Raw genomic sequence first — 57,671 nt, 5'->3', positions numbered from 1 at the left:
CATGGTCAAGCCCAATGCCGATATATTTGAATATGTCTTGAAAGATGCCGGTATCAATCCGGAAGAAACCTTATTCCTGGATGATGCCGTACCTAACTGTCGTACGGCGGAGGCGCTTGGTATTCGTACCTATACTCCCCAGCCGCGGGAAGACTGGTCGCATTTGTTCAAATAAATAGTAGCCGTTACTTTAAAAGTTAATAAGACCGATTCCGAGAACCAAATTGTTTGTGTGCTGTTTCTATAAGCATAAATCTAAACAAATATTTGGTGATTATGAATAAGTTAGTTTTCTCTACGCTATTGATGGGCGTATTTTTCGGCAGCTGTTCGAAGGATGACGATTGCCATTGCGTAAACACAGATGATCTGATAAGTCCCGAGTTGGCCGAAATGAGAGTTTCGACAGGTACTTCAACAACATCATTTACCGGTGTCCTGATGGTTTATCCCTGTACCGGAGATTCCAGCCTTTATTATGGGAATTATGGCATTAACGGCACATTGTCGCCTATTAATGCAACCTACACTATAAAAGACGGTTCCATTTATAAAGCTACTGCTCCTGTCAGGTTGCCTTTGGGAGATTATAATTTCCTGTACTGGGGATTATCCAAAAACAGCCAGACCGATTCGGTCTATGATGCCGCAGCTATCAGAGAGCCCGGTTTACGTGTAGGGGCAGATTTGTCAGATTTGTATATGACTATGTATCAGGATAATTATAAAGATACAACTTATATGCCTGTCTATGATTATCTGCATGCCGTCAATCCCATCAAAGTCGGTACGGATAAAATGCAGGCAACGATGAAGCATGCCACAGCCGGTTTAAAAATAACATTGACGAATAAGGACGGCAATAAGATGGATGCGAGTATCGCTTCTGCCCGTATCCTGGTTGGAAATATTGCTTCCCGGCTGGACTATTATACTGCTGAAGCAAGCGACTTCACAAAGACTGTCGCATTTCCGTTGACCATGTCGACCGATAGCATGTCCATGTCCGCCAATTCAACAGTTATGGTTTTCCCTTCTTCCGACAATCCTCCCCTCACTATTATGCTGACGTTGAAGAATGGATTGGTAAAACATTTCCGGAAACCTTTGGACAATGCATTAATAGCCGGAAACCGTCTGACTCTCAATATTACATTAGGAGAATTATACTCCGAAGAAACCTCATCTGACGGCTTCGAAGTAGAGAACTGGACAGAAAGCACAGAAACGATAGACTTTCCGGCAGGCTAAATGTAGTAAGTTGACAGTTGACAAGTGACAGTTGTCAACTGTTATATGTCTTTTACCTTCAAAACATTATAAGAAGTTCCGATATCATAGACATCGCTACCGTCCACCTTCTTTATGTATTTTACTACGCGGATCGTTACTGGAAGAATGATCACTTCATAGAGGGATTTCAGAACCGCCTGTGTCCCGATCATGATTAATAATTCTTTGCAGGGAATCAATCCGGCAAAAGCGATCGGAAAGAAAATCATCGAATCGGCACTCTCACCCACTAATGTCGAAGCGATCGCACGTAAAGAAAAGTTTTTCCCTTTGGAAGCAATCTTCATTTTACTCATCACATACGCATTCAGGAACGAGCCGACCAGAAAAGCGATCAGGCTTGCAATCGCAATGCGCGGAGCCATTCTAAAGACGAAGTTAAAACCTTCTTCCCCTTCCCAAAACGGGGCGGCAGGCAACATGACTGCCAGTTGTGCAAATCCGATAACGAGGAAGTTCGAAGCAAATCCGCTCCAGATAATCAAACGCGCTTTCTTAAATCCCCATACTTCGGCAATACAATCATTGATAATATAGGAAATAGGGAATACGATCAGTCCGGCTGTAGCAGTAATGCCAAATACCTGTACGACTTTCGTTTCTAAAAGATTGGACGCTACCAGGCATATATTGAACAGGATGCCAAGCAGCATAAATGGGATTGTTACAGTTGTCTTCTGCATAATTCTTGTTTTTTACGAGGTTTATCAAGCACTCGGGAAAGCAAAAACTTTCCGTATCATGTCTATAAATTAAATTCCGGCTGCAAAGATAGTTATTTTTTTAGAACCTGTGTGAGTAGGTCAGCCCTATTGCATGTTTATAATTGACCGGATCATATACGTTGAATATATGGTAACGGTAATATAACTGCAATGCGTTTTGTTTGTTTATCTTATAATCGCTTCCGGCTGAGAGGCGAATCCTGTCTGTGTGCATATTACCCTGATAGCCTGTGTCATTAAATATTTCGGCATAAGCAAAAGGGGAGAAATCCGTTTTACAGATCTTATAGGAGAGGGTGAGCATTGTCCGGAGATAATTCTTGGGATGTTCGGCGCCTGTTTTATAAGTACTCTGGAATCGTTCGCGAAGAGACAGGACAAAGTTGCCGACAGGATATTTTCCTGAAGCATACACATAATATCTGTTCCGTAACTCTTCGGAAGCCTTGTACTGGTTAAGTAACATATAGGCTACTCCGGCTTTCAGATACCGGTTGAATGTATAGTTGATTTCTCCTGTTGTCAGAAACCACTCTGCTTGTTTGAAGTTTGATTTCGGACGGATATCCTCTTCCAGCAAAAAAGAAAATTGATGATAAATCTTTCCTGACAGACTAACCTTGAATGCCATTCCGGCACCATCCATTGCCCACAAAGTAGAATGACTCTGAAACATCAAAAAGACGAATAGAATAAGGAAACAATTTCTTTTGAAATAGTTTTTCATAAGAATATGATGTGTTTTTAATTTAGATTTAGGGCAAAGATAAGGATAAAAGAATTATTTTTGTATCTCATGTAACTTAATAAAATCATGTAATGAAGAACTTCTTCCGGCACTGAGTGGTTACTAACCGGATTATTTTGCTATATTTGCTCCCGAATTATAAAAACAGTTTTTTGAAAACACTACTTTCTACATCTATAAGTGCTTAATAACAGCCTATAACTCTTTATAGGCTGGTCACTTCAATACTCCGGATATACATCTTCATCCGGGCCTTATTATTATATCCTTTTATAGATAAAAACTGTTCCCATAAGGGAGCATAGTAACCATTTAATATATCATAGTCATGAATTTAAACGACGTGCAAGTCAGGAGGGCTACTTCTGACGATTTTAACGATGTAATGAACGTTGAACGACTCGCTTTCGGTGAAGATGACGAGGCCGTACTGGTGGAAGACCTTTTGGCAGATCAGACAGCAGAACCTTATGTCTCATTGCTTGCCTGTTATCAGGGGGAGGCTATAGGCCATATCCTTTTTACAAAGGCCTCACTGGAGGGGAGCAATCCTTCACCTTCTGTTTATATCCTGGCTCCTTTGGCCGTAAAGCCGGAGTATCAGAAACAAGGTTTCGGAGGTTTGCTGATCCGGGAAGGCCATCGGATATTGAAGGAGATGGGAGTGGAGATGGTTTTTGTGCTGGGGCATAAAGAGTATTATCCCCGTCATGGTTTTAAGGGGAATGCAGAAGCAGCCGGTTATCCGCCTCCTTATCCGATTGAAGATATCTATGCTGATTGTTGGATGTATCAATCCCTTACTTCGGAAGCAGGAAGTATTCCTAAAGGAAAGGTAAGATGCGCTGATGCACTGGACAAGCCGGAGTATTGGCGTGAATAAAGAGAAGAGGGGAGATATATTCTCCCCTTTCATATATACTTTCTGTCTTTTATTCAATCTCCAATACCGCCGGGCAATGATCTGAATGCACGGCATCATTCAGAATATAAGCCGATTTCAGCAACGGTTTTACCGGTTCGCTGACCATGCAGTAATCGATACGCCAGCCTTTATTGTTTTTACGCGCATTGAAGCGGTAGCTCCACCAGGTATATTGTTGCTTTTCCGGATTGAGATGGCGGAATGTGTCAATAAATCCCGCATCCAGAAACCGTGTCATCCATTCGCGTTCTTCGGGAAGGAAACCGCTGTTAGTCGCATTGCGTACCGGATCATGAATGTCTATCGGTTCATGACAGATATTATAGTCGCCGCAAAGAATCAGATTCTTACGTGCTTTCTGTAATTCCGCTACATAACGCTGGAAATCTTCCAACCACTCCATTTTAAATGCCTGGCGTTCATCACCACTGGTTCCGGAAGGATGGTAGACACTGACAATTGACAGGTCACCATAATCCGCACGGATAAAACGGCCTTCGTTATCATATTTTTCTATGCCCATTCCTATTTCCACATGATCGGGTTCCTGACGGGTGAGGATAGCTACCCCGCTATAACCTTTCTTCTGGGCACTGAACAGGTAAGGTTTATAACCTGAATCCGCAAAGGCCTCTGCTGGGAATTGATCCGGCTGAAGTTTAGTTTCCTGCAGGCAGAGTACATCGGGCTGCTCTTGTTTTAACCATTCCGGAAAGCCTTTTCCCACAGCGGCGCGGAGGCCGTTTACATTGTATGTTATTATCTTCATATAACAGCTCTTTTAGATCGTTTAATAGGAATCCAAAGATACAATTTAACAGTTGGATGTACTAATTTTTACCGGATAATTCTATTTTACATCTAAATGAATCCTACATTTGTAGCGGCAAAAAGAAAATTATACGAGGAAAATACAGAATGGAAGAAAATAGTTTTGAAGCCCGTTTGCTTCATACGCCTTACGAGAAGCCGGACGCCTATGGCTCATTGGCAATGCCGGTCTATAACACTGCTGCTTACGAGTTCGAATCGGCGGAAGCGATGGAAGCCGCTTTCTGTGGCCGTACGTCCGACCATGCTTATTCGAGGATTACGAATCCGACCGTACAATATTTTGAAGATCGTGTGCTGTCCGTTACCGGAGCCATGAGTGTCACCGCCCTCAATTCCGGTATGGCTGCTATTTGCAATACGTTGATGACGATCGGGCGTGCAAAAGCCAATATCGTCACTTCCCCGCATCTGTTCGGCAATACCTGGTCATTGATGAAGACGACGCTGGCCACCTTTGATATCGAGGCACGTTTCTGTAACCTGACCGATCCCGACGAGGTCCGCGCCCATATCGACTGCAACACCTGTGCGATCTTTCTCGAAGTGATTACCAATCCGCAGCTGGAAGTGGCCGACCTGAAGATGTTATCTTCTATCGCAAAGGAGGCGGGAGTACCTTTGATCGCCGACACGACGATCGTTCCTTTCTCTGTCTTCCACGGAAAAGATTTTGGTATAGATATCGAGATCGTATCCAGCACCAAATATATCTCCGGCGGGGCAACAAGCATAGGAGGCCTGATACTTGATAACGGGACCTTCGACTGGAGCCATTTTATCACACTGAAACATTGGTATGAACAGTTTGGCGAACGCGCTTTCACCGCCCGCCTCCGGAAGGAGATACACCGGAACCTGGGCGCTTATATGACGCCGCAGGTTGCCTACATGCAGACGCTGGGACTGGAAACCATGCCTCTCCGTTTCGAACGGCAGGGAGCAACTTGCCTGGAACTAGCCGGCCGGCTGCAAACGCTGGAAGGTATTGTGTCGGTCAATTACACCGGCCTGAAAGATAATCCTTATTATAAACTGAGCACTGTCCAGTTCGGAAAATATCCGGGAGCCATGCTGACATTCGACCTGCCTTCCCGTGAGGCCTGCTTTGCCTTTATGAACCGCCTGCAACTGATCCGCCGTGCCACGAACCTGTTCGACAACAAGACATTGGCTATCCATCCGGCAAGCACCATCTATGGCAGTTTCACCGAAATGCAGCGGCAGGGAATGGATATCAGCCAGCAAACAATCCGCCTGTCGGTCGGACTCGAACCGGTCGACGATTTGTATAACGACATTAAACAGGCTTTAGCCATACGCTGATGCGGACGCTTATCATAGCCGATAACCAGGATATCACCAAAGCCGGCATCCTTTACCTGAGCGACAGGATGCCGGATCTTAACCTTGTGACTGAGGCTGCCGACAAACACGAGCTGCTTCAACTCCTTCAACAGCATCCGCAGGCTGTCGTGATCCTCGACTACACGCTTTTCGATTTGACGAGTGCCGACGAACTTCTGATCTTGCAGGAGCGTTTCAAACAGGTCTCCTGGATACTTTTCAGCGATGAACTGAGCGAAAATTTTATCCGCCGCATCCTCTTCAGCAGCGAGGCTTTCAGCATCGTCTTGAAGGATGCCCCGTCAGCAGAAATACGTGCGGCCCTGCAATCGGCTTTACATTCCGAACGTTTTATCTGTCAACGGATTCATAACCTGCTTTCAGAAAAGAAAATAGTCCGTGAACCCAAAGAGCACCCCGTACTGACCTCGACAGAAAAAGAAATACTGAAATCCATCGCTTTAGGCAAGACGACCAAAGAAATTGCCTCCGAGCGTTTCTCCAGCATCCACACCATCACCACCCATCGCAAAAATATTTTCCGCAAACTGGAAGTAAATAATGTGCACGAGGCAACCAAATATGCTCTGCGCGCAGGGATAGTCGATGCAGCGGAATACTATATTTAATCAGACCATATCTTCCCCAGTCTTCACAATCTCGACTTTCAAAGTCTTGTGGAAAGGCGTAAAGCGGGAGATAACCATCACCACAATCGCAAAGATGAGCACGTAGCCGATAATCGTTTTCAAGGCAAGCAACAAGCTTTGCGATTGCAGTGTGGTGTAAAGGCTGTTTGTAGCCAGTTGCACGGCATCCGTCATGCTATGTCCCTGTGCCAGTGCATTATTGAGTGACTGGTTGTATTGCTGTGCCGCCAGCGGGTTATCGAGGCGCATATTCTCCGAGAGGATCGCCATATCCCGCAATTGCAGACGGTAAAGCATATTATTGAAGAAGGCCGACGACAGGGCAGGAGCTATCACCGAACGGCAGGTGATCAGGAAAAAGGCATTATATATCATCAGCTTCGGATTCATATCTTCCACCGCATACACACCGAAAGCGATAAACAAGATCATCATTCCCATTCCCCGGAGAAACATCGGAAGATACAACATTTCGTACCTCCCGTCCGGTGTGATCCCGAAATAGAGGATAGCCAGATAGATCACATAACACAGCATCCCTCCGGATATCAGTATCCTGAAACGCCACCGTTGCCAGCGGAACCACCAGAAACAGATCACCGCCCCGCAGATAAACCCCGGCAGCATCCAGAGATTCAGAAAGTTGGCATGTACGCTGTCTACCCGTATGATATTATTCATATAACTGGTCACCAGCGAACTGGTGGAAGAAAAGAACATCACCAACATCATGAAGAAATAGCCGATCAACGCCTTGCTGCTGTTCAGCACTTCCAGTTTCAGATACGGATTTTTCCGCGTCTTCTGCCGGAACTGGAATAACCAGACCAATACCGGCAGCGACAGCACATACACCGTGATTTTAGCGGACGAAAACCAGTCGAGTGTCTTCCCGTAGGTGGCCGACCAGATGGTGAAAAGCAGGATGGAGGCCATGAGCAGGATACTTTTCCAATCTATCTCTTTAAAAGGAAAATAGACAGGACGCCTGGCATACCGGAAGAACATCAGGATAAAAGAGATGGCAACCAGCAAGAGCAGGATAACGAAGTAATACATATACTGCCATTGGTAGTAATAGGCCAACTGTGCCGTGACCGCCATCGAGACCTGGCCTGCCGAGAACACGATCGGGTAGAAGTAAGCATAAAATTCGCTGCGCACATTCTGCGGACTGAAAAGCGGACGTATCATCAGGATGATCTCCAGCATGGCGAAACCTTTCAGAAAACCGATAAAGAAGCTGCATACGATAATGATATCCATTTGGTTCACCTGCGCACAGATAAAGCTGAGGATCACCTGCAACAAGAGGTCGATTAGCAGGATCGTTTTAGTGGTCACTACCGGACGCACTTTCGGGATCAGCGGATAAGCAACCGCCATTCCCGCCGATGTCGCATAGTAAGCCATGCTGATGTCTTCGCTCAACACACCCAGCGTTCCTGAAACTTCGGTGATAGTCCCGGTATAGGCTCCGTTGATCAGGATGATCGGCAGCATGACGGTAAAAGCCGTAACGATCCCCAGCCAGCGGGGGACCCAGGGGCGGATAGGGACATTCAGGGGTGTTTGTGTAGCCATTATGCTGTATTATTCAATGTCTTTTCAATGCTTCCGTTTCCACCATCATGCCGGCACGGAGCAGATTCATGTCTTCGGGCGAAACGTCAATCAGGTCGATGCGCACAGGGATGCGCTGTTGTATCTTGACGAAGTTGCCGGCAGAGTTATCGGTCGGGACGAGGGAGTATTTGGAGCCGGTCGCTTCGGAGATCGCCGTCACGGTGCCGTGGAAAATGCGGTCGTCTACAGCATCTACTTTGATGCGTACTTTCTGGCCGATGTAGATATGGCTGATTTGTGTTTCCTTGTAATTGGCGGTTATCCATTTGTCGTTGTTGCGGACGAGGTAGCTGAGGGTTTGTCCGGCTTGAACCAGTTGTCCGGTTTCCAGCGTGCGGCGTCCCATGTATCCGTCGAAGGGAGCGGTGACGACTGTATACGATAGGTTGAGCTGCGCCATCTCCAGGTCGGCTTCTTTGCGCAGGATGGCCGCCTTCACACTGCCGCTTTTCTTGCTCGTCTCCGAATATTGCGATTGGGCGGCACTCTTTTGGCGGAGCAGGGATTCGTAACGGGCTTTCATGGCTTCGTATTCAGCCTTGACCTGTTCGTATTGCTGTTGCGAGACGGACTCTTCGGCCAGGAGGTTGGCATAACGTCGATGGTCCTGTTCGAGTTGCCGGAGGCGGGCTTCTGTCTCGGCGATATTGGCCTCCTGTACGCTGATATTCACCTGGGAGGTTTCGATGCCGGAACTTAGTATGTCTTTGGAGGCCTGGGCATCGAGGAGGGCGGCTTCGGCATCTTTCAGCTTGATACGGTATTCCCGGTCGTCGAGGATCAGAAGGGTGTCGCCTTCCTTTACCTGCTGGTGCTCGGTGAAACGGACTTCCCTGATGTAACCCGGTACGCGGATATTGACGGGGGTGATATATTGATCCACTACGGCATCATTGGTGATTTCGTAGTTGACATATTTCCAGAAATAGTTGACCGTCCATGATATGCCGCCGAAAGCGAGTAGGATACATACGGTATTGAGGGTGATATTCCTTATTTTCAGTCGCCTCAGTTGTTTTCTTTTTCTATGTAATCCGGACATATTTGTCTGTTTTTAATTAAGTTATAAATTGCCGCATGCATGCATCAGTTGATAATAACTGTAGATGGCCTCGGTGCGTGCATTGGTCAATTGCAGTTCGGCTTCAAGCCTGACACTGCTGGCATCGAGCAGGTCGGTCAGGATGGATAGCTGGTTGAGATAACGGTTGTTTACGATACGGTAGTTCTCTTCCGCTTGCCTGACCGACAGGATCAGTGCCTGTACGCGGTCGAGCGCTTCGTGATGCCTGATCCAGGCGCTTTTGACATTAATACGGATATCCTGGCGGATTTGTTCTTCCTTATTTTTCTGGATATTGACAATTTGTTTTACCTCATGTATCTTATGTTTATTCTGATAAAGGGATGACAGGTTGTAGGAGAGGCTTAAAGCGATATTCCAGTTGTTGGAGAAGACGTCTTCCATCGTAGTGCTCAGCGGGCGTGCCAGGGTATTGGCGGCACGTACCGAGAGTGAGGGCAGATAGTCGGCTTTTGACAGGAATATATCGTTTTCAGCCAGCTTCGTGTTGTAGCGGGCGATCTGTAATTCGGGATAGTTGAGGTAAGCCTGTTGGACGTAGGCATCATAGCTTTCCAGTGAAACGGCCGTGTAAAGCAATGCCGTGTCGGGTTGCAGGAGGAATGTTTCATCCAGTCCGAGCAGGACGTCGAGTTGCTGGGAGACGATTGCGATATTATCGTCTGCTTCGCGGCAGGCCAGCTGGTCGTTGGTGAGTTGCAGTTCACTACGCAACTCGTCGTTTCGGGTGACGATACCTTCTTTCTTCAGGCGGCGGATATCCTCAAGTCTGCGGGTGGACTCTTCCACGTTACGGGCAAATACATCTTTTTGTTTGTAGAGGCTGAAAAGGTCCATATACTGACGGAGCAGGAGCAGTTTGACTTCGGCTTTGCTACTGGCCGAATTGAGTGCTGCAATCTGTTTCTCCAACGAGGCACGTTTGATATTATAATGTATTTTACCTCCGCGATAGACGGGTTGGGTTACTTCTACATTATAATTATGTGACCAGTCGGGCAGGTCGGGATGAACCGGTTGCGTCAGTCCCTGCCGGAAGACGGTAGACTGTCCGAGATATCCGGTCGTCGCACCGATACTGATACCGGGCAGACGGGCCGTTTGCGCTGTTTTTTTCTTGTCGGCTGCGACGACTTCCTGCATGTGGGAGGCTTGCAGACGCAGACTGTTTTCCGTACCCAGGCGGAAGAGTTCGTCGAGGGTAAGAGAATAAGCCTGTTGGGAACAAGTCGCAACAGGCTTTCCTATAAACAGTAACAATAAAAAACTATATTTGATCAAATATCTCATTCAGTTTGCTTAGATGTTTCATACAGGCTTCCATATGTTTGGTGTTCATTTGTTGCCCGACCTGGGTGTACATGTCTTTCAGGAGGAATTTAATCTTGTCGGCCACCTTTTCTCCTTCGGGGGTGAGGTATATCAGTTTATTACGGCGGTCGTTGCAATCTTCCTGCCGTATAACCCATCCTTTCTTCTCGAGATTATTGATCAGGTTGGTGAGGCATGCTTTGTCTTTCGCTGTTTTTTCGGCCAGCGATTGTTGGCTGACTCCCTGTTCTTTCCACAAACAATGCATTACCTGAAGCATTTCAAAGGTCATATCGACGTTGTTGCTTTTCAGTATTCGCTGAATGGTCTGGCGGAATGTCATGCGTGTCCTTAATACTAGTAGATTAAGTTCGTGAGCTAATTCACTATCTGTCATACTTGCTGTTTTTATCGGCGCAAAGATAGATATTTATCGGATATTAGTCAAATGTTTGACTAATTATGTGTGAAAAACTAAGGGAAAGAAGTTCGATATTTATCAGATTTGAACTATCCGATTATTGACCGGTTGTACCTGTCTCCCCTCTTGAGAGGGGGAAGGGGGTGTGTTATTGTTCGCCCTATAACTAGCTTTAACACACCCCTTATCCCCTCTCAAGAGGGGAATTGGTTACTCCCATCACTATAAACTGATAGCTCAATTATTCCTAAATTGGCATATTGCCACATTGGCTCATTATTTTCTAAATATGCTTCAGTTTATAGAATATAGATAAGGTCTCGTTTATAGCGGATATTCTTCGAATGCATATAATACGGTAGAAAGATACCGCTCTCCGGTATCGGGTAATAAGGCAACGATTGTTTTGCCTGCATTCTCGGGCAGTTCCGCCAGTTTTAGAGCAGCGTATACGGCAGCACCGGAAGAGATACCTACCAGCAATCCTTCTTTTTGTGCCAGTTCACGGCTGGTACGGATGGCATCGTCATTTTCTACCTGAATGATTTCATCGACGTATTTGCCGTTATATGTTTTAGGAATGAATCCGGCCCCGATACCCTGTATCTTATGCGGTCCCGGTTTACCACCGGAGAGGACGGGGGAGTCGCTCGGTTCTACCGCTACGATTTTCACATTCGGATTATGTGCTTTCAATCCTTCACCGACACCGCTGACTGTTCCGCCCGTACCGACACCGGCTACGAAAATATCGACTTTACCATCCGTATCGCGCCAGATTTCCTGTGCAGTAGTCTGTACGTGTTTAGCCGGATTGGCCGGATTCTCGAATTGTTGCAGGATGACGGAACCAGGTGTTTCATCACGTAATGATTCGGCTTTGGCGATAGCTCCCTTCATGCCATCGGCTCCGGGAGTTAATACTAGGTGGGCTCCAAGAGCTTTCAATAAGTTGCGGCGTTCTACACTCATCGTTTCCGGCATTGTCAGAACCAGTTTATATCCTTTGGCAGCAGAAACGAAGGCAAGTCCTACACCAGTATTTCCACTTGTCGGTTCGATAATGGTCGCTCCCGGTTTCAGAAGTCCTTTCTGTTCTGCGTCTTCGATCATTGCCAGGGCGATGCGGTCTTTCACGCTGCCTGCCGGGTTGAAGTATTCCAGTTTACCGATCAGTTTTGCTTTTAATCCTTTGCTTGCATTGAAGTTGGAAAACTCTAATAACGGAGTGTTACCAATCAGGTCTGTCAGTTTTTTTGCTACGTTTGCCATATCATTCTATATTTTAGTTGTTCTTATTTATGCAACAAAGATAAGAGGAGTATTGATTATGGGAAATACCATAAAGAGGGTATATTTTATTTTTTACTTTCTGCCGGATAAAATAAATCTCTTATATTTGCATACATTCTGAATGTGGAAGATGGAGGATAACGAACTGATATTATTATTGAAGCAAAACAGTAAAGATGCTTTTACTGCTTTATATAAAAAGTACTGGAGGCAGGTATACAACTTCAGCCGTCTTTACCTGACCAATCAGAATACAGCAGAGGAAGTCGTGCAGGAAGTTTTTATAAAAGTGTGGGAAGGGCGTGACTTTATGCGTGAAGACGATAATTTCAAAGGATTGATGTTTGTCATCACCCGCAACCTGATATTTAACCAACACCGAAAAAATTTGAACGAAGATTTTTATAAAATGACCGTCCTCGCCGCTATGGAAGATTCATATGATATTGAAGAGGAGATAGAGGCAAAGAACCTGAGCGAATATATTGACATGCTTATAAACGAGTTGCCGCCACGCCGCCGGGAAATATTTAATCTGAGCCGGAAAGGAAACAAGAGCTATAAAGAAATAGCCGAATTGTTGAATATATCGGAGAAAACTGTTGAAAATCAAATTAGTGAAGCGCTTAAATATCTGCGGAAGAATATCACTCTACTTTCTCTTTTCCTGTAAAAACCGATTCCCTTTTTTCATTTATTCTTAGAAAATTAAAAAAAAACGATGGGCGGATAGGGGTAACCTATATGTTCGGGGGTATTTATTATAAAGCAGATAAAAAGAAATGGATCAGGATAATAAAAGATATATATTAAAAAAGCTGATGCAGGATGCATTGGGAGAGGAGGAGCGTACTGCACTGAATGAGCGGGATGCGGTAAAAACACAAATGTTCAGTCAGTGGAACAATGCTCCGGATGCTGCGTATATTGACCGGGCTGACAGTATGCGGATATGGCATCGTATACGCCAAAGTCTTTGGGACAATGCATCTGTAAAAAGATATTTATTCTATAAAGTTTATAGCGTGGCAGCATCTGTTTTATTGTTGTTGGCTGTCGGAGGGATGGCTTATTATCTAGGAGAGAAAGATAATATTCCTGTTTATGTTGTTACGTCAGGTATTCAGAATATGCAATCGGTATCATTGCCGGACGGGACGGTCGTACAGTTGGGACCCGGTAGTAAATTGACCTATCCTGCTGCATTTACAGGAAAAACACGTGAAATACATTTAGACGGTCAGGCTTTTTTTGATATCCATAAAAATCCTCACAAGCCTTTTATCGTACATACTTCGGAAATGGAAGTACAGGCTTTGGGAACGGCTTTCGAGGTGTTTGATTATGATATAGAAAGTAAATCGGAGACTGTCCTGTTAAATGGGAAAGTCAAGATAGGAATAAATAATTCAAAAGGTGATAGAGCTGAGTTTATTTTGTCGCCGAATGAAAAGATGGTATATGATCAGCAAGCAGATTCGGCCTATGTTTTAACTGTCGATGCAGATAAATATACTTCATGGCGAAAACAGAAGATAGTCAGTTTCGAAAATGAAAAACTATCCATGATTATTCCACGTCTGGAACAATGGTACGGACGTAAGATTATGTGCCAGCAAGACCTGGCGGATAAATACCGCTTTACATTTAAGGTAAGGGATGAATCATTGGAACGGATATTGTTTATGATGGGAGAATCCTCTCCTTTAAAATATCAAAAGACAAGTAATGGAAATTATGTGTTAGTTCTCAAATAATTAATAATCTAAATCTATAGCCTATGGACATATCGAGCAGTTAACCTAAAAAAATTGGAAGATACCTGCAAGTACCTTCCAATCCGTGAGTTTTCAAGAAAATGCACGTCATAAGGAGTCCAAGCCAACGACTTGCATTTATTATTCATTAAAAACAATACAAAGTTATGAAAAAAAACAATGACAGGGATTGTTGTGTCCCGTTATTAAGAAAAACAATTCGCATTATGAAGATCACAACCTTATTTTCATTGGCTGTTGCCTGTTGTATTTCTGCCTCCACCTATGCGCAGGATTATAAAGTTTCAATCAAAAAGAATAATGCCAGTATCATTGAAATACTGAAAGAGATTGAGAAGAACAGCGAGTTTACTTTCTTTTTTAATGATAATCATGTAAATGTAAATAAGAAAGTAAGTGTAAATGCTAAGAATGTAACATTGGATGAAGTTCTTACGCAGATATTTAATAATACGGGATATAATTATCAGATTATTGATCGTCAGGTATTAATTAAGGCTTTTACAGAACCCAATCAGGCTACGAATGCGGCACAGCAGAAGACGAAAATTGTATCGGGAGTTATTAATGATGAAACAGGTTTGCCTGTTATTGGTGCAAACGTGGTAGAAAAAGGGACGACAAACGGTACAATAACGGATGCCGAAGGGAGGTTCTCCCTCAACGTAGCGTCTGACGCTACGTTAGTTATCACTTATATAGGATATGTAACGAGTGAGATACCTGTCATTGGCAAGAACTCCGTAACAATCACTTTGAGAGAAGATACTGAAGTTTTGGACGAAGTTGTAGTTGTAGGTTATGGTACCATGAAAAGAAAAGATTTGACCGGTGCGGTAGCTGCCGTGAAAGGAGATGATCTGGCTGCACGTAAAACAACGCAATTGTCTACGGCATTGCAGGGAGCTGCTTCCGGTGTATTGGTTACGCGCGATAATAGTGCTCCGGGTTCTACCGCTTCCATCAAAATACGTGGTGTAACGACGATCGGTGAATCGAGTCCGTTGGTTATTGTCGATGGGGTTCCGGGTGATATCAACCAGGTAAATCCGGAAGATGTGGAGAGCATGTCTGTTTTGAAAGATGCTGCTTCTGCCTCTATTTACGGTTCCCGTGCCGCTGCCGGAGTAATTGTGATCACAACGAAACGTGCTAAAGAGAACGATTTATCATTGAATTATAATTTTGAGTATGGTTGGGAGATGCCTACTAAACTTCCTGAATATGTGGGTACCCAACGATTTATGGAAATGGTAAATGAACTGCGTTATAATGATAATAATGCAGGAGGTTGGTATCAGACGTATTCGGAAGATCAGGTCAACAACTGGATAAAGAATAATGCAACTGATCCTGATGCTTACCCTGTAACAGACTGGCAGGATGAAATTCTGAAAAACTCTGCCCCCCGCCAGACTCACTCGATAAATATAGCAGGTGGTAGTAAAGTCGTTCGTACAAAGGCTTCATTCCGTTTTGATAAAACAGACGGTATTTATGTGAACAGAAATTATGAACGTTATATGATCCGGGTAAATAACGACTTTAAGATCAATAAATATATTGAAGCTCATCTGGACGTAAATTATAAACGTTCCAAGTCTGAAGAACCACATAGAAATCCGATGGATTTACAATATCGCGCAACTCCGCCTATTTATGCAGCGCGATGGAGTAACGGTATGTGGGGAGACGTCAAGGACGGTGAGAATACGTTGGCTATGATTACGGACGGCGGTTTGAAAACCTCCTGGTATAACCGGCTGGGTGGTAAGGCTGCTATTGATATATCTCCTATTGAAGGCTTGAAGATATCGGGCGTAATTGCACCTACCTATAATTTTGATAAGGTAAAAAGTTTTCGTAAACAGGTTCCTTTTACTTATGCCAATGATCCTAATACGATAAAAGGATATATGAATGGGTTTACAACGACTAAATTGACTGAAAACAGAAACGATAGTTATGATGTGACCACTCAGTTTTTTGCGAATTATAATAAAACCTTTGGGAAACATGAACTTTCAGCAATGGTCGGTTATGAGGACTATTATGCATTTGGGGAAAAACTGAGCGCTTCTCGTGACCAGTATGAATTAACAAATTTCCCTTACCTGGATATTGGTCCTGAAAATCTGAGGGATAATGGCGGTAATGCTGAAGAATATGCTTATCGTTCATTCTTTGGCCGTATAGCATATAGTTATGATAACCGGTATCTGTTGCAGGTGAACTTCCGTCGGGACGGTTCTTCCCGTTTTGCTCCGGATAGCAGATGGGCGAACTTCCCTTCATTGTCAGCAGGCTGGGTTGCCAGTGAAGAACAGTTTATCAAAAATTTAGACTGGAACTGGCTTTCCTTCCTGAAATTGAGAGGTTCGTGGGGTACGCTGGGCAATGAACGTATCACAATGTCGAAGGATAACACAACAGTACAGAACTATTATCCTTACCAATCGGCTTTGAATTTTGGTTCTGCTTTATTTTATAGTGGGAATACTGTAAATTCTTTCCTGACAGCCGCTCAACAGTATTATGCTGTTCGTAATATATCGTGGGAGACGACAGAAACCTGGGACATTGGTCTGGATGCAAACTTCCTGGATGGACGCCTGCATTTTACCGGAGACTTCTATAAGAAGAAAACGAAGGATATGTTGCTAGCTCTCGAAATTCCGAAATTTATCGGATATGATAATCCGAGTGTAAATACCGGAAATATGCATACGACCGGTTATGATCTGGAAATCGGCTGGCGTGACCAGGTGGGTGATTTCAGATATTCCGTATCTGCCAATTTATCTGATTTCATTTCTAAAATGGGAAATTTAGGTGGAACAGAGTTTTTAGGCGAAAAGGTAAAGATGGAAGGCAGCCAGTTTGACGAATGGTACGGTTATCTTAGTGACGGACTATTCCAAACGCAGGAAGAGGTGGATAACTCACCGAAGCTGAATAATAATGTAACGATCGGCGATATCAAATATAAAGATATTTCAGGTCCGGATGGCGTGCCTGATGGCAAAATTTCTTCAGAGTACGACCGCGTATTGCTGGGCGGATCACTTCCCCGTTACATGTTTGGTGTGAACTTATCTGCTTCTTATAAAGGATTTGATATATCAATGATGTTCCAGGGAGTTGGCAGTCAGAATTCCCGTATCAGCAGAAATATGGTTGAAGGATTGAATACGAACTGGGGAGGATTCCCGTCAATCCTGGAAGGTGATTATTGGAGTACCAATAATACGGCGGAACAGAATGCTGGTGTTAAGTATCCCCGCCTGACCCGTAATAGTGTGGATGCCAACATGAGCATGTCTGATTACTGGATGTTCAACGGACGCTATCTGAGAATGAAGAACCTGACAGTAGGTTATACGCTTCCTTCCGTATGGACGAAGAAAATTAGTATGGAATCAGTTCGGTTTTATGCTTCCGGAAGCGATTTATTCTGTCTGAGTAAATACCCGCATGGTTGGGACCCGGAAGTTAGTGCAACAGGCTATCCTATTACTATGTCTGTGTTATTAGGTGTATCGGTTAACTTTTAAATAAGAATGATCATGAAACGAAATAATATAATAATTTGTTTATTCAGTGGCATAACATTGCTTACTGCCTGCCATGACCTGGATTTGAATCCTTTGTCTTATGGTTCGACGGAAAATTGGTATTCGAATGAGACAGAGATTGAAATGGCTGTCAATGAATTATACAGAGATACGTTCTGGCCGTTGGATGAGGAGGGGAATACCGATTGGTCCGATGATAATATTTATCGTGAATCTTTGACTCCTTTCCAAAATGCAACCTTAAACGGTCAGACGGATAAGGTTACAGACCTGTGGTCAAAACAATATAAGGTTATTTCCCGTGCCAATGGGGTCATATTAAAAGCACACCGTGCAGTTGAAGCAGGTGCTTCCGAAGCAAAAATCAACGGTTTTATTGCCGAGGCTCATTTTCACAGGGCATGTGCTTATGCGAAATTATCTTCAAAGTTTGGTGGCATACCTTTGGTAGAAGATGATATAGATATAGAGGCAGGTATGGCAATGGGCCGTACCGATATTGCGGTTGTGAAACAATTTGTTTATGATGAGTTTGATGTGGCGGCAGAAACTTTACCGGTTTCATACTCGGGTGCTCAGAGGGCAACGAAAGGGGCTGCTCTGGCACTGAAAGCGCGTTATGCACTCTATATGGGCGATTATGACATTGTTGTTGCTGCAACAAAGGCTGTCATGGATTTGGGTATTTATTCTTTACATAAAGACTATGGGGATCTGTTTCTGACAAATACAAAGAATGCGGAGGAATCTATCTTTCTGATACCCCGTTCCATTGAATATAATGTGGTCATGAATGTAAGAGGATGGCTACCGAGGAATTCCGGAGGATATGCTGTACCGAACCCGACCTGGGAACTATTGGCCTCGTATACTTGTATTGACGGGTTACCCATTGATGAATCTCCATTGTTCGATTCTCATGACCCGTTTAAGAATCGCGATCCCCGGTTGTCAATGACTATCGTTCCGTTTGGAGAGAACTTCCTGGGTATAGAATTCAATCCTCATCCTGAGGCATTGGAAGTTATGAACTATAAGTCAGGCAAGATGATTAGTAACAATGATTCCCGTGCAGTTGCGCAATATGCTTCTTATAATGGCCTCGTTTGGAAAAAGGGAATGGATGAAAGCTGTCTGGAGAATGCCCACAATATTGATCCTGATAAAATAATAATCCGTTATGCGGATATATTATTAATGTATGCAGAAGCAAAGATAGAATTGAACCAGATCGATCAGTCCGTATTGGATGCCATGAACGAAGTTCGTGCCAGAGCTTATGGTGTCGATAAATCGGCGGTAAGTCAGTATCCGGCATTTACAATGACAAATCAGAACAAGCTGAGATCCGAATTGCGTATGGAAAGACGTGTGGAGTTTGCCAAGGAAGGACTTCGTTATATGGATCTGATGCGCTGGAAGTTGATGGACAAAGTAATGAACAAGAAAGTGTATATGATGCTTTACCCGGCTTCTTTACTTATAGAGAAAGTTGTTAGCCAGGGAGACTGGTTCTGGCCTTATGCTCCGGATATCGATGAAAACGGCCTGGCTGATTTCACTAAGATGGAAAGTGCCGGTAAGATCGCTGTTGTTGCCCAAAAGAAATGGGATGAACGCCAGTATTTATGGCCGATACCGACGACTGAGATTCTGATTAATCCGAATATGAAGCAAAATCCTAATTATTAATCTACGAGTAAAGTATCTCCTTCATGGGGGAGATACTTTATTTCTTATACAAAATCTGAATCATAATAACAGTAAATGAAGATTTTTATGAAACAATGGTGGATTATAATATTATTAATAACGGTCTGTCCTTTGAAAGCGGATAATATTTTTATAGAAGCAGAAAGCTTTGATAAAAAAGGAGGATGGGTACTGGATAATCAATCCATGGGGCAAATGGGATCTCCTTATCTGCTGGCACATGGACTAGGTGTTCCGGTAGAAAATGCTTCAACGGTAATCCAGGTTCGGAAGGCAGGGAAATATCGTGTATGGGTTAGGACCAGGGATTGGGTGAAACAATGGAATAAAACTGGTTCTCCCGGACGTTTTGAAGTCTTATTTAACGGAAAAGCACTGGACGCTACCTTTGGGACGGAAAAAGCCTCTTGGCATTGGCAGGATGGCGGGACAATTATGTTGAAAGTTGGTGATAATCGTTTGGAACTTCAGGATTTGACTGGTTTTGATGGCCGGTGCGATGCTATTTTTCTCAGCTCTGAATTGGATTTATTTCCTCCGGATGAGGGGAAGCTGTTAGCAGTTTTCCGTCGGGAAATGTTGGGTTTACCTGTTGAGCCGGAAGACGGGGGAGAGTATGACCTGGTTGTTATTGGTGGTGGTATTGCCGGATGTTGTGCTGCTCTCAGTGCTGCCCGTCTCGGTTGTAAGGTTGCCCTGATACAAAACCGTCCGGTTTTAGGAGGCAACAATAGTTCGGAAGTCAGAGTCGGACTTTCCGGTTTGATTGCCCAGCAACCTTATACGAACCTGGGATACCTGGTAGATGAACTTGGAGGTGTCGGACATTGGAATGCCTGGGAAGCAAAGAGGGATTCGCTGTCTGTCAGGAGCAGACAGATTTTTGGAATATTACAGCGGCATCCAGAAAAGAAAATCCATAATGCAGGTCCGGCAACTAATTATGAAGATGAAAAGAAGTTGTCTTTGTTGTTAAGTCAGGAAAACCTGAGCCTATTTTTAAATATGCAGGTTTTTGATGTCAAAAAAGAAGGAAATAAAATCATTTCTGTTGTAGGACAGGATATTATGTCAGGAAAAGAGTATATCTTTAAGGGCAAATTATTTTCAGATTGCACTGGTGACGGTGAAGTCGGTTTTTTGGCAGGTGCGGACTTTCGTATGGGGCGGGAAAGTAAAGAGGAGACAGGTGAACCCAGGGCTCCTTTAAAAGCCGATCAGTTGGTAATGGGGACGTCTGTACAATGGTATACGGAAGATACTCCTGAGGTTTCAGTCTTTCCCGATTGTCCGTGGGCTATCCGGTTCAATGAGGAGACATGTATTCCGGGATTTCGAGGTGACTGGGATTGGGAGGCAGGTCTTGATAGAGATCAGATTACGGAAATAGAATATATTCGTGATCATGCCCTCCGGGCAGTCTACGGAAACTGGGCATTTCTGAAAAATGAAAGTAAGAGGAAAGAAGAGTTTGCCGGAAAGAAATTGGCATGGGTGGCTTATATCGGCGGAAAACGCGAATCCCGCCGTCTGTTGGGTGATATAATCTTACGTGAGCAGGATTTACTGGAGAAGGTCCCTTACGAAGATGCAACCTTTACTACCACCTGGGGTGTCGACTTGCATTATCCTAAACCGATTGCAGGAATGGAAGAAGAGCCTTTTCTTTCCTATTGTGATGTGCAGGAAATAGAACCTTATCCCGTTCCGTATCGTTGTCTGTATTCAAGGAATATCGACAATCTGTTTATGGCCGGCCGGAATATCAGTGTGACTCATGTCGCATTAGGTACTGTACGGGTGATGAGAACCGGAGGGATGATGGGAGAAGTTGTCGGGATGGCCGCCTCTCTGTGCAGGAAGCATCAGACCTTGCCGAGGGGAGTGTATGAAAAATATTTACCGGATTTACAAGTGTTGATGAGCCGGGGTGTTGGTAAATCAGGCTTTCCGGAAGCAGGAAAACTAGACTAATGTAAATATATTTATCATGAAAGCATTAATAACATTATTACTATTATTGAGTTTAGGTACGGTAAGAGCCGCCGACCTTTTCGTTGAAGCTGAAAGTTTCAGTAACAAAGGAGGCTGGGTAGTCGACCAGCAGTTTATGGATCTGATGGGATCGCCGTATTTGCTGGCCCATGGTATGGGGGAACCGGTGGACGATGCTTATACTGAAGTTACTTTTCCTGAGAAGGGGGAATATTATGTATATGTCCGTACATATAACTGGACTTCTCCTTGGAAAAAAGGAGAAGGGCCCGGTAAATTCAGTGTGTCGGTTGGAGGTAAAAAGCTGGCGTCACCGTTAGGAACCGAAGGGACAGCCTGGATGTGGCAGGTTGCCGGTAAGGTGTCGGTGAAAAATCTCAGGACAGTGGTCAAGCTGCATGACCTGACAGGTTTTGACGGTCGTTGCGATGCTATTTATTTTACTACGGAAGAGGGGCGGATACCTCCGTCCGATATGAAACAACTGGAAGCCTTCCGCCGGAAAGCGCTGGGTTTTCCGGATGAAGCGCCGTTGGCGGGACAGTATGACCTGGTTGTTGTCGGAGCCGGTATTGCCGGGATGAGTGCCGCTGTATCGGCTGCCCGTTTAGGATGCAAAGTTGCTTTGATTAACGACCGTCCGGTGATTGGAGGTAATAATAGTTCGGAGATCCGTGTCCATTTGGGAGGACGTATAGAAGAAGGCGTCTATAAAGAATTGGGAGGTTTGCAAAAAGAATTCGGTCCGGAAAAGGGAGGAAATGCCCAACCTGCGGAAAACTACGAAGATCAGAAAAAACTGGATTGGTTGGCAAATGAAAAGAATGTGACTCTTTTCCTGAACTATCGTGCAATCGGCGTGACAAAAGATGGTAATAAAATAACATCCGTTACAGCCCGGCATATCGAAAGTGGTAAAGAACAGAAGTTTGAAGCCCCTCTCTTTTCAGATTGTACGGGAGACGGAACAATAGGCTATCTGGCCGGAGCCGATTTCCGTATGGGACGTGAAGCCAAGAGTGAATTCGGAGAAAGTATCGCTCCCGAAAAGGCCGATAAGATGACAATGGGTGCTTCCGTTCAATGGTATTCCGTAGACAATGGAAAAAACTCGTCTTTTCCGGATTTCAGTTACGGCGTGGAGTTCAATGATAAGAATTGCGAGAAAGTCCTGATGGGTGAATGGACCTGGGAGACCGGAATGAACCTGGACCAGATTAAAGATTTTGAACGTATTCGTGACTATGGCATGCTGGTCGTTTATTCCAATTGGAGTTACCTGAAGAATCAGATGAAAGAGAATACTCAGTATCGCAACCGTAAACTGGGCTGGGTGGCCTATGTGGCAGGCAAACGGGAATCCCGTCGTTTGATGGGGGACTATATTCTGAAAGAAGATGACATTACAAAAAATGTCACCCATGAAGATGCTTCTTTTGCTACGACCTGGAGTATTGATCTGCATTGGCAGGATCCAGCAAACAGCGCCCATTTTCCGGGAAATGAATTTAAGGCGGTAACGAAACATATCCTGATCCATCCGTATCCGGTTCCTTATCGTTGTCTTTACTCCCGCAATATAGATAACCTGTTTATGGCCGGGCGCAATATCAGTGTTACGCATGTTGCACTGGGTACGGTCCGTGTGATGCGTACGACAGGGATGATGGGCGAGGTTGTCGGTATGGCTGCCTCTTTATGTAAGAAATACGGAGTGGAACCCCGCAAGGTGTACCAGTCTTATCTGGAAGAACTCAAAGTGCTGATGAAAGAGGGGGTAAATAAAAAAGGATTACCCAATAACCAGCGCTATAATGAAGGAGGAATATTAAAAGAAAAGCCTGTCGTTAAATAATATCCGGTTGAAAACTACGCAAACCTTTGCGTAGTTTTTTTTCGTATAAGCCGCAGCACTCAATATATAAAAGTTATACATTTGAAGCATTAAAAGCTTAATTCTTAATACAATGAAACTCTATTCTTTATTATTGTGTGCGTCAGCTGCCTGTTGGTTCGGTATGCAGGATATAAATGCCCAGATCACCGAAAGACCTCGTCCCGTCGAATGGGATCACCTGGTTGAAGGCGCCCGGTTTATAGACCGTTTTCTTCCGATGCCGGCGGGAAAACTGAGCAGTGATGTCTGGGGAGCCAAAGATGTCGTTCCACGTTATGTCGATAACGGTATCGAAGACGATATTCGTTCCTATTGGGGAGGGAATATCCTGCTGGGAGAAGATAACCAATATCATTTATACGTTTGCGGCTGGCCGGAGAACTCTCCGAAAGGACATATGTTCTGGCCCAATTCGACAGTTTACCATGCCGTATGTAAAAATTCGGTAGGTCCTTTCATAATAAAAGATACGATAGGTCCGGGACATAATCCGGAAGCCTTCCGGTTAAAAGACGGACGTGTTGTTGTTTATGTAATCGACGGATATTATATTTCCGATGGCCTGAACGGTCCGTGGACTCGTAAGAAGTTTGATTTTGATAAACGCGACCGCCGTATCATAGAAGGTCTTTCCAACCTGACTTTCGCTCAACGGGAAGACGGTTCCTATCTGATGGTTTGCCGTGGAGGTGGTGTATGGATCAGCCAGACCGGACTTTCGCCTTACAACCAGATTTCCGATAAGCGGGCTTATCCTCCGGTAAAAGGGGAGTTTGAAGACCCTGTTGTCTGGCGTGACCACGTTCAATACCACCTGATTGTGAATGATTGGTTGGGACGTATCGCTTTTTATCAACGCTCGAAAGATGGTATCAATTGGATAACCGATCCGGGAGAGGCTTACCAGCCGGGAGTCTCTTTCCATGAAGATGGAAAAGTGGAGAACTGGTTTAAATATGAACGAATCAAAATCTTTCAGGATAAATATGGCCGTGCTATCCAGGCAAATTTCGCTGTTATCGACACCTTGAAGAACGAAGATTTGCCAAACGATAACCACAGTTCCAAAAACATCAGCATCCCCCTGAATCCGGGTGTATTGCTGACTGTTCTCGATACGAAACCGATTACGGAGAAGACAAAGACTATTCGTGTTAAGATTGCAGCCGAAGAAGGATTTAATCCGCAAACGGATATCGATCTGAACTCTCTTCGTTTCGGTGCATCTAGGGAGGTGAATTATGGTAAAGGTTGTAAAGTGCTCAGTACGAAGAATGAAGGAAAAGACTTGGTCGTTACTTTCGATGCGAAAGGAAATGGTATAACCGCAGAAGAATTTGCGCCCAAATTATTAGGGAAAACAACTTCCGGCAAATTACTTTTCGGATATGCCCGTTTGCCCTGGGTGAGTTATAATGATCCGATCCTTTCTGCCCGGATGCCGATCGTGTCACCAGATAGTCAGGATATGAATGTTGTGGTAGAGAATTTCGGTCAGGTGGCATCCCTACCTGCCATCCTGAAACTGGAATTATTACAGGATGGGAACAGGAAAGAAGTGGGACAGGCAAAGTTGTCTTCTCTGAATCCTTATGGTAAGACGAATGTGTCATTACCCGGTAAAATGAAGTTTGAGAAAGGAAAAGCATACGATTTTGTGCTTACTATCCGGACAAAGGATAATGTGATTTCTACTTTCAATTATCACTGCGAACCGATTGACAAAATGTTATATTAAGTGTCTTGTAGATAAGCTGTACGAAGGGAGAGCTGACTCGGTCTTTTTTTAAGCGATTGTAGAGCTGATGTTTGTGATCGATATGTTATGTGAATGGTTGGATGGTTGTCGTAAAGACGGTGTATTGTTATGGTTGCTATCAAAAAGATCTCCATATGGGTTCTTTGTGTGATTTGAGATAGTTGGAAAATGTGTGATATGTATATCGTTTTAGAATACACGATATGTTTTAAAACATATGTTTTAGCTCTTTTTTAATCGGTGGAACAAGGCTTTTTTTGCTAATTTAACAAGATTTGACTTGTTGGTGGCTGAAAATTTGACTGCAATAAAAAAATATTTCGTTTTAAATGGAGTTTATATTCGTTTTAAACGAAATATTTTTTGCGTGTAGCGAAGAGTAATTTCGATAATAGACAAAGATTGTGTTAATAAGTGTGTATTTTTATTTTCTGGAAGGAGAATATTGGAAGATATGTGTGTTACTGATAATTCTTGTTTTGTATCATAATGTCTATAAAAAAGTGTTATTTGTGACACGGTGATATTTCTGAAATGAAAGGGATTCTTACCTTTTTTTCTTTAGGTAAGCATGAATTTTTTTGTAGGCAGTAGCAATATGTGCCTCCACTGTCTTTTGTGAGATATCCAAAAGGGTTGCTATTTCCTTTTGTTTGAGTTTATCCGAAAGAAACAATCTAAAAACTTCTTTACATTTTTCAGGTAATGAATGGATCGCTTTTTGTATAAGTTCCTGTTGTTCCTGAGCCAGTAATTTTGATTCAGGGTTATTATTATCGGCTATTAATTCGATATGATACAATTCCAAAGGTACTTTTTCCGGCTCGTTCGTTCTCCGTATGTAATGTAATGCCTGATGTTTTACGGAGGTATACAGGTAACTTTCAATATTATCTATTTTATCCAGCGTCTCCCTTTTTTTCCATATAATAAAGAATACGTCGGATACCGCTTCTTCAGCCTGCTCTTTAGACGCCAGGTAATAGAAAGCATGATGGAACAGTTGCTGATAGTACGTGTCGAAAAGCAGACGAAAGGCTTTTTCGTCCCCTTTAGTGATTTTATCAATCAAGGATGATTTTGTGTATCCACTTATTTTGAATTTCATACGTACTGCGTTCTGTGGTTTATCTCGATACTAAAGAAAAAGCAGTTTTTACCGGAGTAAATATACGGCTTTTCTTTTACGTGTAGTTTGTTCTCTGTGTTTTTAATGAAATAAATAGAAGAGTAAAGTTTCTGTAATTCAGTGGAATATATATAATGAATTCGTGATGGACATTTGCTTTTCATAAGGTGAACCTGTTTGTTTATCCGGAAATTCCCTGTCCGGATTGAACATAAAGAAAGCGTGGGAATTGCTGAATATACCTAAATACGAGGTTCTAGACTACCTTATAGACGATATAAACAACATACCCACGCTCTTTATTTGATATATAGGTACACCCATGGGTATACGTACGTATATAACAAGATAAAGAACATGAGCGTTTGTTGTCTACTATCCGTCTATAATGAAATTGTCTAGATTTCGTATTTAGGATAATATCATTAACGCTTATGTTTTTAACATGTGAATGTGCCGCAACGCTATGCTTTTTAAGCACGAAACAAATGTAGATAAAAAAGCCGAAAGGTGTATATCCATAGGTATAATTTTCTGCCCTTTTTATTAAAATGTTAAAAATGAAATTCTTTATTAGGGTTTTTTCCGGAAGCTGTCATCTATATAAGTGAACAGGATAATTATCATAATTAAAAAAGATGTCGGATATAAAAAGTAGAAAAGACGAAGAGATTACAGGACGCATTCGGTTTAAACCGGTTAAAACAGAACCGGATGTTGTCTACGAAAAACTATGGCAGCGGGTAATGAATTCGGATGCGATCATAATGGGCGTTTCTTCTGTATGGAAATATGCGTCGATTGCTGCTTCGGTTGCATTGCTGGTCGTTTCTTCTTTCTTATATAAGATGTATTTGGAACCGAGGCCGTTGGCTTATCTGGAGGTTACTTCCATGACAGGCTCAAAGACACAGGTTTTGTTGCCGGACAGTACTGTTGTCTGGTTAAATGGAAATTCACATATCCGCTATCCGGAAGTGTTTGATAGTGAAACAAGACAAATAGAACTGACAGGTGAAGCGTTCTTTGATGTGACTGAGAATAAAGAGAAGCCTTTTATTGTAAACCTGGATGGCATGCATGTGAGAGTTTTGGGAACGGAATTCAATATCTGGGCAGATCCGGATTCTGATTTGATCGAAACAACACTGGTTGAAGGCTCGGTTGCATTATATAATGATACAAACAGTACCTCGTTACCTGATAAGATTTTGGTTCCGGGTGAACAGGCACTGTTTGATAAGCAGAGTGGAAGTATCGAAGTACGTCCGGTAAGGACTTCTTCTTATACTTCATGGATGACAGGTGACTTCTTTTTCGAAAAAATCACATTCGGAGAGATCCTCAGAGTGCTGGAACATTCTTTTAGTGTGAAGTTTCATTTGAAAAATGAATCCATAAAAGATGTATTCCTGACAGCACAATTTACGCATAAGGAGTCGCTGGAGGAAATTTTGTCTATCCTTCAAATCTCTATGAGATATAAATTTGAGATAAGGGATAGGGATGTGTATATCAGATAAATGATTGTTGAACCTTAAAAATTAATTGAAGACCATGAACAGTACGTAAGACGGTAAAAAAATTGGGAATGCTACCAACATCCCCAATTTATGCTCTAAGCGCAGATCATTTAAGTAAACGGCAACTACCAATTGCCATAAATAATCAACTAGATTTTGCAAATGTATGAATAAACATTTAATTAGAGTGTTTCATGGGGCAAAAAGCTCTATGAATGAGGGAAATATTTCTCATAAAACACGCGATCAAGTTTTAAAAGTAACGAAATTAGCCTTATTGTTCCTCATTGTCAGTTTATGGGAAGCCACAGCCGCATTGTCCTATTCCCAGGTAACAAAATTGAACCTTGAAATGAATGGAACGATCCTTCAGGTATTAAATTCTATAGAGAATCAGTCAGAGTTTACCTTCGTGTATAAACTGAATGAGGTAAACCTGGATGAGAAAGTATCCGTCGATCTGAAGAACAAATCTATAGATGAAGTATTGGAAGTCCTGCTCCGTAATAAATCGTTGGGATATAAAATAACGGACAGACATATTGTATTATTCAAAAAAGAAGAAGTAAAGCAACAGTCACAACCCACTACGATTGTTACCGGAACGATCGTAGATGACTTCGGCGAACCTGTTATCGGTGCCAATGTCCTGGTTAAGGATCAGGCGGGTATAGGTACAACGACCGATATGAACGGTAAATTTTCTCTGGACCTGAAAGATATCAAGTCACCGGTTTTAGTCATTTCTTTTATCGGTTACACGACACAGGAAGTGGTTGTCGGTAATAAAACAACATTGAATATTACACTAAAGGAAGACTCGAAAGCGTTGGAGGAAGTTGTTGTGATTGGTTATGGTACCAACTCAAAACGTAACCTTACTTCGGCGGTGTCTACTGTGAATACGGAGAAAATGAAAAACGTGCCGGTAGCCAATGTTACAGATGCATTGGCTGGGCGTGCCACAGGTTTGATCGTTACTTCGGCTGGTGGTGGTTTGAATAAACAGTCTACTGTCTCTATTCGTGGTGGCGGAACACCTATTGTTGTTATCGATGGATTTGTTTCTGAGTATAATGACTTTGTTAATTTAAACTCAGACGATATCGAATCGATGTCTATTTTGAAGGATGCCGCTGCTGCTGCTGTATACGGACAACGTGCCGGAAATGGCGTATTGGTGGTAAAAACGAAGAACGGTTTGAAAGGGCTTCGTGTAGATTATAGTTTTAACCAGAGTTGGAGTGAACCGACCTATTTGGAAAAGAAACTGGATTCATACGAACGGGCATCATTCGACAATACAGTACGTAATCTGTATGGCCTGGAACCTCGCTGGACGGATGAGGAAATAGAAAAATATCGTACAGGATCTGATCCGTATAATTATCCGAATACGGACTGGCAAAAGATAATGCTACGTAATTTAACTCCGGAAACAAAGCATTCACTGGCTGTACGTGGTGGTTCGGAATTTAATAAGTATTATGTTTCTTTTCAGGCATACGACCAGAAGTCGATGTACAAAGCCGATACGGAATGGTTTAAAAGATACAATGTCAGAATGAATGAAGTATCGGAGTTTAAGGATCTGGGATTGAAACTGACATTTGGTTTGGATGGTTATATTTCGACTATGCAAACTCCACGTTCCCAATATTCAACCGGCTACTGGCAAACCTGGGGGCATATCCAGAATCAGGGACCTATGGGATTAGCATATAATAAAGACGGCCAGATCTATGTAGGGTACGACAATCCTGTTGCTGAAGTATCTTCTGAATCCGGTTATTTTAAGTTTGATAACAAGATGATTACCGGTCTTTTTAATGCTGAATGGAATGTATATGGTGTGGAAGGACTGAAGGTAAAAGTGGGAGGTAATTACCGTTATGGAATGTATGATACCAAAGAATGGAACAAGACTGCTCCCCAATATGATTTAGAGGGAAATAAAGGGCCGGATTTTCCTGTTAGCTTGCAATATACAACTTCCAACAATCGTATGTGGACAATGCAGTACTTTGTAGATTACAATCGTTCCTTTTTGGACGAAACGCATAACGTGTCAGCCACATTAGGATATGAACAAAGTTACGCTTTTGGACGAGGTTTTGATGCCAAACGTAAAAATTATATTTTTATGATCGACCAAATGGGGGCCGGTCCTTCTGATACGATGGAGAACGGTGGTAGTGAATGGGAGAGAGGTAGTGCCGGTTTAGTGGCCAGGGCTTCTTATAATTATAAGAAAAAATATTATATTGAAGGGTCCTTGCGTCATGATGGAAGTGACTTGTTCCCAAAAGATCGTCGCTGGGGTAATTTCTTTTCCGGTTCTGCAGCCTGGGCTGTGTCGGAAGAAGGTTTTTTTCAACCGTTGAAGGAACGTAATATATTGAATTTCTTGAAACTTCGCGCCAGTTATGGTCAGGTCGGGATGGCCGATGTCAGTAGGTTTAGTTATTTGACATCTTATGGTTTGACAGAACGTGGTTATGTAATTGATGGTAAAATTGTTCCGACTTTTAGTGAAGGTAATTTGATTAGTGATGACATAACCTGGTATACGATTAATTCTACGGATATTGGTTTCGATTTTAATACTTTAGGCGAACGTTTATCCGGTAGCTTCGACTACTTCTATATGAAAACAACCGGTTATCTGACATCTCCGTCTAATGTAGGGTACGCTGATCCATTGGGATTATCTCTTCCGAAAGTTAAATCAAATGGTGAACATCGCCGTGCCGGTTATGAATTTAATCTCTCCTGGAAAGACCACGTGGGTGATTTCAATTATGAGGTGGGTGCTAACTTTACTTATTTTGACCAGCTTGTAGCTGTAGCCTGGGATGAAGATTTAGCGAATCAAAAAAATCCATATCTAAGACAGGTTCAACAAACGGGATATTATGGTACGGGTTATACCAATCTGGGATATTATCAAAATTCGGATCAGACATTGAATTTACCCCGTCGCGACGGTTCTTCCAATCTGGTTGCCGGTGATATCATTTATAAAGATATGAATGGTGACGGATTTATTGATGGTGCCGACCAGTGGCGTATCGGAAAAAACAGCTTTCCGCGCGGAAACTATGGTATATATGCCAATCTTTCCTATAAAGGATTTTCTGCCAATATCTTATTCCAGGGGGCAACTTCACGTGATATGTATATTGAAGATGTGGTACGTGGACAATCAACCGGCGGTTATACAATGGTGTATCCTTATCAGTTGGATTATTGGATGCCGGATAATACGGATGCTAAATTTCCGAGAATAGCAATGAACTCGAGTGTAAATGGAAATAATAACTATGTTACCTCCGACTTTTGGCTGGTCAACGGACGCTATATTCGTTTGAAATCACTTCAGTTAGGTTACGATTTCCGTTCAGTCTTATTGAAGAACATTAAATGGCTTTATAAATGTCAGGTAGTGTTAAGCGGTCAGAACTTATTTACGATTTCACCTGCTACGAAATATGGCTTTGACCCGGAAAATGGTAGTACAAATAACTATGATTATCCGATGCAACGTGTATATGCCATTAGTTTGAACCTTGGATTTTAATCATTAAATAAAGAATAGACTTATGAAACTAAAGAATATAGTATCATTGGCATCCTTGTCACTTTTACTGGGAGTAGCTTCTTGTAATGTGTTGGATACTCAACCTTTTGAAACGTATGATGAAGCAACCGTATGGGGATCTAAATCGACAGCTGATGCTTTTGTTACCGGAACGATAAGTAATGTGATGTATGGTTATGTGAACGGAAATCAGACAACCTGGGAAGAACGTACAAGTAATGCTGTTCATTCCAACGGAGGAATAGGTTTCGTTCGTGAACAGATGGACCGGTACAGTGGTGATGGAGGATTAGGGGACTTCGGGAATATTCGCCGTTGCAATCTGATTATCGAGAAAGCGGCTGAATATACGGGTCAAGGCCTTTCGGATGCAGATTCTAAAGACTTGATAGCGAAAGGCAAGTTATTACGTGCATTGCTCTATTACCGTCAGGCTCGTACGATGGGACGTTTTGTATGGGTCGATCGCGTATTGGCTCCGGCTGATACGGCTAGTAATGGAATGATGATGCCTACTACAAAAACAACAACGGAAAGTTATACTTATATCTTGAACGATCTGGATGCTGCTATTCCTGATTTACCTACTTCTGTAAAAGCAGGGGAATTGTCTCGTAATATGGCTTATGCCTTTAAGTCGGAAATAGCGTTGCAGGCTGCCGCTTACGAAGCAGACGCTGCAAAAAAGAAGGAATGGCTGAAAGCCTCCATTGCTGCAGCTGATGCTGTGGAAGGTGCTTCTTTAGGAACCAGTTACGGAAATATCTTCAATGAAAAAGATCCTTATTCCAGTGAGATCATTTTTGCTATCTATCGGGATAAGGCCAATACGAATACGGATGCCATAGCACCGCTACAGAATGTGATGCCCAATACCAATAATGATAACCTGGTAAAGAATGGCTGCGGTCCGTTGTTCCAGACAAATGGCGGACAACCTTTTATCGGTTGGTTATGGTGGGCCCCTACACAAAATTTAGTAGACGGTTACGAAGTGATCGATGAGGCGACCGGACAAGGTGTGGTTTGGAGCGAATCGACTCAGTTTAAGAATAATGTAACGCTTGTCCAGGGGGCGGCCCCTGATTGGGCGATCGATCAGGAAAAGGCAGAAGTATTGTTTTATGGAAATACGAAAGGAGATAAGCCTATCAACGAGATTATGTATAGTAACCGTGATGCCCGTTTTTATGATACTTTCGTGTATGATGGGACGACCTGGTGGAATGAAGATATTCATTTAACCGTGAATGGTAACTTGTGGCGTAAGGTAAATGGTGGCTTAGGTCCTCATATGGGATTAACTAATTATTACTGGCGCAAAGGCGTATATAATGTAGAACCTCGTGTTTTGGCCGGAACCCCGACCGATTATCATTATGTGGTAACCCGTTACGGTCGCGTCCTGTTGAACAAAGCTGAAGCGATCTTGTGGTTGGCAGGAATGGGAGAGGGTAATTATGCCGATGCTGTAGCTATCTGTAACCAGACTCGTACTGTTCATGGTAAATTACCGGCTAAACAGGTGAATAGCCTGGAAGAGGCCTGGAAGTTCTACAAACAGGAACGCCGTTGTGAATTGACGATGGAGAACGATTATTACTGGACCTTGCTACGTTGGGGTAAACACGGAGGATATGCTAATAACGGCGTGGCACCGGGTGGTAAGATTGCCGGATTTACAGAAATACCTACTTATGTAGAGATTACAAATGATCGTAAATCATTCTATGTCGGTAAAGTGACCCACGGTGACAATGATATTCGTGAATTCCGTGAAGACCGTCGTTATCTGCTTCCTATCCCACAGGGACAGATCGACCGTAATGCTAATTTAGGTCCCCAGAATCCGGGTTGGTAATAGATGATTAATCATTAATATAAATGAAGTATGAAAAAGAATATGATAAAACTGGTGAAGAATAGTCTGTTGTTAATGCTTGTTTTAGTATGCTCTTCATGTCTGAAAGGCAATTTGGAGGATCTACCTGCATTCGAGGAAGCGAACATCACCGATGTGAAGTTTGACTTCCGCTATAAAGATCCGACCGATGAATGGATCAACGGTGAGCCGATTGTAAAAGTCGTTACATTGACGGTCGGTGATAAGGTAATCAATACGGAAGCCGGAACGATCACTTGTACGGTTACGGTTCCTGCGGCCGACGGTCCTTTTACCGAAGCGATTCGCAATACGGTAGCACTGACTAATCTTGTGGGGAAATTCAATCTTTCTACGGCTGCGGTTATAGCTCCGCAGGACGGAGCTCCGACATTAGGTACTCCCGGTGATTTTTCTACTACACGCAGATATGTGGTGACAGCTGCTAATGGTACGAAAAAAGATTGGACAATTCAAGTTACTGCTTTAAATAAGTAACTATATTTATACCCTTAGATCTGAAATCCTGAGGCTGTCCGTGTCTCTATATAGATCGGACAGCCTTTTCTATAATGTACTAATGTAAAAATGAAGAAGATGATGAAAACTCATTTTTGGTTCTTGTGTTTTGTATGTTTGTTCGTTAACCATTCATTATTTTCCCAGGGAATTTCGAATGAATCCTGGCGGAATATCACCGGAGAGAAATACGACTGGACGAAAACGATGCGTCCCGAACAACCTTATATGCATCCGTACCATCAGATGCAAGTAATGAAGATCATGTTGTCTTATCCGGATGAAAAGGGAGACCCAGTGCTTTGTTATACCTTCGAGCAGGTCTTGTCTTTGGTTAAACAGATGGATGCTGTAACGAGAGGACTTCCGAAGACATTGTATCTGGTCGGATGGCAATATAACGGGCATGACGATAAGTATCCTGCCTGGTTTGAAGTGAATAATCACTTGAAAAGGGAATGCGATGCCACCGGACGTGAATCATTGTTGTGGCTGGCGAAAGAAGCGAGGAAATATAATACTTATATTAGCGTCCATGTGAATATGACGGATGCATATGAGGACAGTCCCCTTTGGGAAGAATATTTGTCCAAAGGTTTTATTTCCCGGAATACGGATGGAACACCGATGCAGATTGGAGTTTGGAATAACCGTAAAGCCTATCAGGTCTGTTATAAGAACGAATGGGAGAGCGGCTATGCAGTAAAGAGGATTGATGCTTTGTTGGAACTATTGCCTTTTATTCAGGAAGCCGGATCGATTATGATAGATGCTTTCTTTGTGCGTGACAATCCTTATGAAAAGATTTCGTGGGCGGAAGAAGAAAACTATCAGCGAAGAATATTCCGGTATTTCAGAAGTAGAGGTATTGATGTAACCCATGAGAGTTTTAACCGCTTGCGGGAAGGAAAAGACTTGTTTATCGGTGTAAGTCCGTGGTATTTGTGGTTTGAAGCGACTGAAAGCGATTATATGAAATATCCGGCTTACATGACAACCGGCGGTGCTTCTTATCTTTTTGCCAAGCAATTTCCTGATCTGACCAAAGAACAGCTCCAACTGGGCTTTCTGTTTGGTATGAGCGGACGCGGTGAAGATTGTTTCGGTAATTTGGAAAACGGATCTTTGCCCGATGTCAACTGGATAGATAAATACCGTTACCAGTTCTATACGGGAACGCTGCCCTATGTTTACCTGAACCGTTACAAGCGGGAAAAGTTGGTAGGGAAAGGCGGAAATCGTGTCGTTTACTACAACGACGACCTGGTTGTTTCGCTGAAAGATTCTACCATCATCCACCATGGACAGGTGTTGAGGGATAAGGATGACCTTTTCATGCCGGTCCTTTGGCGTGGCGAACGGGAATATATGGCCTACTCTGTAAAAGGGTATACCGGCAAGTCTTGGCAATTGCCACCCGACTGGTCGGACGTGCAAAGCGTGGATATTTATAAGATAACACCTTCCGGTATCTTTTATAAAAGCAGTGAAGTATGTGCCGACGGATGTGTCCGCCTGTCGCTCGAGCCGGATGAAGCAGTATCGGTAATCCCTTCTACCGGGCGTAATAAATCTGGTTTTTAATATCTTAAAATTCTAACTTCATGAAACATTTATTATTGTATGCATTATTTGTCTATATAGGGATTGGTTGTTGCCAGGATACAGCACTGGCACCCTACACGTATGCAGTGGCTGAGACTCCGTGGAACGAAGCTCTGGGTAACCATCGTGCCGTACTGGCGGTTGACGCTCCGGCTGAAGCGGTCAAGCTATCCTTCGACTGGCGGCGCCCCGATAAGGAGGTGGAGAACCGTCGTTTTCTGATTGTCGATGCAGAGACGGGAGATACGATCCCCAACATCCAGCGACTGGAAGTCAATAACGAACAATGTGAGCTTCTGTTTGGCCCTGTCAAAAAGAAAGGCACTTATTTCTTTTATTACCTGCCTTACCTGGTACAGGAAGGACATGGTAATTATCACCGGGGATATTATCCGAAGGAAGAGGCACCTGACCGGCAATGGCTGGCCGTTACGTCGTCCGGATCTTCTGTCGGGCAACTTCCGGAAGCTACGATCGTCCGTGTAGAATCGCGTACGCAGTTCGACAGTTTCTATCCGATGGAAGTTGCAGCTTCGGCCAGTGAGAAAGAGAGTTACCGGCAAGCCAATCCCGGACACTTTCTCGTCTTCCCGGAAGATCGCTCATTGCCTATACGTATGAAAGCAGATGTTCCTTATAAATGGTTGCAAAGTCCATTGCAAACGTCGTTTACCGGGAAAGCCCAACCGAACGAATATTACACCTTCCAGTTAGGTGTGTGGGCTGCAAAAGACGAATTGAAGAGTGTTACTTATGAAACATCCGGCTTGAAAAGTGGAAATAACCTGATTCCGGCGGAAGCGATTACTTGCTTCAATATAAATGGAGTAAATCCGAAAGGAAAACCGTTTACCAAAAAGGTGAGTGTAGCTCCGGATGCCGTTCAACCATTATGGTTCGGGGTGGATCTGAAAGCAGACCAACCCAGTGGTACGTATAAAGGCGTCGTTACTGTAAAGGATGAAACAGGATATGCTGTTCCTGTAGAAATAGAGCTGAAAGTGTCCGGTAAAATGCTGGCAGACCGTGGCGATGGCGAACTTTGGCGTCATAGCCGTCTGCGTTGGCTCAACTCAACCCGGGGAATCAGTGACAAACCGACCGAAGGCTACACGGCCATGTCGTTGACCGACAACCGTGTTTCCTGCCTGGGGCGTGAGGTGTCTTTCGACAGGCAGACCGCCCTGCCGTCGTCTATCGACTCGTGGGGACAGGAAGTGTTGGCTTCTCCCGTGCGCTTTGTCATCCGTACAGCTTCGGGAGAAAAGAAGCTGAACGGGACGATCGATCTGACGGGGCGATCCGAAGGAAAAATATCGGGTGCCTGGAAGGCGGAAGACGATGACTTGGCACTGGCTTGTACAGGCACGATGGAGTTTGACGGCTGGATGAACTATGTCTATACCATCACTCCTAAAAAAGAGTTGCAGATTGAAGACATCCGTCTTGAGATACCGATGAAAAGCGAAGCCTCCTCTTATTTCATGGGATTTGGTTTGCCTGGGCAGGAAACCCCGGCTAATTATTCCGGAGGGTGGGATAATCAAGGAAAGACGGTACACGATTTTGCCGTTTCCATCCCGACCAACAAAGGAGCTTCGTGGCTGTGGCCTTTCGACAGTTTCTGGTGCGGTTCCGAAAAAGCTGGTATCCATTGCGAATTGCGCGGGGCAAGTTATACCGGTCCGCTGTTGAATCTTTATCGTCCGGCTTATCCCGAAAGCTGGTATAACAACGGCAAAGGCGGTTTCCGTATCAACCGTAACGGTAACCTGACAACGGCGACGGCATACAGCGGTGCGCGTACTCTCAAAACCGGCGAAGACTTGACGTTCGATTTTTCTTTGCTGCTCACCCCGGTAAAGAAAGTAAATAGCCGCAGCCAGTTTACCAACCGGTATTACCATAATGGGGGTACTCCCAGACCGGAGGCCAAAGATGTGGAGACGGGTATAAAGATCATCAACGTACATCATGCCAACGACCTGAATCCGTTCATTAATTACCCGTTCATGACAGCCGATTCCATCAAGGCTTTTGCGGATGAATGGCATGGCAAGGGTTGTAAGGTGAAGTTGTATTATACCATCCGCGAGTTGACCAATGTTGTCCCGGAAATCTGGGCATTGCGCAGCTTGGGCGATGAAATCTTGCAAGGCGGTAACGGGGGCGGTTTCCCTTGGTGTTGCGAACATTATGTGACCGATTATACTCCTCAGTGGTACCAGCATTTTGATAAAGGAGAGAAAAGAGGTGTCATTGCCGATGCATCTGTCTTGACGGCAACAGGCGATTCACGTTGGTACAATTACTATGTGGAAGGATTGGCATGGTTAGTGCAGTATACCGGCATCGATGGGTTGTATCTGGATGATGTCGCTTTCGGCCGTGACATGCTGAAACGGATGCGTCATGCGATGGAAGAGGTGAAGCCGGGTTGTATTATCGACTTGCATTCGAATACTGGTTTCTCACGTGGACCGGCTACCCAGTATACAGAGTACTTCCCTTACGTGGACAAGGTATGGTTTGGCGAAAGTTTCATGTATAACGAAATGTCTCCGGCAAACTGGCTGGTAGAAGTCTCCGGTCTTCCTTTCGGCTTAATGGGGGATATGTTGCATGGTGGAGGTAACCAATGGTTAGGAATGCAATATGGCATGACGAATCGTTTGCCTTGGTATACTGAAGGTGTTGTTGGTAATCCGCGGCATGTTTGGAAGCTGTGGGATGAATTCGGGATCATGGATGCGCAGATGATCGGCTTCTGGGAAAAGAATCCGGTTGTGACCGTTTCAGATAAAGATGTGAAAGTAACGACGTACGTGAATAAAGGCAAGACACTGCTGTCGATCGGTAATTATTCCAGTACGAAGAAGCAGGTTAAACTGAATATCGACTGGAAACAATTAGGTCTGAATCCGTCGTCTGTCCGTATGCAGGCTCCGGATATTACCGATTTTCAGAAAGCACGGGAGTTTACGCCGACCGATCTGATTCCTGTCGATCCGAAACGCGGATGGCTGATCCTTTTGAGTGAATGACTATTATTTTGCACCCGATTCATAAAGTTTGAATTTTATCATGAAAATATCTTTGTATGTACTTACAATTCTGTTTTGTCTGTCTTGTTGTACACAGAACAAACTAGAGGAGATCTCTATCCAATTGGATAAAGAAACTCTGAATCCGGTACGTAATCCCGGAGAAAAGGGAACCCTTCGTGTTACCGGTCATTATTCTAATGGAAAGACATCCGATCTCTCCTTATCCGATATCGCTTTATCCGTACGTACAGTCAGTGCCAGTGGAAATGTCGAGGTTGTCGCTTTATCCGGTGATCAGTTAATCCCGAAGGATGGCGGACTGGCTGAAGTGACTGCCGTCTATCAGAAAGACGGTGCCACTTATCAGGCGAAAAAGAGAGTCGTTGTTGCCCCTTATTATCGTGATTACCACCAGACCCTGGTGTTGAAACTTTTTATGGGGTACGATGGCGAACTGAATGAACCTGATCCGAACAACGTGATTTTCCAAAAAGAAGACCCGTCATGCCTTTGTACATTCGCTCAGGCGCTCGATGTGGTGAAACGAGTGGATAATCTGACACGCGGTATCCCGAAGATCATTTACCTGGTCGGTTGGCAGCGTGGTGGTCATGATCATCTTTATCCCGACTGGAGCGTCGTCAACCCTAAGCTGAAACGCGAAGAAGATGCTACAGCTCTCGAAAGTCTCCGTTGGCTGATCCGTGAAGCACGTGCTTATAATACGACTATCAGTCTGCACATCAATATGGTCGATGCTTTCGAGGAAAGTCCTCTTTGGGATACTTATATCAAAAATGATATTATTGCACGTGATGTCAATGGAAACCTGAAATCCATCTGGGAATATGTCAAAGGACATAGAGCTTATCATCTGAGCTATACGAAAGAGTGGGAGAAAGGCTTCGCCAAAAAACGTATCGACAACCTGATCGGGATGGTTCCCGAACTAAAGGAAGGCCATACCATTCATATCGACGCTTTTATGGCTTACTGGCAACCGGAAAACCGTCCGTTAAGTCCTTGGCATGCCAAACCGGAGAACGGAGGGATTGATATGTATAAAGAGGTAGAAACACAGCGGAAGATATTTAAATACTGGCGCGAAAAAGGGTTCGATGTTACCGGTGAAGGTATTTTCTGGGCTCATCCGGCGGGAGAAGGTTTTGTCGGTTTGCAACCTATGTCGTGGTGGTTTCCAGCGGATATAAACTTCCAGATGGAAGTCCCCGAACGGCTATCGGCAAGGGGACGGACACATCGGGACGGACAAGGTGATTTTCGTTTCGGTTCCAGTATGCAAGGTGAAGAGATTTTTCAGAAAGACAAGGATAATCTTCCCGGTTTCCTGTCTCAGTTCTGTACGATGACGTTGCCCTGGTATTATCTGAGTCGTCTCGAACGTGTTGCTTTTATCGATGACGCGTTGTATTACAGTGATGGTGTCGTAGCCCGTGTGGAAGATGGAAAGAACATCATCCGCAAAGGCGATTTTATCCTGCGTGAGAACGATAATCTATTTGTTCCAGCTCTTTGGAATGAAAACGAGATCATCGCCTATTCCGCAGAAGGTTACGATAACCGCAGCTGGCGGATGCCGGAAGGTTGGGAAAAAGTCAGCTCAGTGGATATATATTCCATAACTATGAATGGTTCGACATTGAAACAATCCGCAGTGCCGGTGAAGAATGGCCTTCTTATGCTGACGTTGGAGAAAGAGGAAGCGGAAGCGGTTTCGATTGTTCCGGCAGGGATACCGTTACATTAATTCTATAAAAATAATCCTTGGATTATTGCAGAATGATTCAAGGATTATTACTTTTGTAAAATCAAATAAATCAGTATTAATATAAAAAATCTTAGCTATGACAAAAGAAGAGAAGGAGGAGCTTATCCGACAGAAAGAGAACCTGAAATTATTATTTGAATTTCATACAGGAAATCGGGTAATAAAGAAGGAACCGGAATTTGAGCAACATATTAATGATATATTGGATATGATTGCGGAAATAGATGAGATATTGAAATCTGAGTAAAAACAAAATCCCAACAAAAGGGAATTAAACTTATATATTTATGGAAGATTTATCTAAATTCTTACCTACAGCAGATATGCAGGCCGATTTTGAACTGTTTAAAAACATGACGCCCGAAGAACGTGCGATGTTTCAGGAAAAGCGGGCACAGAAGATAGAAGCGATGCCGGGCGATGAGAAAATGATTTTTACTGAAGCTACAGAAAAAGGGTTGAAGGCTATAAAGTCAGAATTACAGGATGTTAAGTTGGCATTGGAGTTAGGGGACGTTGCGAATGCTTTATCGTTGAGTTATATTGCGAAAGAGTATTTTGGTAAAAGTAAAACCTGGCTTTATCAACGTTTAAACGGTAATAAAGTGAACGGAAAACCTGCCCGGTTTACAGAAGATGAACGGAAACGCTTTGCAGCAGCTTTACTGGATTTGAGTAAAAGAATCAATGAAACAGCACTTAAATTTGTATAGTTTAAAAGATTGTTTTGATTATCTGGCTGATTATTCACTTGCCGGATAATCAAAACTGAATCTTATTAAGTTCCGAACCGCGAAGTATCTACGGATTTCACCTTTTTCTCTTTGTAGCCACCGAAGCTGTAACGGAGTGTCAGGGAGACGGAGCGTATATCCTGGAACAACTCCATCCGGCTCTTTTGTCTTTGTTCGTCGATATGGGTGAGAGGTTTCTGGCTATTTAGTAGGTCAGAGCCTTTAAGCGTCAGGCGGAGTCTCTTTTTGGGGAGTGTCCATACCAGTGCGGCATCGAGGCTATACAGGGGATCGATGTCGTAAATGCCCTGGATCGCCGGCGAACTGTAATCGCCGCTGATGTCGAGCGAAAGGTTCTTGTCGCGCGTCAGAAAGATCGTATTTGTCAGCATTGCCCGCCCGAACAACTTCTTCCTGTCGAAGCTGATATCGACTAGCGTGCCTTTGTCGTGGATGCTGAACCCCATCAGCGTCAGTCGCGAACTGAGCACTTCGCCGGCACGAAAAGGAACAACGGCCATCAGTCCGTACATCGTATGCGTATCCAGGTTGATGGAATGGAAGACCGATTGCAGACGGTCGTGTTGCTGATACGACATCTGCTGTATCTTGTCGGGTTGGAAGTTAGCGAAAGCCCCCAGTACATATTTATTCTTTATGACATATGTCAGTTGCATCGAATAGTTCAGTTCCGGTTTCAACTGCGGATTACCTTTTATCACGCTGTAGATATTCATATAATAGGTATTGGGAGTTGTTGCCCAATAGGAAGGATATTTTCTGTTACTCGACAATGAGAACTGTAACATATTCGAACGGTTGATCCGGTAAACGGCGGAAAGCGACGGAAACAAGTCTGCCTGATCCCATAACGTACCCTTCTTTCCGGCAGAATCAACTGAAGCCTTGTAATAATGGACAGCCAGCGAAGCATTCAGCGTGAATTTCTTTCCGAACGAACGGGAGAAACCGCCGAATATACCCGCCGAATGTTCTTTTTGTTTCATATAGAAGGTCCCTTCGCTTTCTTTTTCATTATTCAGAAGGGCGGAAGCCTCATTGGTCGTCCCCGATAAGGAGGCTTCTGCCCCGTAAGAAATCTTCCATCCTTCTCCTACGACAACGAAGTGGTTGATATATATATTAGCTCGTTGTGATTTTTGCTTGCTCTCGTTGCGTCTGTCCTGGTCGTTGCTGTCTTCAAAATTATTAACCAGGTCCTGCAAGGATTTATCTTTGTAGAAGGTGTAGTCGATGCCGGCATTCAGGTTTTTATGTCCGTTGTAGTCGATCCGTGTGCTATGCAGAAACGAAGGACCTGTAGTCCGGCTGGTCGTATTAACGGTTTCGATACCCTTGAAATCTGTCTGTCCGCCCCTCAGGGATACTGGCTTGTCTTGTACATATTTTCCTGTGTAGGAGGCCGACAGCTTGTCTTTATTGCTGAAATCATATTCGAAGGCACCCCGCAGGTTATGGGAGATGCCTTTGTTTTCCGACCAGTTCTTTTGCAGAATATCGTATTTTGTACCGTTCACGGTCGGTTCTGCGTGCATATCTTCTGTCGAACGTCCGTGACGGTAATTGGCCGAGTAGGAGAGGTCGGCGGCATACTTCTTTCCGGTATAGGACAGATTCATCAGTGCTGTAGGAGAAAAATACCAGGCCTGTTTTCCTGTCAGCGATATTTCTCCTTTCAGGATATCCGCCAGGCTCCGGTCGTTCTCAATAACCACATTGATCGATGCGCCTCTTACACCGTATTGGGGTGGAGTGCTGTACATCACTTCTATCTTTTTTACCTTGGACGAAGGAGTTGCTTTCAGCATGTCGGCCAACTGTTCCGATGTCATTGAACTTTTCCGGCCGTTGATGATGATGGTGGTTTCCGAGGTACCGAGCAGGGAGATATTGTCGCCGCTTTTGCCTACTCCCGGTAGTTCCCCCAATATATCGAACGCATTATCCACCGGTTTGCTTTTCATCAGGTTGGGAATGTCGTATTGCAGTTTTCCGTCGGTCATCTTTACCAGCGGCCGTTCCGCTTTGACGAATACTTCCGGCAGGTTCAACGTGATGCTGTCGTTGACCAGGATGGTTTCGCTACCAGTCTGTTTTTGTGCCAGCATTTGTGTGGGAAGCGAGAGTAAGCCGGCTATCGGTAATAAGTAATAGATTCTTTTCATGGCCTTTTGTTTTTATACGAAAGGTAGGGAGGACGCCAGTGATTACCAAAAAAGGCTTTCATTTGGTAAGACTAAATAACATTCGGCGAAAACTGTGTTATTTTGATTTAAAGCGGGAAGTTGCATGGCGGAGATTCCTTATATTTGTTTGCATGAAATCATCGTTCAAGTATATCATTCTCTTGGTTATTCTGTCTTTGTCGGGAATCTTCGTCTACCAGTTGTTCTGGATAAACGGATTATACCATTCCCTGCAACAGCAGAACAGGGAGTACATTATGCAGGCTATCCGCAATGCCGACCATGTCGAACTGTTTAGTCGTGCTGACTTTATCAGCAAAAAGACGAATAAGCAACGGGTAACGATATCGCAGGCCGATGATCGGGGAGGAGTTGCCCTGACTACCCGTTTTTCAGATAAAGATTCGGTCATTCAACCGGTCAGCATCATAGAGAAGAAGGCGTCTCTCTCTTATGCAAGCGGAGTAGATGAGGATATGAAGAAAGTTCTGCAAAGCTACTCAGTCAAAGTGGGCGACGATTTCAAGTCATTGGGTGAGCTGGGTTTACAGATGCAGCGTAGCCTTCATGAAATCATCGACACGATCTCTCCTGTTAATATAGCAAAGTTCGATAGCCTGCTGGTAGCTAATCTACGGGAAAAGAACCTGAATCTCCGCCATTTCACGGAGATACGTCTGCTTACCGACAGCACGGTCATTGCCACTTCCGTCCCTGAAGGAGAAGATTTGTCACGCTATCACCTGTATATCTGGAAATACACTACTTTTACTCCAAGAGCTTTCTATGTCTATGTGGAATCCACTCGCATGGCTTCACTGGCTGGTATGACGGGGATTCTGGTTTCTTCTTTCCTGATTCTGCTGATTCTTGCTTTATCGTTTGCCTATATGATTTGGTTTCTATTCCATCAGAAGACGGTGGAACAGTTGAAAGATGATTTCACGCATAACGTTACTCATGAACTGAAAACACCGATCGCCATTTCGTATGCCGCCATTGAATCTATTATCCATTATAACCTGCTGGATAATAGAGAAAAGGCTGATAAATATCTGCACCTTTGCCATGAGGAACTGGAACGCCTGGGCGGGATGGTGGAACAAATCCTTTCGCTCAGTTTAGAGAAACGGAAAGATATCCGTCTGGTGATAGAAAAACTGTCTTTGAATGATTTGATAGCCAGGCTCGTGGAGCAACAGAAGATAAAATCGTCCCGCTCTTTCCGCATTCGGACAGAGTATCAGCCGGAGGAAATCACGTTGAGAGCAGACCGTATCCATTTGTACAGCATCATCAGCAACCTGGTGGATAATGCCATCAAATATGCGGATAAAGAACCGGAAATAACGATACGGGCGGTGGCGACGGAGGGAAAGACACAGATACGGGTACAGGACAATGGTCCTGGCATCCCCGAAGAATACCGCCGCCATATTTTTGATAAGTTCTACCGCATACCCTCTGTCCGTCAGTCACCGGTGAAAGGCTATGGCATCGGACTGTTCTATGTGAAGACTATGGTGGAGAAACATGGTGGGAGCGTCACAGTGGAATGCGAACCCGGTAAAGGCACCTGTTTTATAATTACATTACCTCAATAACCTGAGATTATGAACATACTATTAGTAGAAGATGAAGTCTCTTTGGCAATGATCGTAAAAGATGCCCTGGAAGAGGAAGGTTACGAAGTTGCTATTGCCCGCGACGGTCTGGAGGGGCTCGAACAGTATTTCAGGGAGCATCCCGCATTGATCATTGCCGACGTGATGATGCCGGAGGTGGACGGCTTCGAGATGGTTCGCCGCATTCGCCGGATGGATAAGGAGGTGCCCGTACTGTTTCTGAGTGCCCGTTCTTCGGTGGACGATATCGTGTTCGGTTTCGGGCTTGGGGCGAACGATTACCTGCGGAAGCCTTTCAGCCTCCGTGAACTGATTGCCCGGGTGAAGGCTTTGACAGTGAAAAGCCAGTCTGAACCGGTAGCCGTTATTTACCATGAACTGGGACTTTACACCTTTTATCCCTCTACCCAGACTTTGCAGATCGGCGGTGAGGAGATCGAACTGTCATTCAGGGAGTCGGAGTTGTTGCGGCTTCTTTGCGAGAGCGGAACTTTGCCGGTCGATACGAAGGATATCCTGCTGCAACTCTGGGGTAACGACAGCTTTTACAATACCCGCAGCCTGCATGTATTTATCACCAAACTACGCCATAAATTAGAGAAAGACCCCCGTATCAAAATATTGAATGTACGGGGGATCGGATATAAGCTGGTCGGCGGACGGCTCTGACTTTTAAAGGCTTATCACTTTCCCTTCTTTCCTGCTTCTTTCTGCCGCAAAGGCTATCAGATGGCTTTCCAGCGACTCGTCGAGTGGTGTGCTCATCAGGCTGGCATCCTGGCGGCGGATGGCTTCGATCCAGTCGCGGATCATACCGGTATCACCGCCACCGTGGCCTACGCCTTCGTAGTTCAGGGCGTCTTCGGCATTGGCATTGTATGTTTTTGAAACGCCGGTGGCGAAGTCGGTATGGGTGAACTCTTCCATGTCGCCGACGATGTCGCCACGCGTCCCCATGATACGGGTACGGCGTCCGCCATACGAAGTGAAAGCCTCTATCGAGAAGTTGACCGTTACGCCGCCTTCAAATTCCATCAGCATCATATAATGATCGAGCTGGTTGTTCTCGCAATGGTAGACGCATTTGCCATACGGTCCTGTTTTCAGGTTTTCGAGGATGACGTCGCCCTGTTTGTCCGGGTCTTCCGGCAGGTCGAATACGTATAGCCAGGTGCGGTCGCGGTAGTAGATTTTCAGGGCGGAGAAAGGGCAGGTCGCTTCTGCCGGACAACCGTCGGTACAACGGGCCGGAGCACCTTCGGGGGCGTTTTCCGCCTTAAAATGCGCCAGGTCACCGAAGGCTACCACTTTCTTACAAGGTTTGCCGATGATCCAGTGGAGGATATCCAGGTCATGACTCGATTTGGCAAGGACCAGCGGCGTACTCGCTTCTGCGTTGCGCCAGCTTCCGCGCACATACGAATGGCTCATATGTACATGTTCTATCGGTTCGAAATGCTGGATGCTGACCAGGTCGCCGATCGCTTTGCTGCTCACCATCTCTTTCAGCATTCCGAAATAAGGCGAGTAACGGAGCACATGCGTCAGACCGACGATCTTTCCTTTTTCTTTGGCATAGGCTACCAGGCGACGGCATTCCTCGTCTGTCTGTGCGATCGGTTTTTCAAGGAGGATATCATATCCCAGGTCGAGCGCTTTCATACAGGGGGCATAATGCAGATGGTCGGGGGTAGCGATAATGACGGCATCGGCAAACTTGGGACGGCTGAGCATTTCTTCCCAGGTGGCGACACGGTTTTCCCGGGGTACATGGTATTTGTCACCATATATGTTGCGGCGCAGTTCCACCAACTCGGCAATGCCGGTGATTTGCAAATCTTCCGGGTGCTCCAGTGAATAATCGCCGTACAATTTTCCTCTTCCGCTGGCTCCCAACACGATGGCTGTTACGGGAATGGTCTTCTCTGTGTTCATGATCTAAGATGATTATAAGTAAATATTCCCCAAATATAGGATAAAATCTTTATAAATCGTTCACCTGTTATTCTTTATCGGTCTTTGCCATTAGTTGCAGCCAGAGGAATAAGGCTCCCGGTACCATGATGATCGCGGCAGATGCCAGTAAGGCGATCCTGAGCGAATACATATCGTTCAGCCAGCCGATGAACGGAGCGATGGCGGCAAACATCAGGCGGATGATAAAGTTACGGATGGAAAGGACGGTGGCACGCATCTCCGAAAAGGTCATCTGGTTGATGTATCCTTTTAATATCGGGGTGGCAAAGCCTCTTATGATATAAAAAACGAACAGGATGGCTAGTCCTGCGTAGGTCAGGTTGAAGGCGAGTGCCACGTAACCGCCTGCCACGAATGTCAGGATCAGAATGCCCATCTTTTTGGGACCGAAATAGCTGTCCACACGGTCCGAATAAAGAGCGGCGATCCCTACGGTCAGGTTCAGCACCGTCCAGATTACGCCGAACCACGAAGTGGGCGTATTCATATACATCAGGTAAGGTTGTACGAACCACGCCATGGTGAGTGTGGCAGCTCCGATAATCCCTGAGAACATAATATTGTAACAGAGCCTTTTATTAGTGACTAGCGAGTACCTGATGATCCGTACGATCTCCTGTACAGGACTTTGCACCTTACTTTTAATATTCAGTTCCTGTAGGGCGAAGGCTGCCGGAATGCCGCTGAATGCGATCAGTGCCTGTGCATAAAACGGATAACGCAGCGAGTAAGCCGCCAGCAATCCGCCGAAAATACCGGCAATGGCTTCGGCAAAGTTACCGATCATGGTGATACGCCCTTCGTAACGCAGATAAAGGTTTTCCTTCTTATATTGGACTGTCGTATCGTATAGCAAGGCGGAGTCTGCCCCGTTGACCAGCGTTTGCCCTGTTCCCAATAGTATTTCGGCTATGACAAAGGCGGCGAAGGTGGAGGTGAAGGAGTAACAGAGATACCCAAAAAAGAAAAGAATGCATCCGAGTATGAGGCATTTGCGTCGTCCCCACACGTCGGCCAGATATCCGGAGGGTATCTCGAGTGCCACGGCTGCGATTGAATAAACGCTCTTCAGTATAAATACATCCTGCAATCCCAGTCCGTGATCTTCATAGAAAAGCACGATGATTGGCATGACCAGGGTGAACCATTTGGATAGTTTAATAATGTATAGCGCAAGTATGTTTCGTTTCATCTTGTCCGGAAATCTATCTTTAATCGTTGGGCAAAGGTACGTATATTATCAGTCTTGCGTCTTACAGGGACGAACCATTTTTCTCCCGGCGGTTTGGAGTAGTCCATGTGAAATGTTAAATACAGGTATGTATACATTCATCTTCTTTGCTTTACGAATGTAATGTGTGTTTTACGAATTTGTCGTAATATCCTTGCTTCTTTGAAATATTATCTCTTTATTTGCGCTATGTTGTATTAAATTCAAAGGGATTATGAAAAGGATATGTTTATGTGCAGTGGCAGTGATGTTGGTAGTGGGACTGAATGAATGTAAGAATGGAGCAAAGAATGAAGGCCCGTTGCCTGTATTGGATTTTCGTGCGGATATTCCGGACAGGGAGGCCGCTTTGCAGGATTTGGGAAAGGTACGTTATTTCCGTCTGCAAACGCCTGAAAACGTGTTGCTGGGCGACCAGATGAAACTTATTCCCAGCGAAGCCGGGTTGTTTTTTATCGGGTCTTCTACCGGCGACGTGATCGGTTTCAATAAGAAAGGCGAGATGATCAGCCATTTTAACCGCAAGGGGCAAGGCGGTGAAGAATATGCCCGGATACGCCATATCCTGTATGATGAGAAACGTCAGGAACTTTTTTTAGATGGAATAACCCAGATGCAGGTTTATGGTTTGGACGGGACTTATAAAAGGTCTTTCAGTCTGCCGGATTCTTTGCAGATGGATGTAATCGAATCGCTGGATGAGAATGCAATGGTCTTTCTGGATATGAAAGGCGCTCTTTTTGTGAAAGAAGGTGAGACCGCTAAAATAGATGATAATCCGGAAGCAAGTAACCAGCCTTATGTCCTGATGGATAAGGAAACCGGAAAGAAGATCGAACGTCTGCCTATCGTCTCCGACAATCGTTATCGCAGTATGATCGTAACTACCCGCGACGGACGTCCCTTTATCCTGCTGAACCGTATGAGAAACCTGCTATCCTGTGGCGACGGAGGATGCCTGATCAGCGAACCGGCTGCCGATACGTTATATCAGTTGTCGCCCGACCGTCAACTGAAACCTGTCTTTACCAAACTGCCGTTATCGACAGAGAAAGATGGAAAGATCGCTTGCGAGATCCGGGCATTGACTCCGAATCAGATGCTTGTCAACGCTGTCTTCCTGAAAGATGAAGGTCAAATGAAACTGCGTGACGAACTCTATTTATATAATGTAGCAGAAAACTCTTTCTCGCATGTCAAACTGACAAATAAAGACTGGCGGAACGGCGACATGATGAACTTTGTCTTCAATAATAACAAGCTCTATTATACCTTATATCCTTTTACTTTGCTGGAAGCAATGGAAAAGAACGAACTGGGCGGAGACCTGCTGGAGATAACCAAAACATTGGACGAAGACGAAAATTTGATCCTTATGGAAGTAAGTCTCGATTGATTTGGCGTTATTATTTATTGTCAGTTAGTAAAAAAGTTATTACTTTGCGACAGTTTTACACTACTAACAATTAAATGATAACAAACTGATACCATGATTTGGAACGAAACTATTGAATGTATGGACCGCGAAGAAATGCGGAAATTACAGAGCATCCGGTTGAAACGGGTTGTCGAACACGTTTATCATAATACTCCTTTCTATCGCAAGAAAATGCAGGAGATGGGTATTACCCCGGATGATATTCAATCAATTGAAGATATTACCAAGCTGCCGTTTACGGTAAAGCAGGATTTAAGAGATAATTATCCGTTCGGACTGATGGCAGTGCCGATGTCCGAGATTGTTCGTTTGCATGCCTCTTCCGGTACGACCGGAAAACCTATTGTTGTGGGATATACCCGTAAGGACTTGTCGATCTGGTCAGAAGTGGTGGCACGCTGCCTGACGGCTTACGGACTTACGAAGAATGACTCTGTGCAGGTATCTTACGGTTATGGTTTATTTACCGGAGGTCTGGGTGCTCATGCTGGCGTGGAAAATATCGGTGGTACCGTAATTCCGATGAGTAGTGGTAACACGCAGAAACAGATTCAGTTGATGCACGACTTCGGGGCGAAAGGTCTGGCTTGTACGCCTTCTTATGCTCTGTATCTGGCGGAAACGATCCATAATTCGGGCATTCCTTTGGAGGAATTCCAACTGAGGGTAGGAGCGTTCGGCGCGGAACCCTGGACGGAAAATATGCGTAAGGAACTGGAACAGAAACTGAATATTAAAGCATACGATATCTACGGATTAACAGAAATCTGCGGTCCCGGTGTCGGTGGCGAATGCGAATGCCAGAACGGTACCCACTTGTGGGAAGACCATTTCTTCCCGGAAATCGTCGATCCGGTCACTTTGCAACCTGTGCCTGAAGGTGAACAAGGCGAGTTGGTATTTACCACCCTGACCAAGGAAGGTATGCCGATGATCCGTTACCGTACGCGTGACCTGACGCACCTGATCTATGAAAAGTGCGAATGCGGCCGTACCGCTGTCCGTATGGGCCGTATCCTCGGCCGTAGCGACGATATGATGATCATCCGTGGTGTCAACGTATTCCCGTCGCAGGTTGAATCCGTATTGCTGGAAATGCCGGAATTCGAACCGCATTACCTGATCGTGGTGGACCGTGTGAACAACACCGATACTTTCCAGATCCAGGTGGAAGTACGACCGGATTATTATTCGGATGAAATGAACAAGATGATCGCGCTGAAAAAGAAGATCGCCGCCCGTATGCAGAGCGTGATCGGCATTCAGCCTGATATAAAGATTGTGGAACCGCGTAGCCTTGAACGCAGTATGGGTAAGGCGAAACACGTGATCGACAATCGTAAGTTAGTTTAAAACCCTAAAAATAGTAAAGTGCTATGCTAATTAAACAATTATCAATCTTTCTTGAAAACAAGAAAGGCCGTTTTACGGAAGTGGCAAAGATTTTGGGTGAAGCCGGAGTGAACATGTCAGCCTTTACGGTGGCGGAGAATTCCGATTTTGGTATCCTGCGTCTGATCGTGTCGGACACAGACAAAGCAATTCAGGTACTTCGTGAAAAATTATATGCGGTGAGTGTGGCTGATGTGGTGTGCCTGCATTGCCCCAACCAGCCCGGTGCGTTGGCGAAGGCGATGGAGATCATAACCTCGGCAGGTATATTTGTCGAATATATGTATGCTTTCTCGCAAGGAGAGGCCGCTAATGTGATCATCCGCCCCGACAATGTGGAGAAGTGTGCGGAGGTTCTGAAAGCCAACAAACTGGAGCTTATTGCTGCCAGCGATTTATATAAGTTGTAAATATTAACGTTATGCGCTTCGTTATTTTGCAATAAAAAATGTAACTTTGCGCGCTAAAAGTATGTGAATGAAAAAGGTTGTATTTTTATTGATGATGATTACGGTCTTGTTATCCTCCTGTGGGGAATATAACAAGATATTGAAAAGTACGGACTATGAGTTGAAGTATTCGTATGCAAAGAAGTATTTCAATGCAAAGCAATACAACAAGTCCGCTACCCTGCTGGATGAACTGGTTACAATCTTTAAAGGAACTGCTTATGCCGAAGAATCTTTGTACCTGCTGGCTCAGAGCTATTACGGACAAAAAGATTATCAGACGGCTTCGCAATACTTTAATACGTATTACACCACCTATCCGAAAGGCGAGTACACGGAATTGGCTCGCTATTATTCGGGATATGGTTTGTATCTGGACTCTCCCGATCCGCGGTTAGACCAGACGCAGACGTATGAAGCTATTAACCAGTTGCAGCTCTATCTGGAGTATTATCCGCAGAGCGAACGTGCCGCCGAAGCCCAGAAGATCATGTTTGAATTGCAGGAGAAACTGGCTTACAAGGAATTACTGGCTGTAAGATTGTATTATAACCTGGGTACTTACATGCGCGACAATAACTATTTGTCTGCCGTGATCACTGCCGAGAATGCCTTGAAGAACTATCCTTATTCCAAATACAGGGAAGAGTTTATGTTCTATGTTTTGCGTTCGAAGTATGAACAGGCTATTGCCAGTGTGGAAGAAAAGTTGCAGGGTCGTTATCGTGAGGTAGTGGATGAATACTACACTTACATGAACGAATATCCGGAAGGCAAATACGTAAAACAGGCACAGAAGTTCTACGATTATGCCAGCAAGAGAATAACAGATGCGTATTAACGATATTATTTAATCAATAAAGTAAAATGGATTACAGAAAGTCTAGCGCCCCTTCGAATACGGTAACCCGTGACATGATGAAGTTGTCAGCCGACACGGGAAATGTATATGAAACAGTAATGATCATCGGAAAACGGGCTAACCAGATTAGTGTTGAAATGAAGCAGGACTTGGAAAAGAAACTTCAGGAATTTGCTTCTTATAACGATAACCTGGAAGAAGTTTTCGAAAACAGAGAGCAGATCGAGATCTCCCGTTATTATGAAAAGCTTCCGAAGCCGACTCTGATCGCTGCTCAGGAATATGAAGAAGGTAAGGTTTACTATAAGAACCCTGCTAAAGAAAAGAATAACTTTTAACGAGTTGATGGTCGACAAGTAACCGTTGACAGTGAAATGTTCCAAATATAATGGGCAATTGTAATTAATAAAAATGCAATTGTCCATTTTTATTAGTCCGTTTCCTATCTCTCTTTGACTGTCACTTGTCAACTGTCAACTGTCAACTTTAAGAATTATGTTACAAAGAATACAAACAGTTTACTTGCTTATTATCGTGGCCTTAATGGTCGCAACATTGTTTTTACCTCTTGCCATGTTGCAGGCGGGAGACCAGTTTTACTCTTTTGATGCAACAGGCGTAAGCACGATCGCTGCTGAACCGGAACTCGTTTATCCGACCTGGGGACTTTTTGCTTTGACGGCAGTGATCTCCATTCTGGCGTTGATAACGATCTTCTTATTTAAGAAAAGAATTCTTCAGATTCGTCTTTGTATCTTTAATGCAATCCTGATGCTGGGTTTCTATGCCCTGTTCGGTTTCTTTGTATGGATATTGAAAGATCAGCTGGCTGGTGCAGCGCTGAGTGTGAAGATTGCCCTTTCTTTCCCGATAATCGCATTGATTCTGGATTATCTGGCTATCCGTAACATCGGTGCGGATGAAGCACTGGTTCGTTCGCTCGACCGCTTGAGATAAGTATAAAATACCATCCTGTTGAAGGGTGGAGGATATATGTCAGACGCAGTCACGTTTTCAAATAACGTGGCTGCGTTTTTTTGTTTGTTAACAAGATCAGGATTTAACCGGAATAATGTCATGTATTATCCTTGAGTGTTCTATATAGGTTGTTTAATAAGAGATTTATTAAAAAACGAACATTCTTTATCTGATATTGGATATCGAACCATTTCCATATTACTTCTTTTGCTGTGTGAAATTATTAAAAAAATGCCTATGATTTAAAAAAAGAGAACACAATTCAGGAAAAGGAATTAAAAAACCATCCTTAGAGATCTATCAGAGTAAAAAATTATCAAGGAAAAAACTTAAAAGAAAAATGACATTTAACATGAAGAAAGAAAACTTCCGAGGAATGAAAAACTGGAATGTGGCGTTTGCCCTTCTTTTTTTATTCTCTGCCGCTTCATCGAAAGCGGACACAGGAAAAGGCTTGGAGGCCTCTGATCCTACTATTAAAGAAAGTGCCGGAAACCTTATTGCCCAACAGAGCGAGCGGACAATAAAAGGCGTTGTGAAAGATGCTACCGGCGAAACTGTTATTGGAGCGAATGTCGCGGTTGTAGGTACCACGATTGGTACTATAACCGATGTGAACGGCAGTTTCTCATTGAATGTGCCGGCGGGAGCCACCCTGAAAGTTTCATTTATCGGTTATAAAGATGTAACGATTAAAATCACGAATCAACAAAATTTGGACATTGTTTTGCAGGATGATTCGCAGGCTTTGGATGAAGTTGTTGTCGTGGGTTTCGGTACGCAGAAGAAGGTGAACCTGACCGGTTCTGTTTCGGTTGTTAATGCGGAAGAACTGGCTTCACGTCCGGTATCTAATGTTACGCAAGCCTTGCAGGGATTGGTCCCCGGTATGAACTTCAGTTACGGAGGCCAGGGTGCTAAGGTCGGCAGTACGATGGATATCAATATTCGTGGTACCGGTACGCTGGATACTAAGGTGGCAAAAGCTTCTCCATTGGTTTTGATTGATGGTATGGAAGGCGATATGAATATGTTGAATCCAAATGACATTGAGAATATCTCTGTTTTGAAGGATGCCGCCGCTTCTTCTATTTATGGTTCACGTGCTCCTTATGGGGTAATTTTGGTTACGACTAAAAAAGGTAAGAGCGGAAAAGTGAGCGTTAACTATAATAATAGTCTCCGTTGGTCCAGTGCAATCAATATGCCGAAGGTGGCTAATTCTTATGACTATGCTAAGTTCCTAAACCAAATTAGTCTAAATGACAGTGAGATTCCTCAATTTAAGCCAGAGCATTTGGCGCGTATTGAAGCTTTTTTGAACGGGACGAATACAAATACAACCATTCCGGCAGAAAATACTCCAACTATATGGGATTGGAAAGGTAATGATAATAATGATTGGTTAAAAGAGATTTTTGGTGGTACAGGTTTCTCTCATGAACACTCTTTGAGTGTGAATGGGGGTAATGATAAATACCAATATTATCTTTCTGCCAATTATATGAAGCAGGATGGTATTGTTCGTTATGGGGATGAAGATATGAAACGGTACAATTTTACCGCAAAAATTAATGCTCAACTGGCTCCTTGGCTAAAAACGAATTATAGTACTAAATTTATCCGTAAGGATTTAGATCAGCCGAACACGTTGAACGACCATCTTTTCTATTATAATACACAGCGTCGTTGGCCTACTGAACCGGTATTTGACCCAAATGGGAATTATTTGGTAGGACTTACTAAAGATTTGATGTGGGGTGGAAATAACAAACATCAGACAGATTGGATGTATCAACAGCTACAGTTTGAAATCGAACCAATCAAGAATTGGAAAACATTTGTGGAGTTTAACTATAAGACAATAAATCTAATGGCTGACGAACCTAGATATAAGATTCCACAGTGGAATGTTGCCGGGGATGTTTATTATGCTTCCGGAGCAAAGTCGAGCATGAATACTTATTCAGAGCGTACTAATTTCTTTAATGCGAATATATACAGTGAATATACATATCAGTTGAAGGACCATACGCTTAAGGCAATGGTCGGTTACCAGTCCGAATCTAATTACTGGAGAAAAGTGGGTGCACAAAAAGAAGATTTGATTTCTGAAAGTGTGACGGATATTACTGTTGCTACAGGAAAAGAATATTTGGCAGGAGGTCGTAACCATTGGGCGACAGCCGGTTTCTTCGGACGTATTAACTATGACTATGCTGGACGTTACTTGGCTGAAGTGAACTTACGTTATGATGGAACTTCCCGTTTTGCAAGCGATCAGCGTTGGAACCTGTTCCCCTCTTTCTCGGCTGGTTGGAACATTGCTCGTGAAGCGTTTATGGAGCCGTATACGGATATTATCAATAATCTGAAATTACGTGGTTCATGGGGACAACTAGGTAACCAGAATACTGTAAATTTGTATCCGTATATCCAGACAATGCCTTTCTACCCTTCTTCCAATACGACTGAAAATTCATGGTTAATCAATGGGGAACGTCAGAATAGCTCTACAGCTCCTGGATTGATTTCAGCTTCACTGACCTGGGAAACAATGAGTTCCTGGAATGTCGGCTTTGATTTGGGAATGTTGAGTAATCGTTTGACTATGAGTTTTGATTATTTCGTTAGGAAAACATTTGACATGGTAGGACCAGCTCCCGAACTTCCGATTATTTTAGGTACTGCTGTGCCAAAAGCCAATAATGCAGATATGCAATCAGCTGGTTTTGAATTGGATGTTGCTTGGAGGGATCAGATAAACGATTTTCGTTATGGCGTACATCTGTTGTTATCTGACGATCGTCAAAAAGTGCTGAAGTATCCGAATGAAAGTGGTTCACTTTCAACCTGGCGTGAAGGACAATATTTGAATGAGATTTGGGGATTAACAACTATCGGTATTGCTAAATCGCAGGAAGAAATGGATGCTCATATTGCTTCTTTGCCGAACGGAGGGCAAGGTGGTTTGGGAACCTCTACCTGGGTGGAAGGTGATGTTATGTATGCCGATCTGAATGGTGACGGAAAGATCACAAAGGGTAATACTATTGACGATCCGGGTGACCGGACAATTATCGGAAACAGTACACCGCGTTTCAAATTCGGACTTGATTTGGATGCTGCGTGGAAGGGTTTTGATTTGCGTTTGTTTTTCCAAGGAGTTGCGAAGAGAGATTGGGCTTTCGGAAATGGACATTTGGTTTATTGGGGGAATGGCGGAGGCATCTGGAATTCTGCTATGTTTGAAACAAACTATGATTTTTATCGTCCGGATGGAGACACTTGGTTAGGAGCAAATAAAGATGCCAAATTCCCGCGTCTAACGTCTAGTGGTAAGAATAGGGAAACACAGACTGCCTATCTTGAGAATGCTGCTTATATCCGTTTGAAGAACCTTCAATTGGGATATACATTACCAAATACATGGACACAAAAAGTAGGTATCTCAAATTTAAGAATATTTTTCTCAGGTGAAAATCTGTTTACAATTACCGGTATTCCCGAGGGTATTGATCCTGAAACGCTTGGTATTGGAGATTATGGAAATGGTTCTGGTTCTTATCCGCTGACTCGTACATATTCAGCAGGTGTTAGTGTTAACTTTTAATTAGAAGACAGATATGAAATTATTTAATAAATATGCTATTTTGTTAGCTAGTAGTTTGATGTTGTTGCCATCTTGTAACGATTTTCTGGATAAAACTCCGATTGCAGCTGTTACACCAGATACTTATCTATGGTCAGATGCCGATTTGGGAGCTTATGCATTAAAACAATATAGTTTTACGACACATCAGGGGGCTGGAATCGGCATTTGGGCTGGTGATAACCATACAGATAACCAAGCAACAAGTTCGTATGACACCAGGTGGGTACCGGGTGAGTGGAGAGTGAAGGATCATTATGATAAAGATTCTGATGACCCTTATTATTTCTCCGGGATTTATAATTGTAATTACTTTTTGGAAACGGTTATACCTCGTTATGAGGAAGGGACTTTAACCGGTTCTATAGATATGGTGAAACATTATATCGGAGAGATATATTTTCTGCGTGCCTGGAAATATTTCAGCAAATTACAGACTTTCGGTGATTTCCCGATTGTAAAGGAAACATTGCCGGATGACAAACCTATATTGGTTGAGGCTAGTAAACGTCAACCGCGTCATTTGGTTGCCCGTTTTATTTTGGAGGATTTAGACAAAGCGATCGGGTTCTTGTCTGATAATCCGACAGGCGGAACTAACCGTATTACCAAAAAAGCAGCTTACCTGGTAAAATCGCGTGTAGCATTGTATGAAGCCAGCTGGGAAACCTATCATGCTAACACGGCATTTGTTCCGAACGGACCAGGTTATCCGGGTACTCAAAGCGATTATAATGCCCAAAGTGAAATTGCCTTTTTCCTAAAAGAATGTAAGGATGCAGCAGCAGCGGTTGCTGACAATGTACCTTTGGCGACAAACAACCATGTATGGGCGGATGGATTGGCAAAGATGAATAATCCTTATTTCGCTCAGTTCTCATCTAATGACATGAGCGGTTATCCTGAAATTCTTTTGTGGAGAGATTATAGTATTGGTTTAAATATAAGGCATTCTGCCGGTTTCTATATCCGTGTAGGAGGTAATAGTGGTTTTACCCGTCAGTTTGTGGAAACTTTCCTGATGAAGAACGGACTTCCTGTTTATGCAAACGGTAGCGGA

43 protein-coding genes (2 of these 43 cut by a window edge) are annotated in these 57,671 nt (G+C 43.9%); 31 read left to right on the top strand and 12 right to left on the bottom strand.

The features are described from left to right. Window positions 1-175, top strand: the end of a protein-coding gene (locus tag K6V26_RS12560; protein ID WP_007658225.1) for an HAD family hydrolase. 431 nt of this gene lie to the left of the window's left edge; the window shows 175 of its 606 coding nt (coding positions 432-606); the start codon falls outside the window, past its left edge; it ends in the stop codon at window positions 173-175. Between the two features lie 101 nt (window positions 176-276). Further along, window positions 277-1,251, top strand: coding sequence for a FimB/Mfa2 family fimbrial subunit (locus K6V26_RS12555; RefSeq protein ID WP_224265490.1), 975 nt, complete (start codon window positions 277-279; stop codon window positions 1,249-1,251). Between the two features lie 41 nt (window positions 1,252-1,292). Here the strand turns inward: K6V26_RS12555 and K6V26_RS12550 are convergent, their stop codons facing one another. Both K6V26_RS12550 and K6V26_RS12545 read right to left on the bottom strand, forming a co-directional pair. Beyond that, the gene (locus tag K6V26_RS12550) at window positions 1,293-1,976 is read right to left on the bottom strand and encodes a queuosine precursor transporter (RefSeq protein ID WP_224265489.1); all 684 of its coding nucleotides are present in this window, start codon (window positions 1,974-1,976) and stop codon (window positions 1,293-1,295) included. Window positions 1,977-2,076: 100 nt separating this feature from the next. Then, window positions 2,077-2,745: a DUF2490 domain-containing protein gene (locus K6V26_RS12545; protein WP_224265488.1), complete on the bottom strand. Its 669-nt coding sequence runs from the start codon at window positions 2,743-2,745 to the stop codon at window positions 2,077-2,079. A 349-nt stretch (window positions 2,746-3,094) separates the two neighbouring features. Here K6V26_RS12545 and K6V26_RS12540 point away from each other — a divergent pair, with 349 nt between their 5' ends. After that, window positions 3,095-3,649, top strand: coding sequence for a GNAT family N-acetyltransferase (locus tag K6V26_RS12540; RefSeq protein WP_224265487.1), 555 nt, complete (start codon window positions 3,095-3,097; stop codon window positions 3,647-3,649). Window positions 3,650-3,698: 49 nt separating this feature from the next. Here K6V26_RS12540 and K6V26_RS12535 read toward each other — a convergent pair whose 3' ends face one another. Next, window positions 3,699-4,460 carry an exodeoxyribonuclease III gene (locus K6V26_RS12535; RefSeq protein WP_224265486.1) on the bottom strand — a complete coding sequence of 254 codons (762 nt, stop codon included), beginning with the start codon at window positions 4,458-4,460 and terminating at the stop codon, window positions 3,699-3,701. A 149-nt stretch (window positions 4,461-4,609) separates the two neighbouring features. Between K6V26_RS12535 and K6V26_RS12530 the strand changes: the two genes are divergently transcribed. After that, window positions 4,610-5,848 carry a PLP-dependent transferase gene (locus K6V26_RS12530; protein ID WP_224265485.1) on the top strand — a complete coding sequence of 413 codons (1,239 nt, stop codon included), beginning with the start codon at window positions 4,610-4,612 and terminating at the stop codon, window positions 5,846-5,848. Next, on the top strand, window positions 5,848-6,498 hold the full coding sequence (locus K6V26_RS12525) for a LuxR C-terminal-related transcriptional regulator (protein WP_046147393.1): 651 nt from the start codon (window positions 5,848-5,850) through the stop codon (window positions 6,496-6,498). The genes K6V26_RS12530 and K6V26_RS12525 overlap by 1 nt, the downstream gene beginning before the upstream one ends. Here K6V26_RS12525 and K6V26_RS12520 read toward each other — a convergent pair whose 3' ends face one another. The 5 genes from K6V26_RS12520 to cysK all read right to left on the bottom strand — a co-directional run bounded on the left by K6V26_RS12520 (window position 6,499) and on the right by cysK (window position 12,233). Next, window positions 6,499-8,103, bottom strand: coding sequence for an MFS transporter (locus tag K6V26_RS12520; RefSeq protein ID WP_010802694.1), 1,605 nt, complete (start codon window positions 8,101-8,103; stop codon window positions 6,499-6,501). 13 nt (window positions 8,104-8,116) lie between these two features. Next, complete coding sequence (locus K6V26_RS12515) at window positions 8,117-9,187, bottom strand: HlyD family secretion protein (RefSeq protein ID WP_046147391.1); 1,071 nt, start codon at window positions 9,185-9,187, stop codon at window positions 8,117-8,119. A 21-nt stretch (window positions 9,188-9,208) separates the two neighbouring features. After that, complete coding sequence (locus K6V26_RS12510) at window positions 9,209-10,519, bottom strand: TolC family protein (protein ID WP_224265484.1); 1,311 nt, start codon at window positions 10,517-10,519, stop codon at window positions 9,209-9,211. Then, a complete protein-coding gene (locus K6V26_RS12505; RefSeq protein WP_224265483.1) occupies window positions 10,497-10,937 on the bottom strand; it encodes a MarR family winged helix-turn-helix transcriptional regulator in 441 nt (146 codons plus the stop codon). Before K6V26_RS12505 ends, K6V26_RS12510 begins: the two co-directional genes overlap by 23 nt. A 348-nt stretch (window positions 10,938-11,285) precedes the next feature. Continuing rightward, entirely contained in the window at window positions 11,286-12,233 is a 948-nt protein-coding gene (cysK, locus tag K6V26_RS12500) for a cysteine synthase A (protein WP_007658205.1), read from the bottom strand. Window positions 12,234-12,384: 151 nt separating this feature from the next. Between cysK and K6V26_RS12495 the strand changes: the two genes are divergently transcribed. From K6V26_RS12495 to K6V26_RS12465, 7 genes are all read left to right on the top strand, one after another. Beyond that, complete coding sequence (locus tag K6V26_RS12495) at window positions 12,385-12,927, top strand: RNA polymerase sigma-70 factor (protein WP_224265836.1); 543 nt, start codon at window positions 12,385-12,387, stop codon at window positions 12,925-12,927. A 109-nt stretch (window positions 12,928-13,036) separates the two neighbouring features. Then, window positions 13,037-14,011 (top strand): FecR family protein, encoded by a 975-nt coding sequence (locus tag K6V26_RS12490; protein WP_224265482.1) that lies wholly within the window; start codon window positions 13,037-13,039, stop codon window positions 14,009-14,011. Window positions 14,012-14,178: 167 nt separating this feature from the next. After that, complete coding sequence (locus tag K6V26_RS12485) at window positions 14,179-17,586, top strand: TonB-dependent receptor (protein ID WP_224265481.1); 3,408 nt, start codon at window positions 14,179-14,181, stop codon at window positions 17,584-17,586. 12 nt (window positions 17,587-17,598) lie between these two features. Further along, entirely contained in the window at window positions 17,599-19,299 is a 1,701-nt protein-coding gene (locus tag K6V26_RS12480) for a RagB/SusD family nutrient uptake outer membrane protein (RefSeq protein ID WP_010802706.1), read from the top strand. Between the two features lie 87 nt (window positions 19,300-19,386). Continuing rightward, window positions 19,387-21,294 carry an FAD-dependent oxidoreductase gene (locus K6V26_RS12475; protein WP_317197532.1) on the top strand — a complete coding sequence of 636 codons (1,908 nt, stop codon included), beginning with the start codon at window positions 19,387-19,389 and terminating at the stop codon, window positions 21,292-21,294. Between the two features lie 16 nt (window positions 21,295-21,310). Further along, on the top strand, window positions 21,311-23,170 hold the full coding sequence (locus tag K6V26_RS12470; protein WP_224265480.1) for an FAD-dependent oxidoreductase: 1,860 nt from the start codon (window positions 21,311-21,313) through the stop codon (window positions 23,168-23,170). A 112-nt stretch (window positions 23,171-23,282) separates the two neighbouring features. Further along, window positions 23,283-24,950: a glycoside hydrolase family protein gene (locus K6V26_RS12465; RefSeq protein ID WP_087880756.1), complete on the top strand. Its 1,668-nt coding sequence runs from the start codon at window positions 23,283-23,285 to the stop codon at window positions 24,948-24,950. 568 nt (window positions 24,951-25,518) lie between these two features. Here K6V26_RS12465 and K6V26_RS12460 read toward each other — a convergent pair. Beyond that, window positions 25,519-26,079 carry an RNA polymerase sigma factor gene (locus K6V26_RS12460; protein ID WP_007658175.1) on the bottom strand — a complete coding sequence of 187 codons (561 nt, stop codon included), beginning with the start codon at window positions 26,077-26,079 and terminating at the stop codon, window positions 25,519-25,521. A gap of 659 nt (window positions 26,080-26,738) precedes the next feature. On the opposite strand from K6V26_RS12460, the gene K6V26_RS12455 reads away from it, so the two are divergent. The 9 genes from K6V26_RS12455 (at window position 26,739) to K6V26_RS12415 (ending at window position 40,779) form a co-directional block, all read left to right on the top strand. Next, complete coding sequence (locus tag K6V26_RS12455; protein ID WP_224265479.1) at window positions 26,739-27,623, top strand: FecR family protein; 885 nt, start codon at window positions 26,739-26,741, stop codon at window positions 27,621-27,623. A 211-nt stretch (window positions 27,624-27,834) separates the two neighbouring features. Then, window positions 27,835-31,203 carry a TonB-dependent receptor gene (locus tag K6V26_RS12450; RefSeq protein ID WP_224265478.1) on the top strand — a complete coding sequence of 1,123 codons (3,369 nt, stop codon included), beginning with the start codon at window positions 27,835-27,837 and terminating at the stop codon, window positions 31,201-31,203. A gap of 22 nt (window positions 31,204-31,225) precedes the next feature. Further along, on the top strand, window positions 31,226-33,085 hold the full coding sequence (locus K6V26_RS12445) for a RagB/SusD family nutrient uptake outer membrane protein (protein ID WP_048314959.1): 1,860 nt from the start codon (window positions 31,226-31,228) through the stop codon (window positions 33,083-33,085). Window positions 33,086-33,115: 30 nt separating this feature from the next. Then, on the top strand, window positions 33,116-33,604 hold the full coding sequence (locus tag K6V26_RS12440) for a DUF5018-related domain-containing protein (RefSeq protein WP_007658170.1): 489 nt from the start codon (window positions 33,116-33,118) through the stop codon (window positions 33,602-33,604). A gap of 99 nt (window positions 33,605-33,703) precedes the next feature. Next, window positions 33,704-35,209, top strand: a complete 1,506-nt coding sequence (locus tag K6V26_RS12435) for an endo-alpha-N-acetylgalactosaminidase family protein (RefSeq protein ID WP_224265477.1) — start codon at window positions 33,704-33,706, stop codon at window positions 35,207-35,209. Between the two features lie 20 nt (window positions 35,210-35,229). Beyond that, on the top strand, window positions 35,230-38,274 hold the full coding sequence (locus K6V26_RS12430) for a glycoside hydrolase domain-containing protein (protein WP_224265476.1): 3,045 nt from the start codon (window positions 35,230-35,232) through the stop codon (window positions 38,272-38,274). Window positions 38,275-38,314: 40 nt separating this feature from the next. Continuing rightward, window positions 38,315-40,045 (top strand): endo-alpha-N-acetylgalactosaminidase family protein, encoded by a 1,731-nt coding sequence (locus K6V26_RS12425; protein WP_224265475.1) that lies wholly within the window; start codon window positions 38,315-38,317, stop codon window positions 40,043-40,045. 97 nt (window positions 40,046-40,142) lie between these two features. After that, window positions 40,143-40,313, top strand: coding sequence for a hypothetical protein (locus tag K6V26_RS12420; RefSeq protein ID WP_224265474.1), 171 nt, complete (start codon window positions 40,143-40,145; stop codon window positions 40,311-40,313). A 40-nt stretch (window positions 40,314-40,353) separates the two neighbouring features. Then, window positions 40,354-40,779: a DUF5053 domain-containing protein gene (locus tag K6V26_RS12415; protein WP_224265473.1), complete on the top strand. Its 426-nt coding sequence runs from the start codon at window positions 40,354-40,356 to the stop codon at window positions 40,777-40,779. A 65-nt stretch (window positions 40,780-40,844) separates the two neighbouring features. Here the strand turns inward: K6V26_RS12415 and K6V26_RS12410 are convergent, their stop codons facing one another. After that, on the bottom strand, window positions 40,845-42,986 hold the full coding sequence (locus K6V26_RS12410; protein ID WP_224265472.1) for a TonB-dependent receptor domain-containing protein: 2,142 nt from the start codon (window positions 42,984-42,986) through the stop codon (window positions 40,845-40,847). Between the two features lie 152 nt (window positions 42,987-43,138). Between K6V26_RS12410 and K6V26_RS12405 the strand changes: the two genes are divergently transcribed. Continuing rightward, entirely contained in the window at window positions 43,139-44,611 is a 1,473-nt protein-coding gene (locus K6V26_RS12405; RefSeq protein WP_224265471.1) for a sensor histidine kinase, read from the top strand. 9 nt (window positions 44,612-44,620) lie between these two features. Further along, entirely contained in the window at window positions 44,621-45,301 is a 681-nt protein-coding gene (locus tag K6V26_RS12400; protein WP_010802741.1) for a response regulator transcription factor, read from the top strand. A 3-nt stretch (window positions 45,302-45,304) separates the two neighbouring features. On the opposite strand, the gene K6V26_RS12395 is transcribed toward K6V26_RS12400, so the two are convergent. Then, on the bottom strand, window positions 45,305-46,567 hold the full coding sequence (locus K6V26_RS12395) for a Gfo/Idh/MocA family protein (RefSeq protein WP_224265470.1): 1,263 nt from the start codon (window positions 46,565-46,567) through the stop codon (window positions 45,305-45,307). 67 nt (window positions 46,568-46,634) lie between these two features. Further along, window positions 46,635-47,801: an MFS transporter gene (locus tag K6V26_RS12390; RefSeq protein ID WP_224265469.1), complete on the bottom strand. Its 1,167-nt coding sequence runs from the start codon at window positions 47,799-47,801 to the stop codon at window positions 46,635-46,637. 253 nt (window positions 47,802-48,054) lie between these two features. On the opposite strand from K6V26_RS12390, the gene K6V26_RS12385 reads away from it, so the two are divergent. The 8 genes from K6V26_RS12385 to K6V26_RS12350 form a co-directional block, all read left to right on the top strand. Continuing rightward, complete coding sequence (locus K6V26_RS12385; RefSeq protein WP_224265468.1) at window positions 48,055-49,236, top strand: 6-bladed beta-propeller; 1,182 nt, start codon at window positions 48,055-48,057, stop codon at window positions 49,234-49,236. Window positions 49,237-49,329: 93 nt separating this feature from the next. Next, window positions 49,330-50,631: a phenylacetate--CoA ligase family protein gene (locus K6V26_RS12380; protein ID WP_007658152.1), complete on the top strand. Its 1,302-nt coding sequence runs from the start codon at window positions 49,330-49,332 to the stop codon at window positions 50,629-50,631. A gap of 23 nt (window positions 50,632-50,654) precedes the next feature. Then, window positions 50,655-51,080 (top strand): amino acid-binding protein, encoded by a 426-nt coding sequence (locus tag K6V26_RS12375; protein ID WP_007658150.1) that lies wholly within the window; start codon window positions 50,655-50,657, stop codon window positions 51,078-51,080. Window positions 51,081-51,147: 67 nt separating this feature from the next. Then, on the top strand, window positions 51,148-51,960 hold the full coding sequence (locus K6V26_RS12370) for an outer membrane protein assembly factor BamD (RefSeq protein ID WP_007658148.1): 813 nt from the start codon (window positions 51,148-51,150) through the stop codon (window positions 51,958-51,960). A 26-nt stretch (window positions 51,961-51,986) separates the two neighbouring features. Continuing rightward, window positions 51,987-52,319 (top strand): DNA-directed RNA polymerase subunit omega, encoded by a 333-nt coding sequence (locus tag K6V26_RS12365; protein WP_007658146.1) that lies wholly within the window; start codon window positions 51,987-51,989, stop codon window positions 52,317-52,319. Window positions 52,320-52,476: 157 nt separating this feature from the next. Next, a complete protein-coding gene (locus K6V26_RS12360) occupies window positions 52,477-52,938 on the top strand; it encodes a DUF4293 domain-containing protein (RefSeq protein ID WP_195586965.1) in 462 nt (153 codons plus the stop codon). 373 nt (window positions 52,939-53,311) lie between these two features. After that, window positions 53,312-56,572, top strand: coding sequence for a SusC/RagA family TonB-linked outer membrane protein (locus K6V26_RS12355; RefSeq protein ID WP_224265467.1), 3,261 nt, complete (start codon window positions 53,312-53,314; stop codon window positions 56,570-56,572). Window positions 56,573-56,585: 13 nt separating this feature from the next. Then, window positions 56,586-57,671, top strand: the 5' portion of a protein-coding gene (locus K6V26_RS12350; protein ID WP_224265466.1) for a RagB/SusD family nutrient uptake outer membrane protein. It continues 888 nt past the right edge of the window; the window shows 1,086 of its 1,974 coding nt (coding positions 1-1,086); the start codon lies at window positions 56,586-56,588; its stop codon lies beyond the right edge, outside the window.

Origin of the sequence: Parabacteroides goldsteinii, assembly GCF_020091425.1 — a bacterium.
In the GTDB taxonomy this organism is placed as follows: Bacteria; Bacteroidota; Bacteroidia; order Bacteroidales; family Tannerellaceae; genus Parabacteroides; species Parabacteroides goldsteinii.
Note: the sequence above shows the minus strand (reverse complement) of the source record. Positions and strands in the feature narration are given on the sequence as shown.

Excerpts from the sequence above, each read along its gene's own strand:
- K6V26_RS12555 (WP_224265490.1), top strand. The coding sequence starts at position 277 with ATGAATAAGTTAGTTTTCTCTACGCTATTGATGGGCGTATTTTTCGGC.
- K6V26_RS12550 (WP_224265489.1), bottom strand. The coding sequence starts at position 1,976 with ATGCAGAAGACAACTGTAACAATCCCATTTATGCTGCTTGGCATCCTG.
- K6V26_RS12545 (WP_224265488.1), bottom strand. The coding sequence starts at position 2,745 with ATGAAAAACTATTTCAAAAGAAATTGTTTCCTTATTCTATTCGTCTTT.
- K6V26_RS12540 (WP_224265487.1), top strand. The coding sequence starts at position 3,095 with ATGAATTTAAACGACGTGCAAGTCAGGAGGGCTACTTCTGACGATTTT.
- K6V26_RS12535 (WP_224265486.1), bottom strand. The coding sequence starts at position 4,460 with ATGAAGATAATAACATACAATGTAAACGGCCTCCGCGCCGCTGTGGGA.
- K6V26_RS12530 (WP_224265485.1), top strand. The coding sequence starts at position 4,610 with ATGGAAGAAAATAGTTTTGAAGCCCGTTTGCTTCATACGCCTTACGAG.
- K6V26_RS12525 (WP_046147393.1), top strand. The coding sequence starts at position 5,848 with ATGCGGACGCTTATCATAGCCGATAACCAGGATATCACCAAAGCCGGC.
- K6V26_RS12520 (WP_010802694.1), bottom strand. The coding sequence starts at position 8,103 with ATGGCTACACAAACACCCCTGAATGTCCCTATCCGCCCCTGGGTCCCC.
- K6V26_RS12515 (WP_046147391.1), bottom strand. The coding sequence starts at position 9,187 with ATGTCCGGATTACATAGAAAAAGAAAACAACTGAGGCGACTGAAAATA.
- K6V26_RS12510 (WP_224265484.1), bottom strand. The coding sequence starts at position 10,519 with ATGAGATATTTGATCAAATATAGTTTTTTATTGTTACTGTTTATAGGA.
- K6V26_RS12505 (WP_224265483.1), bottom strand. The coding sequence starts at position 10,937 with ATGACAGATAGTGAATTAGCTCACGAACTTAATCTACTAGTATTAAGG.
- cysK (WP_007658205.1), bottom strand. The coding sequence starts at position 12,233 with ATGGCAAACGTAGCAAAAAAACTGACAGACCTGATTGGTAACACTCCG.
- K6V26_RS12495 (WP_224265836.1), top strand. The coding sequence starts at position 12,385 with ATGGAGGATAACGAACTGATATTATTATTGAAGCAAAACAGTAAAGAT.
- K6V26_RS12490 (WP_224265482.1), top strand. The coding sequence starts at position 13,037 with ATGGATCAGGATAATAAAAGATATATATTAAAAAAGCTGATGCAGGAT.
- K6V26_RS12485 (WP_224265481.1), top strand. The coding sequence starts at position 14,179 with ATGAAAAAAAACAATGACAGGGATTGTTGTGTCCCGTTATTAAGAAAA.
- K6V26_RS12480 (WP_010802706.1), top strand. The coding sequence starts at position 17,599 with ATGAAACGAAATAATATAATAATTTGTTTATTCAGTGGCATAACATTG.
- K6V26_RS12475 (WP_317197532.1), top strand. The coding sequence starts at position 19,387 with ATGAAACAATGGTGGATTATAATATTATTAATAACGGTCTGTCCTTTG.
- K6V26_RS12470 (WP_224265480.1), top strand. The coding sequence starts at position 21,311 with ATGAAAGCATTAATAACATTATTACTATTATTGAGTTTAGGTACGGTA.
- K6V26_RS12465 (WP_087880756.1), top strand. The coding sequence starts at position 23,283 with ATGAAACTCTATTCTTTATTATTGTGTGCGTCAGCTGCCTGTTGGTTC.
- K6V26_RS12460 (WP_007658175.1), bottom strand. The coding sequence starts at position 26,079 with ATGAAATTCAAAATAAGTGGATACACAAAATCATCCTTGATTGATAAA.
- K6V26_RS12455 (WP_224265479.1), top strand. The coding sequence starts at position 26,739 with ATGTCGGATATAAAAAGTAGAAAAGACGAAGAGATTACAGGACGCATT.
- K6V26_RS12450 (WP_224265478.1), top strand. The coding sequence starts at position 27,835 with ATGAATGAGGGAAATATTTCTCATAAAACACGCGATCAAGTTTTAAAA.
- K6V26_RS12445 (WP_048314959.1), top strand. The coding sequence starts at position 31,226 with ATGAAACTAAAGAATATAGTATCATTGGCATCCTTGTCACTTTTACTG.
- K6V26_RS12440 (WP_007658170.1), top strand. The coding sequence starts at position 33,116 with ATGAAAAAGAATATGATAAAACTGGTGAAGAATAGTCTGTTGTTAATG.
- K6V26_RS12435 (WP_224265477.1), top strand. The coding sequence starts at position 33,704 with ATGATGAAAACTCATTTTTGGTTCTTGTGTTTTGTATGTTTGTTCGTT.
- K6V26_RS12430 (WP_224265476.1), top strand. The coding sequence starts at position 35,230 with ATGAAACATTTATTATTGTATGCATTATTTGTCTATATAGGGATTGGT.
- K6V26_RS12425 (WP_224265475.1), top strand. The coding sequence starts at position 38,315 with ATGAAAATATCTTTGTATGTACTTACAATTCTGTTTTGTCTGTCTTGT.
- K6V26_RS12420 (WP_224265474.1), top strand. The coding sequence starts at position 40,143 with ATGACAAAAGAAGAGAAGGAGGAGCTTATCCGACAGAAAGAGAACCTG.
- K6V26_RS12415 (WP_224265473.1), top strand. The coding sequence starts at position 40,354 with ATGGAAGATTTATCTAAATTCTTACCTACAGCAGATATGCAGGCCGAT.
- K6V26_RS12410 (WP_224265472.1), bottom strand. The coding sequence starts at position 42,986 with ATGAAAAGAATCTATTACTTATTACCGATAGCCGGCTTACTCTCGCTT.
- K6V26_RS12405 (WP_224265471.1), top strand. The coding sequence starts at position 43,139 with ATGAAATCATCGTTCAAGTATATCATTCTCTTGGTTATTCTGTCTTTG.
- K6V26_RS12400 (WP_010802741.1), top strand. The coding sequence starts at position 44,621 with ATGAACATACTATTAGTAGAAGATGAAGTCTCTTTGGCAATGATCGTA.
- K6V26_RS12395 (WP_224265470.1), bottom strand. The coding sequence starts at position 46,567 with ATGAACACAGAGAAGACCATTCCCGTAACAGCCATCGTGTTGGGAGCC.
- K6V26_RS12390 (WP_224265469.1), bottom strand. The coding sequence starts at position 47,801 with ATGAAACGAAACATACTTGCGCTATACATTATTAAACTATCCAAATGG.
- K6V26_RS12385 (WP_224265468.1), top strand. The coding sequence starts at position 48,055 with ATGAAAAGGATATGTTTATGTGCAGTGGCAGTGATGTTGGTAGTGGGA.
- K6V26_RS12380 (WP_007658152.1), top strand. The coding sequence starts at position 49,330 with ATGATTTGGAACGAAACTATTGAATGTATGGACCGCGAAGAAATGCGG.
- K6V26_RS12375 (WP_007658150.1), top strand. The coding sequence starts at position 50,655 with ATGCTAATTAAACAATTATCAATCTTTCTTGAAAACAAGAAAGGCCGT.
- K6V26_RS12370 (WP_007658148.1), top strand. The coding sequence starts at position 51,148 with ATGAAAAAGGTTGTATTTTTATTGATGATGATTACGGTCTTGTTATCC.
- K6V26_RS12365 (WP_007658146.1), top strand. The coding sequence starts at position 51,987 with ATGGATTACAGAAAGTCTAGCGCCCCTTCGAATACGGTAACCCGTGAC.
- K6V26_RS12360 (WP_195586965.1), top strand. The coding sequence starts at position 52,477 with ATGTTACAAAGAATACAAACAGTTTACTTGCTTATTATCGTGGCCTTA.
- K6V26_RS12355 (WP_224265467.1), top strand. The coding sequence starts at position 53,312 with ATGAAGAAAGAAAACTTCCGAGGAATGAAAAACTGGAATGTGGCGTTT.